Source organism: Roseospira goensis (assembly GCF_014197795.1).
In the GTDB taxonomy this organism is placed as follows: Bacteria; Pseudomonadota; Alphaproteobacteria; order Rhodospirillales; family Rhodospirillaceae; genus Rhodospira; species Rhodospira goensis.
This window is the reverse complement of record NZ_JACIGI010000028.1, coordinates 1-46077: the sequence shown is the minus strand read 5'-3', so window position 1 is coordinate 46077 and position 46077 is coordinate 1. Positions and strand designations below refer to the sequence as shown.

Below are 46077 nucleotides of genomic sequence, written 5' to 3'. Positions count from 1 at the left end.
GGAGACCATATGGACCGCCGCCTTGCCCTTGGACCGGGCGTGGCTGCGCCGCCCGGTCTTGCCGTCGATGGCGATTACCTCAGGTGGCGCGTCCGCCAAAGCCGCAACCCAATCCACAAAGCACCGCTGGAAGCGGTCAGTGTCGAGGGTGGCGAAGATGTCGCCAAGGTGGTCATGCGATGGTGTTCCGTCCCGAAACGGGAGAAACCTCCGCAGGAAATCCAGCTTCTTTTTGCCGAAGCGAGCGATATCCGTGAACCCTTCCGCCCCAGCCAAAACCGCCATAAGGCTCAGAAGCAGCACTTCGTTCAGCGGGTAGGTCACCTTCCCCGCCTGCCGAGGATCCGGCAGATCCCGGAAATGCTCAAGAAAAACAACGCTCTCCGTGATCGCTCCATCCACGTCCGTCATCGGACCCTCCACCAAGTAGGTGGACACGGATAGATTCAGACTTTCGCCGCGCTGTCACCCCCCACGTTTACCCGATTGCCCTGACGGCGAGGCCCACCGCGGTTGATGGGCCGGCGGCTTTCGCCTACGGTGTGCCGTGCCTGGGCCTGCGGCGCGCCGCGCGGCGTGGGAGGGGGAAGCGGGCGCGCGAAGAGGTGCCCATGCGGGTCCTGATCTACAGCCACGACAGTTTCGGCCTGGGGCACCTGCGGCGCTGCCGCCGCATCGCCCATGCCCTGGTCGGCGCCCGCAAGGACCTGACCGCGCTCATCATCTCCGGCTCGCCGATCATCGGCAGCTTCGACTTCCGGGCCCGCGTCGATTTCGTGCGCGTGCCCGGGGTGGTCAAGCTGCGCAACGGCAACTACACCCCCCTCAACCTGCTGATCGACATCGAACAGACGCTGGAGCTGCGGGCCTCCATCATCCAGCACACCGCCATGGCCTTCGCCCCGGACGTGTTCATCGTCGACAAGGAGCCGCTGGGCCTGGGCGGCGAGGTCGAGCGCGCCCTGCGCCGGCTCAAACGGCGCGGCACCCGCCTGATCCTGGGCCTGCGCGAGGTCATGGACAGTCCGGAGCGGCTGCGCGCCGAATGGGCACGCAAGCGGGTGATGCCGGCGCTGGAGAGCCTGTACGACGAGATCTGGATCTACGGACCGGACGGTTTCCACGACCCGCTGGAGGGCCTGGACGTACCGGCCGCGGTGCGGGAGAAGCTTGTGTTCACGGGCTTCCAGCGCACCCATGCGCCGTCCGAGCGGGTGGGGCCGAGCGAGCCGCCGACCGCCGAGCCCTATGTGCTCATCACGCCGGGCGGCGGCGGCGACGGCGCCGACCTGATCGACTGGGTGCTGTCCGCCTACGAGGCCGATCCCGCCATCCCGTTGGCGCCGGTGTTCCTGCTTGGCCCCTTCATGGCCGCCGAGGACCGCGAGGGCTTCGGCGCCCGCGTGCAGGCCCTCGGACGCGGTGTCACGCTGGAGTTTGAGGCCGCGCCCGAATACCTGATTGCCGGCGCCCGCGCCGTGGTCTGCATGGGCGGCTACAACACCTTCTGCGAGGTGCTGTCGTTCGACAAGCCGGCGCTGATGGTCCCGCGCACCGAACCGCGCGAGGAGCAGCGCGTGCGCGCCGAACGCGCCGCCGCCCTGGGTCTGGCCGATCTGCGGGTCCCGGAGGACGACCGCGGCCCGGAGACCATGGCGCGCGCGCTGCGCGGCCTGGCCTGGCGGCGCCCGCCGTCGGCCGTGCTGCCCGACGGCTGGCTGGATGGCCTGGACATCCTGTGTCGCCGGGTCGCCGGCGAGCCGGACGGCGACATGGCCGCCGCCGACCTGACGACCCCGGTCGCGGATCAGCCGGTTTCGGAAGCGCTGGCGGCGAGCCCGGCCGTGGTGGGACGGGGAGGCCCGTAGAGTCCCGTGGCGACTCCCCTGACGCGCACCCTGGCGGTGGTCCTGAAGGGCTATCCCCGCCTGTCCGAAACCTTCGTCGCCCAGGAGTTCCTGGGCCTGGAGCGGCGCGGCCTGACCCTGCGCCTCTATTCCCTGCGTCGGCCCTATGATCCGACCACGCATCCCGTGCACCAGGAAATCGCCGCGCCGGTGACCTATCTGCCGGAGTACCTGCACCAGGAGCCGGGGCGGGTGCTGCGCGCCTGGTGGCGGGTGCGGCGTCGGCCCGGGTATGGTGCGGTGTGGCGGACATGGCTGCGCGACCTGCGCCGCGATCCGACCCGCAACCGCGTGCGCCGCTGGGGTCAGGCCCTGGTTCTGGCGGCGGAGATGGCTCCGGACGTGGACTGGGTCTATGTCCACTTCCTGCACACCCCCGGGTCGGTCGGGCGGTACGCGGCCCGGCTGCTGCGGTTGCCGCTGTCGATCTCCGCCCACGCCCGCGACATCTGGACCATCCCCGACTGGGAGAAGGCAGAGAAACTGGCCGACGCCCGCTGGGTCGCGACCTGCACCGCCAGCGGCGCCGCCCACCTGGACGGCCTGGCGCCGGGCAAGGTCACGCTGCTGTACCACGGCCTCGACCTCGACCGGTTCCCCTCACCCGCTCCGTTGCCCACGAGCGACCGCGACGGCACCGACCCATCCGCGCCGGTCCGGCTGCTGGCGGTCGGGCGGGCGGTGCCCAAGAAGGGCTTCGACCTGCTGCTGCGGGCGCTGGCGGCCCTGCCGGGCGGGGTGCACTGGCACCTCACCCATATCGGCGGCGGCAAGGAGACCCGGACGCTGAAAGCCCTGGCCGCCGACCTGGGCCTGGCCGACCGCGTGGACTGGCGCGGCGCCCGCGACCAGGGCGAGGTTCTGGCGGCCTACCGCATGGCCGACCTGTTCGTGCTGCCCTGTCGCATCGACGCCGACGGCGACCGCGACGGCCTGCCCAATGTGCTGATGGAGGCGCAGAGTCAGGGTCTGGCCTGCCTGTCCACCCGGCTGTCGGGCATCCCCGAGTTGATCGTGGACGGCGAGACCGGCGTGCTGGTGGAGCCGGCGGATGTGCCCGCGCTGACCGCCGCCCTGGCCCGCCTGATCGCCGACCCGACCGCGCGCGCCCGCCTGGGCGCGGCCGGACACGATCGGGTGCGGGCCGCGTTCGACCACCGCACCGGGCTGGACCGGCTGGCGGCGCTGTTCCGGGAGCCGGCGGCGTGACGGCCTCCGATCGTCGTCCCCGCATCGCGGTCTATGCGCCCATGAAGGCGCCCGATCATCCGGTGCCGTCGGGGGACCGCCAGATCGCGCGCGGGTTCGTCGCGGCGCTGGACCGCGCCGGGTTCGCGCCGGCCTTGGCATGCCGCTTCCGGGCCTGGGAGGGGCGCGGCGATGCCGGGCGACAGGCGCGGCTGGCGCGCGCCGGCCTGTGGCTGGCGGACCGGCTGGCGCGGCACTGGGCGGTCCGCCCCTCGGAGGAGCGGCCGCGCCTGTGGTTCACCTATCACCTGTACCACAAGGCGCCGGATTGGCTCGGGCCGGCGGTCAGTGCGCGGCTGGGGATCCCCTACGTCGTGGCCGAGGCCAGCCGCGCCCTCAAGCAGCAGCACGGCCCCTGGGCGCGCGGATTCGCGGCGGCGGAGGCGGCGCTGGCGCAGGCGGCGGCGGTGGTCGCCATGACCGCCCGGGGGGCGCACGGGCTGGCGCCGGTGGTCGGTGACCGGCTGGTGCGGCTGGCACCGTTCCTGGCCGACCCGGCCCTGACCGACCCGGCACCGGTCGACCGCGCCGCCGCCCGCGCGGCCCTGGCGGCCGCCCACGGGCTCGACCCGGCGCGGCGCTGGCTGGTGACCGTCGCCATGATGCGCCCGGGCGACAAGCTGGCCTCCTATCGCCTGCTGGCCGACGCCGTGCGGCGGCTGGACGGGGCGCCCGCCTGGTCGCTGCTGGTGGCCGGCGACGGTCCCGCGCGGGCCGACGTCGCGGCCGCCTTCGCCGGCCTGCCCGTAACGTGGCTGGGGGCGCTGGACCCCGAGGCGCTGCGGACCCTGTACGGCGCCGGCGACCTGTTCGTCTGGCCCGGCCTGCGCGAGGGCTACGGGATGGCCTATATCGAGGCCCAGGCCCACGGCCTGCCGGTGGTGGCCTGCGACAGCGGCGGCGTCGCGGACGTGGTGCGCGACGGCGACGGCGGCCGGCTGGTCCCGCCGCACGACCCCGCGGCGCTGGCGGCGGCGGCCGCCGCGCTGCTCGGCGACGACGCCGCACGCGCCGACCAGGGCGCCCGCGCCCGCCGCAAGGCCCGCGCCGAGCACGGCCTGGACCGCGCCGCCGCGACCCTGCGCGCCACCTTGGAGCCGCTGTTGCCATGAGCGCCCCCCTGCCCCCGCCCCCGGACGGCCCGATCCTGGTCTACGTCCAGCATGTCCTGGGGGTCGGTCACCTGAACCGCGCCGCCGCCCTGGCGCGCGGGCTGGCCGAGTCGGGCCGGCCGGTGGTGCTGGTGACCGGCGGGCGCCCGGCCCCACACCTGCTGGCCCCCGATCCCGAGCGGCCGGTGCGGGTGGCGCAACTCCCCCCGCTGGCCGCAGCGGATCTGGCGTTCTCGGGCCTGGTGGACGAGACCGGCGCGCCCGTCACCGACGCGCTGTGGCGGGCCCGGCGCGACCGCCTGCGGGCGCTGGTGGAGGATCTCCGCCCGGCCGTGCTGGTGGTGGAGATGTACCCCTTCGGGCGCCGTCCCTTCGGTCCCGAAATCGACGCCCTGATCGGGCAGGTCCGCGCGCGGCGGCCGGAGGCGCGGGTGGCCTGCTCGGTGCGCGACATCCTGGTGCGCAAGCGCGACCCGTCCAAGGCCCGGCGCATGCTGGAGGCCGCCAACCGCCTGTTCGACCTGATCCTGGTGCACGGCGACCCGCGCGTGTTGCCGTTCTCCGCCACCTTTCCCCTGGCCGATGCGTTGCGGCCGCCCGTCGTCCACACCGGGTTCGTGGTCGAGGACCGCACCGGCACCGCCCCCCCGCCGGATGACGCCGGCCTGGACGAGGTGCTGGTCTCCGCCGGCGGCGGCGCCATGGGCCGAGCGCTGATGGACGCCGCGGCCCAGGCCCGCCCGCTGTGCCGCATCGGCGCGGCCCCACCGTGGCGCGTGCTGGTGGGCCGCAATCTGGGCGCCGGCGCCGTCGACGCGGTGCGGGCCGTGGCCGCCCCGGGGGTGACGGTGGACTGGGTGCGGCCCGATTTCCGCGCCCTGCTCGCGCGGGCGCGCCTGTCGGTGTCCCAGGCCGGTTACAACACCGTGGTCGAGACCCTGGCCGCGCGCTGCCCGGCGGTGCTGGTGCCGTGGGGCGACGGCGACGAATCCGAGCAGCGCGACCGCGCCGCCGTCCTGGACCGCCTGGGGCTGGCCCGCGCCCTGGACCCGGCGGACCTGTCGCCCGCCCGGCTGGCGGGCGCCGTCGACGACGCCCTGGCGACACTGCCGCGCCGCACCGATGTCACGGGAATCGCTCTCGACGGCATCGCCCGCACACGGGAAGCTCTGCTAGGCTAGACCCTGGAGCCGTTCCAACCGCCCGGGATCCCGCGCATGACCGCCCCGCCCTGGACCTTGCTCGACGATGAACTGGCCGCCTGGACGGACGCCGGCCGCAGGCCGGTCCTGTGGTGGCGTGACGACGACGCCGTGACGGTGACCGACGCGCTGGACCGCCTGTCCGGCCTGTCGGTCGCCCATGGCGCCCCGGTGACGCTGGCGGTGATCCCGGCCGAGGTCGAGCCGGCGCTGGCCCCGTACGTGGCGGCGCGGCCGACCCTATCGGTGGCGCCGCACGGCCTGACCCACGCCAACCACGCCGGCCCGGACGACGGCGGCGCCAGCGAGTTTCCGGCCTCGCGCCCGCTCGACCGGCGGGTGGCGGACGCCGCCGAGGGCTGGCAGCGGGTGACCGACGTGTTCGGGGACGTGGTGCCGCTGCCGCTGCTGGTGGCGCCCTTCAACAAGGTGGGACAGGACCTGGCGGACGCCCTGCCCGCCGCCGGGCTGTCGGCGCTGTCGGTGCACGGCCCGCGCGCGGCGTGGCGCAACGGGGCGGCCGACCCGCCGGTGGCGGTGGTCAACACCCACGTGGATCTGCTGCGCTGGCGGCCCGAGGCCGCGTTCATCGGCGCCGACAAGGCCGTGCGCCGGCTGGTGGCGGCGCTGCGCGCGCGCCGCCTGGGCCGGGACGACGACGGCACGGCCCAGGAGCCGGACGAACCGGTCGGCCTGCTGACCCATCACCGCGTCCACGGCGATGACCTCTGGCGCTTCCTGGACGACCTCCTGGCGCACCTGCAGCCGCCGGCCGTGCGCTGGGCGGCGGCGCGCCACCTGATCGCGGAGGGGACGCCATCGTGACCCCGGCCGACACCGCCCGTCCCCGCCCGGCGCCAGCGCCCCCCGCCGGCCCGGGCGCCGCGCCGGACGATGCCCTGCTGCGGGTGCGGGACCTGACCATCGACTTTCGCCTGGCCACCGGCTCCCTGCGGGCGGTGGACGGGGTCGGCTTCACCCTGCGGCGCGGCGGCTGCCTCGCGCTGGTGGGCGAATCGGGCTCCGGCAAGTCCACCATCGCCCAGTGCATCCAGGGCATCCTGCCGCACACCGCCACGGTCGCCGGCGGCACCGTGACACTGGCCGCCGGCCGGCGCGGCGAACCGCCGGTCGAGATCACCGCCCTGAAACGCGACGGCAAGGCCATGCTGGACCTGCGCGGCGACCGGGTGGCGACCATCTTTCAGGAGCCGATGACCGCGCTGTCGCCGCTGCACACCATCGGCGATCAGGTGGGCGAGGTGCTGTGCCTGCACAAGGGGCTGTCCCGGCGCCAGGCCGACGCCGCGGTGGCGGACATCCTGGCCCAGGCCCGCTTCCCGGAGCCGCGCCGGGCGGTGACGATGTATCCCTTCGAGCTGTCGGGCGGGTTGCGACAGCGGGCCATGATCGCCATGGCCCTGGCCGGCGAGCCGGACGTGCTGATCGCCGACGAGCCGACCACGGCGCTCGACGTCACCACGCAGGCCGAGATCCTGGCACTGCTGGACACGCTGCGCCGGGAGCTGTCCATGTCGGTGCTGCTCATCACCCACGACCTGGGGGTGGTCGCGCACATGGCCGAGCACATGGTGGTGCTGCACCGCGGCCGGGTGCTGGAGGCGGGGCCGGTGGACCCGCTGTTCCAGGCCCCCGGGCATCCCTACCTCAAGGCACTGATGGGCGCGGTCCCGCGCCTGCGCGGCGAGACGCGGACCCGCCTGACGCCCCTGCGCGAGATAGTGGTGAACACCGAGCGGCTGTACGCGGCCAAGCGCCGGCGCGGCACCGCGCCGGCGGAGGCCCAGGCCGACGACCACATCATGCTGCGCCTGGCGGACGTGGAGAAACGCTATCCCCTGCGCCACGGCGGCCTGTTCCGGCGCCAGGGCGGCGACGTGCACGCGGTGCGCGGAGTCAACCTGGAGCTCCGCGCCGGCACCTGCCTCGGGCTGGTCGGCGAAAGCGGCTGCGGCAAGACGACGCTGATGCGGCTCGTGACCGGGGTCCTGCGGCCCTCGGCCGGCCGGGTGCTGTTCGACGCCGGGGACGGCCCCGCCGACGTCACCGCCATGGACCGGCGCCGCCTGACGCGCTATCGGCGCGAGGCCCAGTACATCTTCCAGGATCCCTTCAGCAGCCTGAACCCGCGCATGACGGTGCGCGAGATCCTGACCGAGCCGCTGCTCATCCACGACGTCGGCGCGCCGCGCGAGCGCGTCGACATGGCCGCCGAGCTGCTGCGGCTGGTGGGCCTGGACGCGCGCATGATGGGCCGCTACCCGCACAGCTTCTCCGGCGGCCAGCGCCAGCGCCTGTGCATCGCCCGCGCGCTCGCTCTCAACCCGCGCCTGCTGCTGTGCGACGAACCGGTCTCGGCGCTCGACGTCTCGGTGCAGGCCCAGATCCTGAACCTGCTGGCCGACCTGCGGGGCGCGCTCGGCCTTACGATGCTGTTCGTCTCCCACAACCTCGCGGTGGTGCGGCACGTGGCCGACACCATCGTCGTCATGTGTGCCGGCCGGCTGGTGGAGGCAGCCCCGGCCGAGCGCCTCGTGACGGAGGCGCGCCATCCCTATACGCAGGCGTTGCTGAGCGCGGTGCCGGAACCGGACCCCCACCTGCGGGTGCGGCCGGAGGACCTGGGCGCGACGCGGGCGTCGGACCCCGACGCCTGGCCGGCGCCCTACCGGCCGGGGCCGGACGGCGCCACCCGCTGGGACGACCTTGGCGGCGGCCATCTGGTGGCGGTGGGAGACAGCGCATGAGGGACTCGACAGACGCCGGCTATCGCGCTCCGGTCCGTGCCCGTGTCCTGGTGGCGGTTCTGGCTCTGGCGACGATGCTGGCGACGATGCTGGCGGTGATGGTGATGGCCCCAGCCACCGCCCGCGCCCAGCCGGTCGAGCCGCCGGTGCTGGCCGACGCGGTCGCCGCCGGCACCCTGCCCCCGATGGCCGTGCGCCTGCCGGAGGCGCCGCGGGTGGTGGATCTGGCGGCCCAGGGCAAGCGGGTGGGCCAGCCCGGCGGGCGCCTGCGCACCCTGATGGGGCGCGAGAAGGACATCCGCCTGATCACCGTCTACGGCTACGCGCGGCTCGTCGGCTACACCCCGGACTTCACCCTGCGGCCCGACATCCTGCGCGACATCACGGTCGAGGACGGCCGCATCTTCACCCTGCACCTGCGCCCCGGCCACCGATGGTCCGACGGCCACCCCTTCACCACCGAGGACTTCCGGTACTGGTGGGAGGACATGGCCAACGACCCGGTCATCTCCCCCAGCGGGCCGCCGCCGGAGTTGATGCCGCACGGCGCCCCGCCCACCGTCGAGGTGATCGACCCGCTGACCATCCGCTACACCTGGGACCAGCCCAACCCGCTGCTGCTGCCGGCGCTGGCCGGGGCCCGGCCGCTGGAACTGTACCGGCCGGCGCACTACCTGCGCCGGTTCCACGCCCGCTACACCGACCCCGAGACCCTGGACCGGCGGGTGCAGGAGAACGACGCCCGCGACTGGCGCGCCCTGCACTACATCAAGGACCGCTGGTACCGGAACACCAACCCGGAACGGCCGAGCCTCGACCCCTGGGTCAACACCACCGAACCGCCGGCGCAGCGCTATGTGTTCCGCCGCAACCCCTATTTCCACCGCGTCGACCCCACGGGCCAGCAGTTGCCCTATGTCGACGACATCGTCATCGACATCACCGACGGCAAGCTGGTGCCCGCCAAGGCCAGCGCCGGCGAGACCGACCTTCAGTCCCGCTACCTCAGCTTCGACAACTACACCATCCTGAAGTCCGCCGAGGGGCACGCCCCGATCCACGTCAGCCTGTGGCGCGAGGGCCAGGGCTCCAGCGTGGCGCTGTTCCCCAACCTGACATGCAGCGATCCAACGTGGCGCGGCGTGCTGCGCCAGGCCGATTTCCGCCGCGCCCTGTCGCTGGCGATCAACCGACACGAGGTCAACCAGGTGGTGTTCTTCGGTCTCGGGCGCGAGAGCAACAACACCATGCTGCCGGAGAGCCCGCTGTCGTCGCCCTATCTCACCACGCGCTACGCCACCTTCGATCCGGACCGCGCCAACGCCCTGCTGGACGGCCTGGGCTACACCGCGCGCGACCACCGCGGCACCCGCCTGCTGCCGGACGGCCGGCCGATGGAACTGATCGTGGAGGACGACGGTGAGAGCCGCCCACGCCTGGACACCCTGCGCCTGATCCAGGACTACTGGAGGGCGATCGGAGTCCGAATGTACATCCGGTCATTCTCGCGCGAGGTGTTGAAGCGGCGGGTCTATGCGGGCTCCAGCATCATGGTGGCGGCGCCGGGCCTGAACAACGGCCTGGCCACGCCGGAGATGCCGCCCACCGAGCTGGTGCCGGTGGCCCAGGACATGTGGCAATGGGCCAAGTGGGGCCAGTACCACGAGACCCGGGGCGAGGCCGGCGCACCCGTCGACATGGCGGCGGCGCAACGCCTGCTGGACCTGTACGGCGCCTGGATGCGGTCCACCAGCCGCGCAGAACAAGCGGAGATCTGGACCGAGATCCTGACGTTGCACGTGGAGAACCAGTTCACGATCGGCGTGGTCTCGGGCGGCAAGCAACCCGTGGTGCGGGCGACACGGCTGCGCAATCTTCCGGAGACGGCGTTGTACAACTGGGACCCGGGGGCACAGTTCGGCATCCACGGCCTGGACACGGTGTTCCTGGCCGCGCCCGAGACCGTCTCGGACGAGGCGGCCGCGCCGGCCGACGGCGCGGGATAGCCGGGGTGTAGGGGGGAGGACAACCGTGGGACCCTACCTGATCCGACGCCTGGGTCTGATGCTGCTGACGCTGGCGGTGACCAGCGTGCTGGTGTTCGTCATCATCCAGTTACCGCCGGGCGACTACCTGACGACCTATATCGCGGAGCTGCGCGCTCAGGGCGAGATGGTGCCGCAGGAGCGCATCGACTACATGCGCGAGGAATACGGCCTGGACAAGCCACTGGTCGAGCAGTACCTGGTCTGGGTCGGTGGCCTGCTGCAAGGGGATCTCGGGTATTCCTTCGAGCACAGCGTGCCCGTCTCGACCCTGATCGGCGATGTGTTCATCCTGACGCTGGTGGTCAATTTCGCCACCGTCCTGTTCGTCTACCTGGTGGCGTTCCCCATCGGCCTGTACACCGCCACCCATCGCTATTCCGTCGGCGACTACAGCCTGACCTTCATCGGCTTCCTGGGCCTGGCGACGCCCAACTTCCTGCTGGCGCTGATCCTGCTCTACCTCGCCAACCGATGGTTCGGCACCTCGATCGGCGGCCTGATGGACCCCGCGTACCTGGAGGCGCCGTGGAGCGTCGCCAAGGCGCTGTCGGTGCTGGAGCACCTGTGGGTGCCGGTGGTGGTGATCGGCACCGCCGGAACCGCCGCCATGATCCGGCGCCTGCGCGCCAACCTGCTGGACGAGTTGAACCGACCCTACGTCACCACCGCGCGGGCCAAGGGGGTGCCGCCCACCCGGCTGCTGGTCAAGTATCCGCTGCGCATGGCGTTGAACCCGTTCGTCGCCGACATCGGCAACCTGCTGCCGCAACTGGTCTCGGGCTCCGTGATCGTCTCCGCCATCATGAGCCTGCCGACCACCGGCCCGCTGCTGCTGCGGTCGCTGGAAACGCAGGACTACTACGTCGCGGGGGCCATGCTGATGTTCCTGGCGCTCCTGACGGTCGTGGGGCAGTTCGTCTCGGACGTTCTCTTGGCGGTGCTCGACCCGCGCATCCGACTGGGTGGGGGGCTGGCGAAATGACCCGGACACCGCCCCCCGCGACCGACCGCCTCGACCCCGAACGCATGGACGCGCATTTCGTCAGCGACGCACCGTTCGACCCCACGGCCGACGAGGTGATGCCCGAAGCCCGCCGCAAGGAGCTGGAGGCCGGCTACTGGCGGCTGGTGTGGTGGAAGCTGCGTCGCCACAGGCTGGCGGTGGCCAGCGGCCTGGTGCTGATCGCGCTCTACCTGATCGTCGTCTTCGCCGAGATCCTGGCGCCCTACGCCCTGGGCGACCGCGACACCGATCACATCTACGCCCCGCCGCAGCCGGTGCACCTGTTCCACGAGGGCCGGTTCGTCGGGCCGTTCGTCTACCCGCTGGTCTACGAACTGGACATGACCCGGCTACAGCGGACCTACACGCCGGACACGACGCGGCCGCAGCCCATCCGGTTCTTCTGCGCGGGCTCCGACTACCGCTTCTGGGGCCTGATCCCCGGGGATTTCCGCCTGATGTGCGCGCCGGAGGGGGGCACCCTGTTCCTGCTCGGCACCGACCGGCTGGGCCAGGACATGTTCTCGCGCCTGCTCTACGGGACCCGCATCTCCATGACCGTAGGCCTGCTGGGCATCGCGGTCAGCTTCGTGATCGGCATCACGCTGGGCGGACTGGCCGGCTACTTCGGCGGCTGGGTCGACACCGTGGTGCAGCGCATGATCGAGATCCTGCGCTCGCTGCCCGAACTCCCCTTGTGGATGGCGCTGTCCGCAGCCGTGCCGGTGACCTGGAGCCCGATCGTCGTCTTCTTCTGCATCACGCTGATCCTCGGCCTGATCGACTGGCCGGGGCTGGCGCGGGCGGTGCGCTCCAAGCTGCTGGCGCTGCGCGAGGAGGAGTACGTCACCGCCGCCACCCTGATGGGCGCCCGGCCGGCGCGGGTGATCGGGCGCCACCTGCTGCCCAACTTCGCCAGCCACCTGATCGCCTCGGTCACCCTGTCGATCCCGGGCATGATCCTGGGCGAGACCGCGCTGTCGTTCCTGGGCCTGGGCCTGCGCCCACCCGTGACGAGCTGGGGCGTGATGCTGACCGAGGCCCAGAACATCGAGGCGGTGGTGCTGTATCCCTGGCTGATGACGCCGATGGCGGCGGTGATGATCGCCGTGCTGGCGTTCAACTTCCTGGGCGACGGCCTGCGCGACGCCGCCGACCCCTACGACTGATCGTCCCGCCCCCCTACCCTGAAGGAGACCCGCCGTGTCCCGCCCCGCCCTGTGGATCGTTGTTGGCGCCCTGTTCGGCCTGCTGGCCGTCGCCCTGGGGGCGTTCGCGGCCCACATCCTGGAGGCGCGCGGTGCCGCGCGGGCGGTGGACCTGGTGGAGACGGCCGCCCGCTACCAGGCCACCCATGCGCTGGCGCTGGTGCTGTGCGGCCTTCTGGGGCTGATCGCCGGTGCCGGCGCGCCGGCCGCGCGCTGGGCCGGCCGGGCCGGCCTGTTCTTCACCCTGGGCATCGTGCTGTTCTGCGGCGCCCTGTACGGTATCGCCCTCCTGGGCTGGCCGTTGGGCATGGTGGCCCCGCTCGGCGGCACGAGCTTCATGGTCGGGTGGGGCCTGCTGGCCGTGGCCGGTTGGCGGGCATCGCGGCCGGCGTGACCGATCCGGCACGCCCCGAAACGGGACGCGCCCTGTTGGAATCTTAAGGAATCCCGAGTACAAGCGGGAGAGGACACAGGTGCCAGAGTCCGCACCGGACTCCGGCGGCGCCGCACAGAACGGGCCACCCCGCAGGCGTTCGCCGCCTCTCCCGGAGCAGGCCGGGCCCAGCCAGAACCAGGCAGGCAAGCCATGTCGAAAACCATCCTGATCGTGGAAGACAACGAGTTGAACATGAAGCTGTTCAACGACCTTCTACAGGCGCACGGCTACACGACGGTTCAGACCAGCGACGGGCGCGAGGTCATCGGGATGGCGCGTGATCACAAACCCGACCTGATCCTGATGGACATCCAGTTGCCCGAGATCTCGGGCCTGGAGATCACCAAGATGCTCAAGGAAGATGCCGACCTGAAGGGCATTCCGGTCGTGGCCGTCACCGCCTTCGCCATGAAGGGCGACGAGGAGAAGATCCGCGAAGGCGGCTGCGAGGGCTATATCGCCAAGCCGATCTCGGTCGCCAACTTCCTCCAGACCGTCTCCAAGTTCCTGAACTGACCGGAACCCGGGCCGGGCCCGACCGGGCCGGCGCGGGGCACCCAAACGAAAACCGCCAGCGCGGGCCGGCGGTTTCGGGGGCGCGGGCGCCGATCGTGGCGACCGCCGTCGGAAGGCCGAGGGGACCGATCGGTCCCGTCAGCGCAGCTTGGTTTCCTTGAAGACCACGTGCTTGCGCGCCTTCGGATCGTACTTGCGGAACTCAAGCTTCTCGGTCGTCTTGCGCGGGTTCTTCTTGGCCACGTAGAAGTAGCCCGTGCCCGCCGTGCTCTCGAGCTTGACCTGGATGGTTGCCGGCTTCGCCATGGCGCGGATCCCGTTGCAGAAAGGAGTGAAATCGAGCCGTGCACCATACCCGGATGCCGGCCGCTGTCAAGAACGCGATGGCGCGCCTGTCGGGTCCAGCGGCCAGTCGTAGACCACCCAGTCGGTGCGCGTTCCCAGACGGTCGTACAGCGCCCGCGCGGTCACATTGCCGGCCTGCGTGCGCCAGTACAGCTTGCGCCAGCCGGCCTGGCGGCCAATGGCGGCACAGGCGCTCATCAGCGCCGTCCCGGCCCCGCGTTTGCGCTGGGCCTCGGCGACATAGAGGTCTTCCAGATAGCCCACCGGCTCGATCGACCAGGTGCCCAGGTGTTCCAGCAGGGTCGCGAAGCCGACCAGCCCCCACCCTTCCGGGCCCTGGCTGTCGGCCACCAGGCAGCGCAGCGCCGGAACCTTCGGGTCCAAACAGCGGCGCCAGGTCTCGGCGGTGACCGCCTCCGGGATGTCCACCGAGTAGAACTTGCAGTAGCCGGACCACAGAAGGCGCCAGCCGGCCTCGTCCTCGGGGCGGGCGAAGCGCACGGTGAGGGCCTGGGCGCCGGGCTGGCTCATCACGGGCAGACCTCCAGGCCATGGACCAGGGCCTCGGTGGACAGGGTCTCCCACAGCGCGACCGCATAGCTGCGCGGGACATGGATATCGACCGTCTCCGCCGTCCCCGCATGCAGCAGCACCGGCACGGCGAACAGCAGGGTCTGGGCGCAGCGCCCGGCCGGCAGCCCGTCCACCGACAGGTCGAGCAGACACCCGCCGGCCAGCACGGTCCGCACCGCCGGCCCGACCAGCCGCAGCACGCAGCGGCCGTGCGACAGGTCCACCACGCTCAGGCCGGCGGCCGCGGGCCGCGGCGCGCGCGGCGGCAGCACCAGCAGCCACCGCCCGGGCCCCAGCCACAGCGCGGCCGGCCCGTCCGGTCCCTCGGGCGCCGTCCCGGTGTTCGGCATCCGCGGCAGGGTCAGACCGGCCAGGGTGGCGGGCGCGGCGGCGCGGCCGGCGTCGACATGCCACAGGGCACGGTCGCGGCGCTCGGTCGCCGTCACACCCGGCGGCCCGTCGCTGGCGCCGTGGCGCCCCGGACCCCAATGCTCGGCCAGCGGCGAACACGGCGCCGGACGGTCGAACACGGCGGCGGGATCAGCGGTCTCAGGCATGCTGGCGCCTCCCTTCCGGATCATAGACATGGGGCGCCACCACCCGGGCCGGCGTCGCGGTGCCCTTGAGCGGGTGGCTGACCAGCACGGTCTGGCCCTCCCAGCGCGCCAAGCCGCCCTTGAGGAAGCCGAGCGCCACCGGATGGCCCACCCCCGGCCCGGCACAGCCGGAGGAGACGTGGCCGATCATCGGCACCGGCGGCGGGGTGTCGCGGTCCGCGACCGCCACGATCTGGCTGCCGCCGGCCAGGACGGTCGCGCCGTCCTCCGGCACCAGCCCGACCAGCGCCGGCCGCTCCGGGTCCGTCAGCGCGGCCCGTTCCAGCAACCGCCGGCCGATGAAGCTCTTCTTGGTGGAGACCATGCGGCCCAGCCCCAGGTCATGGGGCGTGGTGCGCCCGTCCAGCTCCGGCCCGGCGACGTGGCCCTTCTCGATCCGCATCACCCCCAGCGCCTCGGCGCCGTAGGGGGTGAGCCCGAACGGCTTGCCCACCATGACCAGGCGGCGCCACAGGGCGTCGCCATAGCCGGCCGGGACGTTGATCTCGTAGGCGAGTTCGCCCGAGAAGCTGATGCGGAACAGCCGCGCCGGCAGCCCGCAGACCGTGCCTTCGGTCACCCCCATGAACGGCAGGGCGTCGTTGGAGACGTCCAGATCCGTCGCCTCCTCCAGCACCCGGCGGCTCTTCGGTCCGGCCAGGGCGACGGCGGCCCATTCATCGGTGGTCGAGACCACGCGCACATCAAGCTCGGGCCACAGCACCTGGAGGCCGTATTCCAGGTGCGTCATGACCGCGACTGCGTTGGCCGTGGTGGTGGTCATGGCGAAGTGGTCGTCGGCCAGGCGGGCGGTGGTGCCGTCGTCCATCGCCAGGCCGTCCTCACGCAGCATCAGGCCATAGCGCGCCTTGCCGACCGCCAGGCCCTTCCAGCCGTTGATATAGACGCGGTTGAGAAATTCGGCCGCGTCCGGCCCCTGGACGTCGATCTTGCCCAGGAACGACACATCGCACAGGCCGACCCCGGAGCGGGTCGCGATCACCTCGCGGCGCACCGCCTCGGCCAGGGTCTCACCGTCGCGCGGGAAATGGCGCGGGCGCAGCCACAGCCCGGTGGGCTGGAACACCGCGCCCATCTCGGCCTGGGCCGCGTGCATCGGCGAGCGGCGCACCGGCGCGATGTGCGCCCCTACGTGACGTCCCGCCAACGCGCCCAGCGTCACCGGGGTGTAGGGGGCGCGGAAGGTGGTGGTGCCCACCGCCGGGATGGGCTCGCCGCGCGCCTCCGCCAGCAGGGCGAGACCGGCGACGTTGCTGGTCTTGCCCTGATCGGTGCCCATGCCAAGGGTGGTGTAGCGCTTCAGGTGCTCGACGCTGGCATAGCCCTCGCGGTGGGCCAGGGCGATGTCCTCGACGGTCACGTCGTCCTGGATGTCGACGAACCGCTTGCCGTTGGCGACCGCCGGCTTGGGCACCGCCCACAGGGCCGTCTGGGGCTGGCCCGACCCGGCCATGGCGGGATCGTCGGCGCCGACCGTGGGCAGCGGGGGCGCCGCGCCCGGCCGCAGGCCCAGGGCCTCGGCGGCCCCCTGCCCGGCCGCCAGACCATCCGCAAGGGCGTCATCAAGGCGCAGCACCCCGGCGCAACCGCCGCACATCCACTCCTTGCCGCGCTCGGGATCGGGCAGGAAGGCCAGCCGCTCCGCATCCCACACCGGTTTCGCCCCGGCCTGGGCATGCAGGTGCAGGGTCGGGCTCCAGCCCCCGGCGACCGCCAGCAGGTCGGCGTCGATCCAGTCGCCCACCGGCACCATGTCCGGGCCGCCGTCCACGAGCCGGTTGACCGTCACCCCGTTCAGGCCACGCCGGGCGGTACCCTGGGTGTCGGCGATGACATGGCCGTCGCGGACGGGAATGCCCAGGGCGCGCACCCGGTCCGGCAGCGGGCCGCGCACCCCGGCGCGCGGATCGACCACCGCCGGCACCTGAATCCCGGCGGCGTGCAGGTCGAGCGCGGTGCGGTAGCCCTCGTCGTGACTGGCGAACAGCACCGCGCGGCGCCCGGGGGCGACGGCATACTGGTTGACGTAGGCGCGCGCGGCGCTGGCCAGCATCACGCCGGGACGGTCGTTGCCGGCGAACACCAGCGGGCGCTCGATGGCCCCGGTCGCCAGCACGGTCTGGCGGGCGCGGATCTGCCACAGGCGCTGACGCACGCGATCCGGCGCGGGCGCGGGATCGTGGTCGGCGACCCGCTCCACCGCCTGCCAGAAGCCGTGGTCGTGCTGCCCGGTCACCGTGGTGCGCGGCAGCAGGGTGACGCGGTCCCCCAGGGCGCGCAGGGCGTCCAGGACGGCGGCGACCCAGGCATGGCCGGGCGCCCCGTCCAGCGTGACCCGCTCGCGCAGCAGACAGCCGCCCAGGGCGGCGCGTTCGTCGGCCAGGATCACCCGGGCGCCGGCCCGCGCCGCCGCCCACGCCGCCATCAGGCCGGCCGGCCCGGCCCCCACCACCAGAAGATCACAGTGGGCGCCGCGGTGCGCATAGGCATCCGGGTCCGCGGCGGTCGGACTGCTGCCCATGCCGGCCAGGCGGCGCAACACCGCCTCTTGCAGGGGCCACAGCCGCGCCGGGGTCATGAAGGTCTTGTAGTAGAACCCCACCGGGGCGAAGGCGCCGACGAGCCCGGTCAGCGCGCCGGCGTCCCAGCGCAGCAGCGGCCAGCGGTTCTGTGAGCGCGCCTCCAGGCCGTCGACCAGATCCACCACGGTGGCCCGCGTGTTGGGCTCGTGGCGCGCCCCCGCCCCCACCGCCACCAGCGCCGACGGCTCCTCCGGCCCGTCGCCGACGATGCCGCGCGGCCTGTGATACTTGAACGAGCGGGCGACCAGCCGCACCCCGTTGGCCAACAGCGCCGACGCCAGCGTGTCGCCCGGGTGCCCGGTCAGGGCGCGGCCGTCGAACCGGAAGGTCAGCGCCCGGCCGCGGTCGATCAGGCCACCATGCTCCAGGCGTTCGGGCTGGCGGGCCGGTTTGGGGGACGCGGTCGCGCTCATGGCGCCACCTCCGCCCCCGGCAGCGGATGGCTTGCCGCCACCGCGTGCGTGACGGTGTCACGCTCCAGCACGAACCATTGCCGGCAGCCCGCGCCATGGCGCCACAGCTCCCGCGCCGCGCCCTTCGGGTTGTCGCGCTCATAGACGTAGCGGGTCCAGTCCTCCAGCGGGGCGTCGTCGGCCGGTCGGGCGCGGTCGGCCGGGCCACCGTAGCTGAACTCCACACGCGGACGGGGGCCGCACCAGGGACAGGGGATGAGCATCATGGCGACAGGGTCCTCGGCAGGCGGAAAGCGGCGTGGATCAGTGCAGGACGGGCGTCGGCCCCACCCCCTTCTCGTCCAGGGTGGCGCCCCGCGCGAAGCGGTCGAGCGCGAACGGTTCGACCAGCGGATGCGGGTGGTCGTGGGCGATGGTATGGGCGAAGCACCAGCCGGAGGCCGGCGTGGCCTTGAACCCGCCGTAGCACCAACCGCCGTTCAGGTAGAGGCCGGGGACCGGCGTCTTGTCGATGATCGGGCTGCCGTCCATGGTCATGTCCATGATACCGCCCCACGTGCGCATCAGTCGCAGCCGGGAGAAGGCCGGGAACAGCGCCACGGCGGCGGCGCAGACGTGCTCGATCAGCGCCGTCTCGCCGCGCTGGGCGTAGCTGGGGTAGCCGTCCAGGTCGCCGCCGAACACCAGCTCGCCTTTGTCGGTCTGGCTGATGTAGCAGTGCGCCGCGCCCGAGGTGACCACGGTATCCAGGCAGGGCTTGACCGGTTCGGTGACCATGGCCTGCAGGACGTGGCTTTCGATCGGCAGACGCAGGTCGACCATGTCGGCAAGCTGGGTGGTGTGACCGGCGACGCAGAGCCCGACCTTCTCGCAGCCGATGCGCCCGCGCGTGGTCTCGACCCCGGTTACGGCGCCGGTGCCGTCGCGCTCGATGGCGGTGACCTCGCAACCCTGGATCAGGTCCACGCCGAGCGCATCGGCGGCGCGAGCGTAGCCCCAGGCGACGGCATCGTGGCGGGCGGTGCCGGCGCGGCGCTGGATCAGACCGCCGACAACCGGAAACCGGGCTTCGGCGGAGGTGTCCAGCAGCGGCGCCAGCCGCCGGATCGAGGGCAGGTCGACCAGGTCGGCGTCGATCCCGTTGAGCCGCATGGCGTTGCCGCGCCGGGCGAAGGACTCCATCTGGGCGTCGGTATGGGCCAGGTTGAGGACCCCGCGCGGGCTCAACATCACATTGAAGTTCAGGTCGCGCGACAGCCCCTCCCACAGCTTCAGGCCGTGTTCGTAGAAGGCAGCGTTGGCGTCCAGCAGGTAGTTGGAGCGCACGATGGTGGTATTCCGGCCCACGTTGCCGCCGCCGAGCCACCCCTTCTCCAACACCGCCACCCGGGTCAGGCCATGATTGCGGGCCAGGTAGTAGGCCGTCGCCAAGCCGTGCCCGCCGCCCCCGACGATGACGACGTCGTAGTGATCCTGGGGCGCGGCGTCGCGCCAGGCCCGCGACCAGCCGGTGTGACCGGCGAACCCTTGGCGGATCAGGGACAGGGCGGAGTAGCGGGTCATGCGTGTATCCTGTTGGGCGTCGGCGGGGACGGCCTGCGGGTCGTGGCCCGGCGAGGAGGGCGCCAGTGTGCCGCCAGACGTCGATTTCACACAACGGTCTTATGGAGATCCGGACCGGTGCGTGACCCCCGCGTGTTTCCTGTCAGTGAACAATATTGAACTAGGGACAACGCGGCAAGGGCTTTGCGGCGAATCTTCTCCCGCCGCTGCTCCAGGCCCCATCGCCCTGGTGACAGGGCGGGCCCGGCGATCGCCGCGCGGGCCGGGAAGTTGGCCCGCGCCAGGGTTTTGCGGCAACGCGAAAGCCGCTATGGTCGCGTCCCGTTGCCTGCTCAGGGCGACTCCCCATCAGCGCCGAGTCCCGGCACGCCCCGGAACGGCGTGGACCTGGGGTCTCGAACGAGGACGCAGACCCGACCCAATCACAAACACGCAAAGCGGTGACACCGCGCGGCGGGCGCTGACCACAGCGTCCCGACTCGGGGCGGGCCGCTCCAGTCCAGGACAAGGATGCGAGAGAGACGATGGACCTGAAAAAGATTCCGATCGGCAAGAACCCGCCCGAGGATGTCAATGTCATCATCGAGATTCCGCTGCGCGGCGAGCCGGTCAAGTACGAGGTCGACAAGGATTCGGGCGCCATGTATGTGGACCGGATCCTGCACACCGCGATGCAATACCCGGTCAACTACGGCTTCATTCCGCACACCCTGTCGGATGACGGCGACCCAGTCGACGTGATGGTGATCGGGCGGCTGGCCATCGCCGTTGGCGCCGTGATGCGGGTGCGGCCCATCGGCGTGCTCAAGATGCAGGACGAGTCCGGCATGGACGAGAAGATCCTGGGCGTGCCGCACACCAAGCTTCACCCCTACCATGACAATGTGAACCATTATAAGGACGTGCGCCCGACCGAACTGCACCGGATCGAACACTTCTTCACCCACTACAAGGACCTCGAAGAGGGCAAGTGGACCAAGATCATCGGGTGGGGCGACCCGGAGGAAGCCTACGACGTCATCCGCACCGCCATCGCGGCGGCCGAGGCGGGCAAGGACTGACACGCGGGCCTGTCCGATGCCGATGGAGACGGTGCGCCCCCAACCAGCGGGGCGCGCCGCCCTGGTCTGATCCCGGATCGCCCGGGTCGCCCCGCCGCGCCCGATCGACCCCGTCATGACGTCAGCAAAAAAAGGGCGGCGAGGATCGCACCCCGCCGCAGTCTGGTCTTGAGGGTAAGAGGATACAAATTACCGGCGGAACCCTGACCACGTCTTCGTCAGGCGAACCCGGACGGGATCATGCTTCCCCCGGCCGCATCAGAGTACGACGGCCCGCCCGGGCCACGTGTGATCCGAGTCACAAAGGGTCGAATTTTATCCAAATCCCATACCGACCGCCGGGCCTCTGGGGCCGCCACGCGGCTTCCCACGGGGCCGTCTCATGCAGTACAACGGCCCGTCGCGGCTGCCAGGGAGGGAGCGCCGCGGCGTCCCCGTGACCGTATTCCGTCCCCTGCCATCGCATGGACCCCATCCCCATGATCGAGTTGACATCCCTCTGTGTGTTCTGCGGCGCCCGTCCGGGTGCCAACCCCGACATGGTCGACACCGCCCGCCGCCTCGGGACGGCGATCGGTCAGGCCGGCAAGACCCTGGTGTTCGGCGGTGGCCGTGTCGGCCTGATGGGCGAACTGGCGCGGGCCACGGCGGCGGCCGGCGGCCATGTCGCGGGTTTCATCCCGGAGCACCTGGAGCGCATCGAGGTGGCCGACGAGACCCTGCCTGAGCTGCACGTCGTGCCCGACATGCACACCCGCAAGCTGGGCATGTTCGAGCGCGCCGACGCCTTCTGCGTCCTGCCCGGCGGCCTCGGCACCCTGGACGAGACCTTCGAGATCCTGACCTGGCGCCAGCTCCGGCTCCACGACAAGCCGATCGCGCTGCTCAACGTGGGTGGCTACTGGGACCCGCTGCTGTCGCTCGTCGAGCGCATCATCGCCGAAGGCTTCGCCCACGCCGACAACCGCCGCCTGTTCACCGTGATCGACTCGCCGGAGGCCGTGATCCCCACCCTCGCGGCCGAACTGGCGGTGCAATCGCCGGAGGCCGCCCCGCCCCCGGGCCACGACGCCCGGGCGCTGGGCTGACCCTGGGCCGGGCCGGCTACCTCGGCTCCAGGCGCAGGGCGCCGTCCAGGCGCACGACGCTGCCGTTCATCATCGGGTTCTCGACCAGCGCCCGCACCAGGCGACCGAACTCCTCCGGCCGTCCCAGGCGATGCGGATGTAGGGTCTTCTTGATGAGCGCGTCGTAGATGTCCTGCGGCAGGGTGTCGAACATGGGCGTCTGAAACAGCCCCGGCGCGATGCACATCACCCGCACGCCGGATCGCGCGAGGTCGCGCGCCGCCGGCAGCGTCAGCGACGCCACGCCACCCTTGGACGCCGCATAGGCCGCCTGCCCCACCTGTCCCTCGGTGGCGGCGATGGAGCCGGTGTTGACGATCACGCCGCGTTCGTGCTCGGCCTCCGGCTCCAGGTCGACCATGGCGGCGGCGGCCTGGCTCATGACGTTGAAGGTGCCGATCAGGTTGATGGCGATCACGCGCGAGAAGGTGGCCAGGTCGTGCGGTCCCTCCTTGCCGACCACCCGGCCGCCGGCGACGATGCCGGCGCAGTTGACGCAGATGCGCGCCGGACCGTGCGCCGCGGTGGCCTGGGCCAGGGCCTCGGCCACGGACTCGGCGCTGGTGACGTCGCAGCCCAGGCCGAGCCCGCCGAACGCAGCGGCGGTGGCGCGGGCCCCGTCGGCATTGACGTCCAGGACGGTGACGGCGGCGCCGGCCTCGGCGAGCACGCGGGCCGTGGCCTGACCGAGCCCGGAGGCGCCGCCCGTGACGACGGCGGCGTGACCTTTGATCTGCATGGGGGGGTCTGTCCCTGTTCCGGTTTGACATACGCGGTTGCGCGCATCCCCTACCGGAAACGGGCGTTGGGCGGAAGAGGGCCGATCCGGCCCCTCCTACTCCGACGGCGCGAAGGCCAGGGACACGCCGTTCATGCAGTAGCGCTGCCCGGTTGGCTGCGGACCGTCGTCGAACACGTGGCCCAGATGGCCGCCACACTGGGCGCAGTGCACCTCGGTGCGGGGATAGACCAGCTTGTAGTCCGTGGTGGTGCCCACCGCGCCCTCCAGCGGCGCGAAGAAGCTGGGCCAGCCGGTGCCGCTGTCGAACTTGGTGGCAGCGTCGAACAGCGGCGCGCCGCAGCCCGCGCATCGGAAGGTCCCGGTGCGTTTTTCGTCGTTGAGCGGGTGGGAAAACGGCGGCTCGGTGCCGTGCTGGCGCAGCACGCGGAATTGCTCGGGCGCGAGTTCGGCCTTCCACTCCGCGTCGGTCTTCTTCACCGGGTAGTCGGTCTTGTCCGCGCCGCCGCCCAGGGCACGCGAAAGAATGCCACCGGCCATGATCGCCTCCACCTGCTGGATCCGCGGCGCCATCGGGCGCGCCGCATGCCCGATGTTGGGCGGCGGCGGGGACGGGTCAAGGTGATGTGTCAGCCGGCCTCGCGGTGGGCGGGTGCGATCGTCACATCGACGCCGGCCTCCGCCTTCAGGGCGGCCACGATGGCGAATACGACATCGGCCGGCGCATTGCTTTCCGTGCTCAATGCCCGGATCAGAGTTGCACGATCATGCTGCAGCGATGCGGCAAGCCAATCGACACCGACGGTGGCGTCGACGTAGTCGCGAAGAAGAACCTTGCCGGTGGCAACATCCCCATCGAGGAGCGCCGTCAGGGCCTCTTCGAACAGGGCGGCCCGGAAGGCCTCGTCGCGCTCAACACGCCCCCGAAGGATGTCCTTGAGGTCACGGGTCAGTGCCATGGTCGCCTCGTTCCTCAGGCGATGGTATCCCGGCACGCGAGGCACGTCGACTCACGGCCCCGACCCGTCCGCCCGCACGCGCTTGACCGCCGCCCGGGCGGTGCCCATCCTCTTGCCAACGCCATGCGGCCTTGACGCTGATGGATCCGGCCGCCCCCACCCCGCACACAACGAGACTCGACAGCCCCTTTGACCGCCAAGACCCGCAAACCGGCGCCGTTCCCGACGCGCGCCCAGATCCTGGACTACATCCGCGACAACCCCGACCACGTGGGCAAGCGGGAGATCGCGCGCGCCTTCCAGCTCGACGCCGAGCAGCGCCCCCAGTTGCGCCAGATGCTTAAGGAGCTGGAGGCCGAGGGGCTGGTGCAGCGGGGCCGCAAACGCCGCTTCGCGCCGCCGGGCACGCTGCCCGAGGTCACCGTGCTGACGGTGCACGCCACCGACGCGGACGGCGAGTTGCTGGCCCGCCCGGACGCCTGGGACACCGAGGAGCTGGGACCGCCGCCACGCGTGCTGGTGCTGCCCATGAAGGGCCGCCATGCCGCCGCCATCGGCGTCGGCGACCGCGTCCTGGCGCGCCTCGCCCGCGACGGCGAGGCCGCCTACACGGCCAAGCCGATCAAGCGCCTGGCCTCCGCGCCCACCCGCCTGCTCGGCGTGCTGGCCGAGGGGCCGGAGGGCTGGCGCCTGCGCCCGACCAACAAGCGCGACCGCAACGACTACGTGGTGCGCACCGGCGACCTGGGCGGCGCCGGGGCTGGCGAACTGGTCGAGGCCGAGATCGTGCCCGGCCGCACCTACGGCCTCAAGCAGGCCAGGGTCCTGGACCGCCTGGGCGATACCGCCAACCCGCGCGCGGTGAGCCTGATCTGCATCCACAGCCACGGCATCCCCACCGAATGGCCGCCGGAAGCCGAGGACCAAGCGAAGGCGGCCGGTCCGGCCCCGCTCGCCGGCCGCGAGGACCTCCGCGCGGTGCCCCTCGTCACGATCGACGGCGAGGACGCCCGCGATTTCGACGACGCCGTGTGGGCCGAACCGGACCCCGACCCCGCCAACCCCGGCGGCTGGCACGCCATGGTCGCCATCGCCGATGTGGCCTGGTACGTCCGCCCCGGTGACGCCCTGGATGACGAGGCCCTGCGGCGCGGTAACTCGGTCTACTTTCCCGACCGGGTGGTGCCGATGCTGCCGGAGGCCCTGTCCAACGGCTGGTGCTCGCTGCGGCCGGCCGAGGACCGGGGCTGCCTGGCGGTCGAAATGTGGTTCGACGCCGCCGGCCGGAAGACGCGCCATCGCTTCCTGCGCGGGCTGATGCGCTCGGCGGCGCGGCTGACCTATACCCAGGTGCAGATGGCCGTGGACGGCAGCCCCGACGACACCACCGGGCCGCTGGTCGAGCCGCTCTTGCGGCCCCTGTACGGCCTCTTCCACGCCCTGTTCGACGCCCGCCGCACGCGCGGCAGCCTGGACCTGGACCTGCCCGAGCGGCGCGTTATGGTTGCGGCGGACTGCAGCGTGACCGGCATCCAGCCACGCCCCCGCTACGACAGCCACCGCCTGATCGAGGAACTGATGGTGGCCGCCAACGTGTGCGCGGCGGAGGAACTGGAGCGCCTGTCGCAGCCCTGCATGTACCGCATCCACGACGAGCCGTCCCAGGAGAAGCTGTCCGCCCTGCGCGACTTCCTGGGCACGCTGGGCATCAAGCTGTCGGCCGGTCAGGTGCTGACCCCGCACCTGTTCAACCGGGTGCTGGAGCGCGCCCGCGACACCGAGCACGAACATCTGGTCAACGAGGTGGTGCTGCGCGCCCAGGCCCAGGCCGAGTACAACCCCGAGAACATCGGCCATTTCGGGCTCGGGCTGCGGCGCTACGCCCATTTCACCTCGCCCATCCGGCGCTATGCCGACCTGATGGTGCATCGGGCGCTGATCCGTGGTCTGCACCTGGGCGACGGCGCGCTCGCCGACGACCAGACCGAGCAGTTCAGCGAGATCGCCGGCCACATCTCCAGCACCGAGCGGCGCGCCGCCGCCGCCGAGCGCGACGCCGTCAACCGCTTCACGGTGTCGTTCCTGGCCAGCCGGGTCGGCGCCGTCTTCGCCGGGCGGGTCAACGGGGTCACCCGCGCCGGCCTGTTCGTCACCCTGGACGAGACCGGCGCCGACGGCCTGGTCCCTATCAGCACCCTGCCCGCCGACTTCTACTGGCACAACGAGGAGGCGCGCTGCCTGGAGGGACGCGAACACGGCCGCGTCTACCGCCTCGGCCAGCCGATCACCGTGCGTCTGCGCGAGGCCGATCCCATCGCCGGCGGCCTTCTGTTCGAGGTCCTGGAGGACGCGGACGACGCCGAAACGGGCCGATCGCCGCACCGTGCCCGTGGCCGCCCCCGCAAGGCCGGCCCGCGATCGGGACCGCAGGCCCACCGCGGCCCCGGCGTGCGCAGTGGCGCCCGCCGGCGCTGAACGGGGCCGGTACGGGGCGTGCGTTTCGGCCGCGTTTGGCCTAGAGTTGCGTCGGGACCCCGATGGCGCGGGCGGGCCGCAACACGCCATCGTTTCGCCACAGGTCGGGCCTTTCGTGGTCGTGTAGGGCAAAAGTCTTCATGCCGATGATCCGCGTTCTGCGCACACGCTCTTGGCTCTTCGGGTTGCTCGGGCTGCTGGTGGTCGCCTGTGCGCCGACGTCTGGGCCGCCGCCCGCCGCGCCACCCGCCGGCCCCGTCGCCGGGACGGTGAGCGCGACCCCCGATCCGTTCACGCGCGACGCCGCCCACCGCATGTTCACCCATGGCTACGTCGCGGTCTCCAGCCGCTACATCGAACCGGTGGACATGACCACCTTCGTGGTGGCGGGTCTGCGTGGGCTGGGGCGCATCGACCCGGCTTTGGACGCCCGCGCCGTCGCCGGCGGGATCGAGCTGCGCCACCGCGACCGCCGCGTCGCGGTGTTCCCGCGCCCGGCCGACGACCGTGGCAGCGACTGGGCCCACCTCAGCACGGGCGCCATTCAGGCCGCCCGGGCCGTCTCCGCGCCGCTGGCCGACGCCGACTCGGAAGAGGTCTACGACGCCGTCTTCGACGCCGCGCTGGCCAGCCTGGATCCGTTCTCGCGCTACGCCGGCGCCGAGGAGGCGCGCCTGAACCGCGGCAGCCGCAACGGCTTCGGCGGCATCGGGATCCTGTTCGAAATCGACGACGCCGGCGCGGTGATGGTGCGCGAGGTGGTCGCCGGCGGACCGGCCGACCGGGCCGGCCTGCACCCGGGCGACCGCATCCTGGCGGTCGACGGCCAGCCGTTCACCCGGCCCAACACCCGCATCGTGCGGGAACGCCTGCGGGGTCCAGTCGGCTCGACGGTGCGGTTGACAGTCCAGCGCGGATCACGGGTCGACGTCTCGCTGACCCGGGGCCTGATCGTGATGCCCACCGTTGCGTTGTCCATGGAGGACGGCATCGGCATCCTGCGCCTGACCAGCTTCAACCAGGCCACCTCCGACACCGTGGCCGGGGTCGTGCGCCAGGCCCGGGCCAACGGCGCGCGCGGCCTCATCATCGACATGCGCGGCAACCCGGGCGGCCTGCTCGACCAGTCGGTGACGGTGGCCGACCTGTTCCTCGAACAGGGCACCATCGTCTCCACCCGTGGCCGTCACCCGGAGGCGCGCCAGTTCTACAGCGCCACCGACGGTGACATCGCCAACGGCCTGCCCATCGTGGTGCTGATGGACGGCGACTCGGCCTCCGCCGCCGAGATCGTCGCGGCCGCGCTCCAGGACGGCGGCCGCGCGGTGGTGATCGGCACCACCAGCTACGGCAAGGGCACGGTGCAGACCGTGGTCCAGCTCCCCAACGGCGGCGAGATCACCCTAACCTGGTCGCGCTTCCACAGCCCGTCGGGCTATGTGCTGCATGGGCTCGGCGTGCCGCCGGTGGCCTGCACCTCGGGCCGGGCGACGCGCACCGAGCCGGCCGTGGTGGAGGGGGTGCTCCAGGACCTGCGCAGCCACGCGACACCGATCGCCCAACGCCTGTCATCCTGGCGCCACACGGCGTTCGAGGATACCGAACGCCGGCGCCGGCTGCGCGCCCTGTGCCCGGCCGAGCACCACGAGCCGCACGGCCTCGATGAGGTGGTGGCGCGCCGGCTGATCCAGGATCCGGCCCTGTACGCCCAGGCCATCGGGCTGGTGGGCGCCAACGCCGCCCGGCGGTAGGCGCCCGTCCGCCTCGCGCGACCCTGTGCGACGCGGGGTCCCACGCGGGAGCGTGGGACCGAGGGAGAAGGACCCACTCCTCGCGGCCGCGTGGGCGCCTGCGGACTCTCTCCTCGCGCCCACGCTCCCGCGTGGGCGCCTGCGGACTCTCTCCTCGCGCCCACGCTCCCGCGTGGGCGCCTCTGGATTCCGTATACTGGCCGGCCTGGATCCTGACTCGTCAGGATCCAGGCCCGACGCGGCATCGCCGCGCCGGCCCCTCCTCTGGTCAAGCGGGCATCGCAGAGCGATGCCAGAGTCGCGCCGGCCGACCGACGGAGAGGTCCGTGCCTCCGTCGGCCGGTATCATACGTTGATCGCGATCCGCGCGAGGATACTCATTCAATAAAAACGCGCCAAACTAGAATAAATGAACCAAGACAGACACAAGAATCATTTCATTGTTATGGATTCCATTCCTTTCGCGGACTAAAATGCATGGGATTGGCGACTGGACACACCTCGCCGCTGCCGCCTTTGAGTGTGTTGCAGGCGTCATGCCCGATCCCACCGCGGAAGGAGTCCGAACATGCTTGGCAGAGTCTTATGCGGGACCGCGACGACCGCGGCGCTGTTCCTGGCCAGCCCCGCGCTGGCGCAGGAGACCGTGCCGCTGGTGGCCGATGATGCCTACCCGCCGTTCTCCCATGTCACCGACGGCACCCTGGCGGGTGTCTATCCGGCGATCCTCGCCGCCGTCTTCGACCGGCTGGAGGGCTATACGGTGAAGACCCGTGCCGTGCCCTGGAGCCGGGCGCTGCGCACCGTGGAGACCGGCGAGGCGCTGGGCGTCTACCCCCCTTATGCCAGTTCGGGCGCCGATCGACCGTACATCGACCGCTACAGCGAGCCGATCTGGGTCGAACGCGTCGTCCTCGTCTGCGACCGTGCGCAGGATACCGCCGGACGGACCGCCTGGCCGGACGACTTCCACGGCTTCCGCATCGGCAACAACAGCGGGTTCCGCACCCCCGGCGACGCCTTCTTCGCCGCCGTCGAAGCCGGTGACATCACCCTGGACGAGGCTCCCGATGCGATCACCAACCTCCGCAAGCTGCTGGCCGGCCGCATCGACTGCTATGTGAATGCCGCGCTGTCCATCGAGTCCGGTCTGGTCGCCATGGAGGCGTCCGCCGACGAGCGCGCCCGCATCGTGGAAGTGTTGACCGTCAGCGAGAACACGGCCCACATCGGCTACGCTGCGGACGCCGACGCCTTCCCGTTCAAGGACGATTTCGCCGACAAGGTCGACACCCTCCTGACGGAGATGAAGGCCAGCGGTGAAATCCAGGCCATCGTCGACGGGTATTTCTTGAAGTAGTCCCGCGACGGGACACGAACACGGGCCGCCGCCCACCACGTGAGCACCTCTGGAGTCTGTCCTCGCGCCCACGCTCCCGCGTGGGCGCCTGTGGACTCTCTGCTTGCGCCCACGCCCGCGCGTGGGACCGGGAGCGGGTTCGCGTGCCTACAGGTGCAGCGGCCGGCCGTGCACCGCCAGCGCGGCCTCCTTGATGGCTTCGCCAAGCTGCGGGTGGGCATGGCTGGCGCGGAAGATGTCCTCGGCGCTGGCGCCGAACTCCATACCGACCACGATCTCCTGGATCAGATCGCCGGCCGACGCCCCCACGATGTGGCAGCCGAGCACCCGGTCCGAGCGCGCATCCGCCAGGATCTTGACGAAACCGTCGACGTCGTCGTTGGCGCGCGCCCGCCCGTTGGCGGTGAAGGGGAAGCTGCCGCTCTTGTAGTCGACACCGTTGGCCTTGAGCTGCTCCTCGGTCTTGCCGACGGCGGCGATCTCGGGCCAGGTGTAGACCACCGACGGGATGGCATCGTAGTTCACGTGCCCGGCCTGGCCGGCCAGCATCTCGGCCACGGCGACGCCCTCTTCCTCGGCCTTGTGCGCCAGCATCTGGCCGCCGATGACGTCGCCGATGGCATAGATGCCCTTGGCGGTGGTTTCGTAGCGCTCGTTGACCTTGATGAAGCCGCGTTCGGTGCGCTCGATGCCGTTCTTGTCCAGGCCCAGCCCCAGGCTGTGCGGCACCCGGCCGATGGCCACCAGCACGACGTCCGAGACAACATGCTCGCTGTCGCCGCCGGCGGCGGGCTGGACCGTCAGGTTGACGCCCTTGGTGGTCTTCTTGGCGGCCGTGACCTTGGTCGACAGCCGGAACTCCAGGCCCTGCTTCTTGAGGATGCGCTGGGACTGCTTGCGCACCTCGGCGTCCATGTGCGGCAGGATATGATCCAGGTATTCGATCACCGTGACCTGCGCGCCCAGCCGGCTCCACACCGAGCCCAGCTCCAGCCCGATGACGCCGGCGCCGATCACCGTCAGGCGCTTGGGCACCTTGGGCAGCGCCAGCGCCCCGGCGGAGTCGACGATCATGCGCCCGTCGATGTCGACGCCGGGCAGCGGCGCCGGCTCCGAGCCGGTCGCCAGCACGATGTGGTCGGCGATCAGGGTCATGTCGCCGCCATCGTGCAGCGCCACCCCGACCTCGTTGGGGGCGTCGATGCGGCCCATGCCGCTGATCCAGTCGATCTTGTGCTTCTTGAACAGGTAGGCGATGCCGTCGACGTTGGCCTGCACCACCTTGTCCTTGCGCGCCATCATGGCCGGCAGGTCCGGACGAACGGTCCCCGTGATCTTGATGCCGTGGTCGGCGGCCTCGTGCCTGGCCTGGGCGAACAGGTGCGACGAGTGCAGCAGCGCCTTGGACGGGATGCAGCCGATGTTCAGGCAGGTGCCGCCAAGGGTCTTGCGCATGTCCACGCAGGCCACCTTCATGCCGAGCTGGGCGGCGCGGATGGCGCAGACGTAGCCGCCCGGCCCGGCCCCGATCACGACCAGATCATAGGGTTTGTCGCTCATCTGACAGGTCCTTCCCTTAGGGGTCTTGTTGCCGCGACTCGAGGGCCGGCGTCGCCATCGGCGCGCGGTCCCCGTCGAGCATCGTCGCGGTCCGTGCGTGTGGTCCCGGCCTCCCGGTCCGACCGACAGGAAAACGGGGCGTCCACCGAAGGGACGCCCCGCGCCGGGAGCCGATTACATGTCGAGGAGGATCCGCTGCGGATCCTCCAGGCATTCCTTCATCCGCACCAGGCTGCTGACGGCCTCCTTGCCGTCGATGATGCGATGGTCGTAGCTGAGCGCCAGGTACATCATCGGCCGCGCCTGAATGCTGCCGTCGGGCATCACCATCGGCCGCTGCTGGGTCTTGTGCATGCCCAGGATGGCGGACTGCGGCGGGTTGAGGATCGGCGTCGACATGAGCGAGCCGTAGACCCCGCCGTTGGAGATGGTGAAGGTGCCGCCCGTCATCTCCTCCAGGGTCAGGGTGCCGTCGCGCGCCTTCTTGCCGAAGGCGTTGATCTCGGCCTCGATCCCGGCAAAGGACTTGGCGTCGCAGTCGCGCACCACCGGCACCACCAGGCCCTGGGGGCCGCCCACGGCCACGCCGATGTCGTAGTGGTTCTTGTAGACGATGTCGGTGCCGTCGATCTCGGCGTTGACCGCCGGAAATTCGCGCAGCGCCACCACGGCGGCCTTGACGAAGAACGACATGAAGCCCAGCCGCACGCCGTGTTTCTTCTCGAACGCCTCCTTGTAGCGCTCGCGCACCGCCAGGATGGCCGTCATGTCCACCTCGTTGAAGGTGGTGAGCATGGCGGCGGTGTTCTGGGCCTCCTTCAGGCGCTCGGCGATGCGCCGGCGCAGCCGGCTCATCGGCACCCGCTCCTCGCGCGGCTCGTCGGCGCGCGGCCCCTTGGCGGCGGCCGGCGCGGCCGCCGACGGCTTGACCGTCTGCGGGGCGGGGCTCGCCCGCTCCAGGTAGGCCAGCACGTCCTCCTTGGTCAGGCGGCCATCCTTGCCGCTGGCCGGAATCCTGGCCGGATCCAGGCTGCGCTCTTCGACCAGCTTGCGCACCGCCGGCGACAGCGGATGCTCCAGGTTCGCGGTCCCGCCGGCGGGGGCGGCCGGGGCGGGCTTGGACTCGGCGTCGGCCTTGGACTCGGCCGGCGCGGGTTTCGCTTCGGGCTCGGCTTCGGGTTTTGGCGCGGCTTTCGCCTCCTCCGACTCGCCCGCCCCGGACGGGGCCGCGGCCTGGCCCTCGGCGCCCGCCTCCAGGCGCCCGAGAAGGGCGCCCACCTCCACCTCGGCCCCCTCTTCGGCCACGATCTCGGACAGCGCCCCGGCGGCCGGCGCGTTGACCTCGACCGTCACCTTGTCGGTTTCCAGTTCGACCAGAGGCTCGTCGGCCGCGACCGCATCCCCGGCCTTCTTCAGCCACTTGGCCACGGTGGCCTCGCTGACGGATTCGCCCAGGGCGGGCACGGTGATGTCGGTGGCCATCGGTGTTCCTTCCATCCTTTCCAGATCGGGTCGGCGCGGCGGGAGCAGGCGCACCGCAACCCGGCGGCAGTCTCGGGTGGGGCGGCCCCCCGCGGTCAGGCGGTGGAGGCCGCCACGGAGGCGTGCAGGTGCTCGACCAGGGCCGGATCCAGCCGCAACTGGGCCGCCAGCATGGCCAGGTAGCCGCGTTCCGCAGGGCCGTCCGGGTCGATGGCGAGCAGCGAGGCGGCGTAGATCTCGGCCGCCACCTCCGGCCCGGTCACGGCGGCGGTGAGGGCGCGCACATCCATCGGCCGGTTCAACTCGTCCATCACGAAGGCCTTGGCGTCCGGCTCCAGATCGAGGGTGTTCAGGTGTTCGAAGATGCGGCGGTATTCGTCCGCGTCGATGTGACCGTCGGCCTTGGTCGCCATGATCATCGCCTGCAACAGCACCCGCCCCAGGTCCTGGGCGGCGTCGGCGCGCTCGGGTGCTGGCAGAAACGGGCTGTCGGCGGGCGGCGGGGTCCAGCCGGGGGCGTCCGGATCGGGCGACGGTCCGGGGGCCTGCGACGGTCCAGGGGGATGCGGGGCCTGGGTCGGGGTAGCCCCCGTGTCGGGCGGGCGGTTGGCCTGCCAGTCGCGGTAGGCCTTGTAGGCCAGCCCGCCGATCGCCGCCAGGCCGCCGTAGGTGGCGACCTTGCCGGCCACCTTGCGCCCCTTCTTGGAGCCCAGCAGGACCCCGGCGAGGCCGCCGGCCAGGGCGCCGCCGGCCACCCCCGCCCAGGGCGGCAGGCCGGAGCCCGGTGGCGGCGCGCCCGCCTGGGGCGGCGCGGCCGGGGGAGGATGGCCGGCCTGCGGGGCGGGGGGCGAGGACGGAGCACCGGCCCGGCCGGTGCCCAGGAACTGGTCTAGCAGACGTTGCGCGTCGAACATCGAGGGATCCTGCGGGGTCTCCGGTCCGGAGCGGGCGGGGCGGACAGGCGGGCGCGGGGGTGGCGGTCGGCGCCGCCGCCCCCACGCGCCGTCAGGTCACGGAGGCCAGGCCGGTGGCGCGGCGGAAGGGCTGCGGGATTGCATCGGTCGGCCATGTCAGCGCCTGCTCGACCAGGGTCTGTTGCTCGTGGTGGTGGACCCGGGCCACACCGGTGGCCGGCGAGGCCGCCGCCTTGCGCCCCGCATAGTGCGCCCGGTGCGCCTTGTGGTGCAACTCCTCCAGGGCGTACTGCAGCCGCCGGTCCACGAACGTCCAGGCGCCCATGTTGGCCGGCTCCTCCTGACACCAGACCACATCGGCGTTGGGATAGCGCTTGAGCTGGTTCTGCACGCTGTCCTTGGGCCAGGGATAGAGCTGCTCGACGCGCACGATGGCGACGTCGCCGATCTCCTGGTCGCGGCGCGCCTGCAGCAGGTCATAGTAGACCTTGCCCGAGCACAGCACGACCCGGCGCACCTGCGCATCCGGCACCAGGTCGTCGGTCTCCGGGATCACGCGGTAGAAGCGGCCCTGATCGCCGAACGCCTCCAGCGGGCTGACGCACAGCTTGTGGCGCAGCAGTGATTTGGGCGACATGACGACCAGCGGCTTGCGGAAGTTGCGCCGGATCTGACGCCGCAGGGCGTGGAAGTAGTTCGCCGGGGTGGTCATGTTGCAGACCTGCATGTTGTCCTCGGCGCACAGTTGCAAGTACCGCTCCAGGCGGGCCGACGAGTGCTCCGGCCCCTGCCCCTCGAACCCGTGCGGCAGCAGCAGCACCAGCCCCGACATGCGCAGCCACTTGTACTCGGCGGCGCTGATGAACTGGTCGAAGATGACCTGAGCGCCGTTGGCGAAGTCGCCGAACTGCGCCTCCCACAGCACCAGGGCCATCGGGTCCTGCGCCGAATACCCGTACTCGAAGCCCAGCACGGCGTATTCCGACAGCGGGCTGTCGACGACCTCGAACGACGCCTGGCCCTGGCGGATGTGGTTGAGGGGGCGGTAGCGCTTCTCGTTGGTCTGGTCCACCAGCACGGCGTGGCGGTGCGAGAAGGTGCCGCGCCCGCTGTCCTGCCCGGACAGGCGCACACGGTGGCCCTCCAGCAGCAGGGTGCCGAAGGCCAGCGCCTCGGCGGTGGCCCAGTCGATGCCCTGGCCGGTCTCCAGCATCTTCGCCTTGGCCTTGAGCTGGCGGGCGATCTTGGAGTTCAGGTCGAACCCGTCGGGCGGGGTCGAAATGGCCTGGAAGACCTCGCGCAGCGCATGGTCCTTGGCCCCGGTGGCGTACTGCTTGTACTCCTCCTCGCCGAAGGCGGCCTCCAGCCCCTCCCAGGTGCCGAGCAGCCAGTCGGCCCGGTTCGGACGATAGGAGTCGCCGCCCTGGAAGGCCGTCTCCATACGGTCGAGGTAGCGGGCGTGCATGCCGTCGACCTCCTCCTGCGACAGCAGGCCGGAGGCCACGATGTGCTTGGTATAGACCTCGCGCACGGTGGCGTGCTCGGCAATGCGCTTGTACATCCGCGGCTGGGTGAAGGCCGGTTCGTCGCTCTCGTTGTGGCCGTGGCGGCGATAGCACACGATGTCCAGAACGACGTCGGTGTTGAACGTCTGGCGGAACTCGATGGCGACCCGGGCGGCGTGCACGACGGCCTCGGGGTTGTCGCCGTTGACGTGCAGAATCGGCGCCTGGATCATCTTGGCGATGTCCGTGCAGTACTGCCCCGAGCGGGCATACTGCGGGTTGGTCGTAAAGCCGATCTGGTTGTTGACGACGATGTGGATCGTGCCGCCGGTGCGATAGCCGTTCAGGTGCGCCAGCGCGAAGCACTCCGCCACCACGCCCTGGGCGGCCATGGCGGCGTCGCCGTGGAGCAGCAGGCCCAGCACACGGTCGCGCTTGATGTCGCCGCTCTGGGTCTGGCGGGCGCGCACCTTGCCCAGCACCACCGGGTCGACGGCCTCCAGGTGCGACGGGTTGGCGTTGAGCGAGACGTGGACCGTGCGGCCGTCGAACTGGCGGTCGGCGGACGTGCCCAGGTGGTACTTCACGTCGCCGGAGCCCTGCACGTCCTCCGGATTGGCGGGATTGCCCTCGAATTCGCTGAAGATGGCCTCCAGCGGCTTATGCAGGATGTGGGTCAGCACGTTCAGGCGGCCCCGATGGGCCATGCCGACGACCACGTGCTCCAGGCCGAGCTGACTGCCGCGCTTCAGAATCTGCTCGATCGCCGGGATCACGCTCTCGGCCCCTTCCAGGCCGAACCGTTTGGTGCCGACATACTTGCGGTGCAGGAACTGCTCGAAGCTCTCGGCCTCGATGATGCGCTGCATGATGGCCTTGCGGCCGATGTCGGTGAACGCGGTCCGGTTGAGTTCGCTCTCCACCCGGCGCTGGATCCACGCCTTCTGGTCCGGGTACTGGATGTGCATGAACTCGACACCGATGTGGCCGCAGTAGGTCTCGCGCACCACCTCGATGATCTTACGCAGGGTGGCCGACTCCAGCCCCAGCACGTTGTCGATGAAGATCTCGCGGTCCAGGTCGGCGTCGCTGAAGCCGTAGGAGTGGTAATCCAGCTCCGGATGCGGCTCCGGCTCGGTCAGACCGAGCGGATCCAGATCGGCCTCCAGATGGCCGCGCACGCGATAGGCGCGGATCATCATCAGGACGCGGATGGAATCCAGGGTCCGCGAGCGCGCCTCCTCTTCCGACAAGCCGGCCGCGGCGGCGGCTGCGCCCGACTCCCGGGCCTTGCCCTTGGCCTTCTCCTTTTCCTTGAGGGCGACCGCCTCGGGGTCGGGTGTGCCGATGACGTGGCGGCCGTTGCGGTTCCAGGACGGTCCGCGCAGCTCGGCGCGGATGTCGTCGGCCCCGTCGCGCAGCTCGTCGAAGAAGGCGCGCCAGCCCGGCTCGACGCGCTCGGGCGCCTCCAGGTAACGCTCGTACAGTTCCGCGATGTAGGTGGCGTTGGCGCCGGTGAGGAAGGAGGCGGAGAAGCGGGGGTCGTGTACGGTATCCATCGTGACGCGGTCGAACGCGGCCTTGCTGCCGCGTCTCCTCCTGGTTCGGGCTCCGTCCCGGGCTTGGCGGAGCGGCGGCGCGACGATCCGGATCACGGTGTCCCGGCGAACCGGGGCGGCGTGTGGGGTCCAGCCCCCGGCAACCGAACCGCCGCTGGACGACGACCCGGGCGTGCCGCCGCCCGGGTCATCCTGGTCAGACCATGTACATTAGCGCGGTTCGCGATCACTCGGAACCACGTCGTGGTTCCGAGTGATCGCGTGAATCCGCGCAAAATATATGAATCACAGCCGATTATCGCGAGAAACCGAAATCGCGCCGCGAGTCCGGTTTCTCGCAATCGGCTGCAGGCACCCGGGCCGAGTCGTGCCATCCCCTTGTCACCGTTCCGACCCATGACAGGCGGCGGCGGCCGACCCGGCCGCCGGGGGTCAGCCCTTCATGGCGGTCAGCATGGTGTCGCCCAGCGCGGCCGGGCTGTCGGCAACGTGGATGCCGGCGGCGCGCATGGCCTCGATCTTGGCGTCGGCCGTACCCTTGCCGCCGCTGATGATGGCGCCGGCGTGGCCCATGCGCTTGCCGGGCGGGGCGGTGCGGCCGGCGATGAAGCCCACGGTCGGCTTCTTGACCTTCGACTTGGCCAGGAACTCGGCCGCCTCTTCCTCGGCCGAGCCGCCGATCTCGCCGATCATGACGATGCCCTGGGTGTCGTCGTCGGCCAGGAACATCTCCAGGCAGTCGATGAAGTTGGTGCCGTTGACCGGGTCGCCACCGATGCCGATGCAGGTGGTCTGGCCCAGACCCGCGGCCGTGGTCTGCGCCACCGCCTCATAGGTCAGGGTGCCGGAGCGCGAGACCACACCGATCTTGCCCGGGGTGTGGATGTGGCCCGGCATGATGCCGATCTTGCACTGGTCGGGGGTGATGACGCCCGGGCAGTTGGGACCGATCAGGCGCGTCTTCGAATGCCCCAGGGCGCGCTTGACCCGCACCATGTCCATCACCGGAATACCCTCGGTGATGCAGACCACCAGCTCGATCTCGGCGTCGACCGCCTCCAGGATGGCGTCGGCGGCGAACGGCGGCGGGACGTAGATCACGGAGGCGTTGCAGCCGGTCTTCTCGCGGGCCTCGGCGACGGTGTCGAACACCGGCAGGTCGAGGTGGGTGGTGCCGCCCTTGCCCGGCGTCACGCCACCGACCATCTTGGTGCCGTAGGCCACCGCCTGTTCGGAATGGAAGGTGCCCTGGCTGCCGGTGAAGCCCTGGCAGATGACCTTGGTGTTGCTGTCGACGAGAACCGCCATTACTGCGCCTCCTTCACGGCCTTGACCACCTTCTCGGCGGCGTCGGCAAGGTTGTCGGCGGCGATGATCGGCAGCCCCGACTCCGCCATGATCTTCTTGCCCAGCTCGACGTTGGTGCCCTCCAGGCGCACCACCAGGGGCACGTTGAGGCTGACCTCCTTGGCGGCGGCGATCACGCCCTCGGCGATGACGTCGCAGCGCATGATGCCGCCGAAGATGTTGATCAGGATGCCCTCGACGTTGGGGTCGGACAGGATGATCTTGAAGGCCGTGGTGACCCGCTCCTTGGTGGCGCCGCCGCCCACGTCCAGGAAGTTGGCCGGCTCGGCGCCATACAGCTTGATGATGTCCATGGTGGCCATGGCGAGGCCGGCCCCGTTCACCATGCAGCCGATGGACCCGTCGAGCTTGATGTAGTTGAGGTCGTGCTTGGTCGCCTCCAGCTCGGCCGGATCCTCCTCGTCCTCGTCGCGCAGCTCCGAAATCTCCGGATGGCGATAGAGCGCGTTGGAGTCGAAATTCATCTTGCAGTCCAGCGGGATCACCTCGCCGTCGCCGGTGACGACCAGCGGGTTGATCTCCAGCATGGAGGCGTCGGTGTCGGTGAACGCCTTGTACAGGGCCATCAGCATCCGGGTGGCGCTCTTCACCTGGCCGCCCGTGAGCCCCAGGCCGAAGGCGACCTTGCGGCAGTGGAACGCCTGGATGCCGGTGGCCGGGTCGATCGACTGCAGGATGATCTTATCCGGCGTCTCCTCGGCCACCGTCTCGATCTCCACGCCGCCCTCGGTGGAGGCCATGATGGTGACCCGGCTGGTGGCGCGGTCGATCAGCATGGACAGGTACAGCTCGCGCCGGATGTCGCAGCCGGACTCGATGTAGACGCGCTTGACCTGCTTGCCGTCCGGACCGGACTGGTGCGTGACCAGGGTGTTGCCGAGCATCTGGGAGGCGTTCTCGCGCACCGCGTCGACCGACTTCACCACGCGCACACCGCCGGCCTCGCCCGCCTCGGACTCCTTGAAGCGCCCCTTGCCGCGGCCGCCGGCGTGGATCTGGCTCTTGACGACGTAGACCGGGCCGTCGAGCCCGCGCGCGACCTGTTCGGCCTCCTCCGGCGTGTAGGCGACGCCGCCCTTCAGCACCGGCACGCCGTACTTCGCCAGCACCTGCTTGGCCTGATACTCATGAATGTTCATTGGGTGGATTCCCCGTTCTGCCTGGGTCTTGTGCCGACTCCCGGTGCCGGCGGAGGACCCGCGCCCCGCCGGCCACGACCGGGACCGCGCCGCCTACTGGGGCATCAGCTCGCGCGAGGCGGCGACGAGACCGCGCACGGACTCCACCGACTTGTCGAACATCGCCTTCTCTTCGGCGTTCATGTCGATATCCACGATCTTCTCGACGCCGCCGGCGCCCAGCACCACCGGCACGCCCACATACAGGCCGTCGAGCCCGAACACGCCGTCGCACCAGGCCGCACAGGGCAGCACGCGCTTCTTGTCCTTCAGGTAGGCCTCGGCCATCTGCACGGCCGCCGCCGCCGGCGCGTAGAACGCCGAGCCGGTTTTCAGCAGGCCGACGATCTCGGCGCCGCCGTCGCGGGTGCGCTGCACGATCTGGTCCAGGCGCTCCTGCGTGGTCCAGCCCATCTTGACCAGATCCGGCAGCGGGATGCCGGCCACCGTGGAGTAGCGCGTCAGCGGCACCATGGTGTCGCCGTGGCCACCCAGGACGAACGCGGTGACGTCCTCGACCGAGACCTTGAACTCGTCGGCCAGGAAGTAGCGGAAGCGCGCGCTGTCGAGCACGCCGGCCATGCCGACCACCTTCTCGTGCGGCAGACCCGACAGCTCGCGCAGGACCCACACCATGGCATCCAGCGGGTTGGTGATGCAGATGACGAAGGCATCCGGGCAGTGGGTCTTGATGCCCTCGCCCACCGCCGCCATCACCTTGGCGTTGGTGCCGATCAGGTCGTCGCGCGACATGCCCGGCTTGCGGGGCACGCCGGCGGTGACGATCACCACGTCGGCGCCGGCGATCACGCTGTAGTCATTGGCGCCGCCGTAGGCCGCGTCGCAGCCCTCGACGGGCGTGGACTCGGCGATGTCCAGGGCCTTGCCCTGCGGCACGCCTTCGGCGATGTCGAACAGCACCACATCGCCCAGTTCCTTCAGGCCGATGAGGTGCGCGAGGGTGCCGCCGATGTTGCCGGCGCCGACCAGTGCGATCTTTTTGCGTGCCATGACCGTCCTCTCATCCACTAGACCGATATGGGACCCCGTACCGCTGCGCCACATACGAAGATGTGTGCGAGGGCAGGGATTCGCGCAAGGCGCGAGGGTCGGGAAGTTGGGTGTTTTGGTAACGTGATTCCGACGCGGGAGCAAGGGCCGTTCCCCGCCGAGTCGCGTCGCGCGGGGGCCTCGCGCGCATGACGGATCCATGACATTTGTCAAGAAAAACCGCGTCCTCCCTTGCCCTCTGCCGGTTGCTGCGGAACGCTGCGCGGCACCGCCGAGACGGACCCGCGCCAGGAGGACCGCCCCCGATGCCCGACCCCGCCACTCAACCACCCGCCTCGGCGCCCGGCGCGGCCTCGCCCTGGGTCGTGTTCCTGGTCTTCCTGCGCCTCGGCCTGACCAGCTTCGGCGGCCCGGTGGCCCATCTGGGCTACTTCCGCGCCGAACTGGTGGAGCGCCGTCGGTGGCTGACGGACGCCGCCTACGCCGACCTGGTGGCCCTGTGCCAGTTCCTGCCCGGCCCGGCGAGCAGTCAGGTGGGGTTGGGCCTGGGCATGCACCGGGCCGGCCCGCTGGGCGCCCTCGCCGCCTGGGCTGGGTTCACGCTGCCGTCGGCGCTGGCGCTGGCGCTGGCCGCGCTGGGGGTGGCCGCGCTCGACCCGGGCGGGGACAGCGGCTGGCTGCGCGGCCTGAAGATCGTCGCCGCCGCCGTGGTGGCGCAGGCGGTGTGGGGCATGGCGCGCACCCTGGCCCCCGACCGGCCGCGCGCCACGCTGGCGCTGGCGGCGGCGGCCCTGGTCCTGGTGTGGCCGCTGACCGGGTTGCCGCTTGTGGTGGGGCAACTCGTACCGATCGCCGTCGGCGCACTGGTGGGCTGGATGCTGTTCCGCGGCGAGCCGGCGACGGACGCCGACCACCTCCACGTCGGCCTGAGCCGACGGGCGGGCGCGAGCTGCCTCGCGGGGCTGGCGGTGCTGCTGGTCGCGCTGCCGCTGCTGGCGGCGGCGACCGCCGAGCCGGCGGTCCGCCTGGTCGACGGCATGGTGCGCGCCGGGTCGCTGGTGTTCGGCGGCGGACACGTGGTGCTGCCGCTGCTACAGGCCGAGGTGGTGCCGACCGGGTTGGTGGACCGCGAGGCGTTCCTGGCCGGCTATGGCCTGGCGCAGGCGGTCCCGGGGCCGCTGTTCACGCTCTCGTCGTTCCTGGGGGCGGCGGCCGGCGGCACCGTGCTGGCGAGCCTCGCGCTGGCGGCGCTGGCGACGGTGGCGATCTTCGTCCCCGCCGCCCTGCTGCTGTTCGGCGCGTTGCCGTTCTGGGGCGCGCTGCGGCAGGCGCCGGCGGCGCGGGCGGCCCTGACCGGAGTCAACGCCGCCGTGGTCGGGCTGCTGCTGGCGGCGTTCTACGATCCGGTGTTCGTCAGCGCCGTGGACGCGCCGATCCACGTTGCCCTGGGGCTGGCCGCCTTCCTGGCGTTGCACATCTGGACGGCGCCGCCGTGGCTGGTGGTGCTCGGCGGCGCTGGCCTGGCGGGCGCGGTGCTGTAGGGGCGCCGGCCCCCCTAGTCGATGCTGATCCCCGGGGCGTCGCTGTCATCGTCCGGGGTCACGTCGATGATCCGGGCCCGGCCGACGACCTTGGTCGCCACGTCGCAGTCGGTCATGCAGAGCGTCGCCGGCTGGGCGTCCGGCCGGTCGTCGGGGATGAAGCCGTCACGGTTCGGCATCTCGATATCGCCGATGGTCTCGTGGCTCAGCACCATCTCGTCGTCGTCGATGACGAAGTTGATGTAGAGCAGGTAGGCGGTCAGCGCGTAGGCCTGATCGGCGGTCAGCGTCTGGGCCTGCCCGAACGGCATGGCGCGGTAGATGTAGTCCCACAGCGTCGAGGCGTAGGGCCAGTAGCTGCCCGGGGTCTTCACCGGGTCGTGGCTGTCCAGGGTGCCCTCGCCCCCGAACAGCACGGGGTAGCGGTCGACCCCCTCGCCGAACTCGCCGTGGCACGACGCGCAGTGGGTCATGAACAGGGCCTCGCCCTCGGCGGCGGTGCCCTGCCCCGGCACGGCCCCGGCGCCGTCCGGATGGACGTCGATGTCCCAGCCATCGACCTCCTCGGGCGTGGCCGGGCGGCCCAGATCATAGGTCTTGCCGGGGTCCAGCTCGAAGGCGGCGACGGGCGCGGCGGCCGGGGCGGCGACGGCCAGCGCCAGCGCGCCGGCCACGACGGTGCGCGCGACGGTGCGAGCCCAGGGATGATCCCAGGAGTTATCCCAGGACTTATCCCAGGACTTATCCCAGGACTTATCCAAGACGGACATTCTCCACCTCCCCGGTCTTGTTCACCAGCCAGGTCTGGATGGCGTTGTTGTGGTAGATCGAGTTAACGCCGCGCACCTGCTGCAACGCATTCATGGTGGGCTGCACGTAGCCGGTATCGTCCACCACCCGGCTCTGCAACAGCACCTCGTCGCCGGTCCACTCGAACTCGGCGTTGAAGCAGGTCAGGCACTTGGGCAGCACCGGGTCGGGCAGCCGGGCCTGCATCCAGTTGCGGCCGCCGTCGGTGCTGACGTGCACCTCCTTCACCGTGCCGCGGCCGGACCAGGCCAGGCCCTTGATCTGATTGATGCCCTTGTGCAGCACCGGCTTCTCCGGACAGGGGCCGGTGATGACCGACTTGGCGTCCATCTCCCAGGTGAAGTAGCGCGCCTTGCCGTTGGCCAGCAGGTCGGTGTACTTCGAGGTCTCCTCACGCGCGAACCAGGGCTGGTCGCCGACCTCGATGCGGCGGATCCACTTGACCCACATGTTGCCTTCCCAGCCGGGCAGCACCAAGCGCAGCGGATAGCCGTTGGCGGGGCGCAGCATCTCGCCGTTCATGGCGTAGGCCAGGATGGCGTCGTCCAGCGCCTTCTCCAGCGGGATCGAGCGGTTCATGCCGGAGGCGTCGCCACCCTCGGCCATCAGCCATGTGCCGTTCGGCTTCACCCCCACCTGGTCCAGGATCACGCGCAGCGGCACGCCGGTGTACTGCACGCAATGGATCATCCCGTGGGTGTACTGCACACCGTTGAGCTGGGCGCCGCGCCACTCCATGCCGCTGTTGGCGGCGCACTCCAGGAAGTGGAACCGGCTCACCGCCGGGAAGCGCAGGATGTCCTCCATGCTGAAGACCATCGGCGTATCAACCAGGCCGTTGATCATCAGGCGGAAGTCCACCGGGTTGACCTCGGCGACCCCGGCGTGGTGGCGCTCGAAACACAAGCCGTTCGGCGTGACGAAGCCGTGCAGGTCCTGGATCGGCGTGAAGTTGACCGACGATTCGGTGGTCGCGGTCAGCCAACGCACGTTGCGCCGCACCACATGGGACTCGTACTCCGACGGCAGGCCGTAGGGCGCGGCCTCGACACCGTCGCCCAGATACTTGCTCCACCACGGCACGTTGGGCGGCAGATTGGCGGGATCCGCCTCGACCGCCGCGGCCGGCCCCGACCGTCCCAGCACGGCGCCGGCCGCGGCTGCCCCGGCCAGACCCGCCCCGGTCCTGAGAAACTGGCGTCTTGCGTGTGAGGACGGGCGCGCGCCCGTGGTGTTGCGGGCGTCGTCGACCGACGCCCCCTTGGTCCCGTCCATGCGGTCCTCCCCGTATCACGTTGATTGCAGTTCTTTTTTTGCTGGTCCACGTCCGGCCGCGCGGGCGGCCCGGACGCGAAATATTAGATAACTCTAACAAAGTGCCCGGGGGGTGCAAGCCATAATGCGGCCGGCCGTCCTCACCACCGGCCGCGTCCAGGGATCGGTGGGACGATCGTCTGTGGCATCATGACCCGGATCGGATATGATAAAACCCTAAAGCACGCACCGGTCACGCGCTCGCCGCGAGGACCCGGCTCGGTGTCGGCCGGCGCGGGCGCCGCGCCACCGATGCGCCTTAATCAACCAACCACCGGCAACCAACCACCGGCAACCAAACCACAGGGAGGAGATCCGTCATGACCATCCTGCGACGGCGCGCCCCGACGCGCGCCTCCGCCCCGCCCCGCCCCGCCCGCACGGGCCTCGCGGCAACCCTGGCGGCGGGGATCGCCGCAGCCGCCCTCATCGCCCCGCCGGCCCTGGCCGAGGAGGTGACCCTCACCCACGACGGCCTGACCCTGGTGGCCGAGCACGTGGTGCCGCCCGAGAGCGACCCGATCGGGCCGACCGTGCTCATCACCCACGGCACCCTGGCGCACAACAAGATGGAGACCATCCAGGCCATCCAGAGCGTCCTGGCCGAGCGCAACATCAACTCGCTGGCCATCACCCTCAGCCTGGGGGTCGACAACCGCCACGGCAGCTTCGACTGCACGCAGCCGCATCGCCACAGGCACACCGACGCCATGGCCGAGATCGGCGCCTGGGTGGACTGGCTCAAGGGAGAGGGGGTCAACGCCATCACCCTGCTGGGCCATTCGCGCGGCGGCAACCAGACCGCCTGGTACGCGGCCGAGAGCGACGACCGCGCCGTCCGCGGCGTGGTGCTGGTGGCGCCCGCGCTGTGGGACGCCGACGCTTTCGCGGCGCAGTACGAGGCGGTCACCGGCACCCCGCTGGCGGACGTCTTGGCGGAGGCGCGCGCCCTGGAGCCGGACGCCCTCCTGTCCCTGGACCGCTTCCTGTACTGCGATGACGCCCAGGTGGCGGCCGGAACGGTACTGGACTATTACGCGGACGACGCCCGCCGCAACACGCCCACCCTGCTGTCGGACATCGCGGTGCCGACCGTGGTCGTGGTCGGGACCGCGGACGACGTCGTGCCCGGGCTGCTGGCCAACCTCGACGGGGTCGAGGGCGAGAACGTGATGATCAAGGTCGTGCAGGGCGCCACGCACTACTTCCGCGACCTGTACACCGAAGACATCGCCGACGCGGTCGAGATCGCCATGGGGCGGTAGGCGCGCATCGGTGGCCAGCCCCGACACGCCGCGCGCGTGCCGGGGCGCGGTCGCGCGCAAAACCGCGCGCCGACCGGCCGCCGGCCCCGGCGTTCCTCCCAAGAGCGGCCCCCCAAGAGCGGTCCCTCAAGAGCGGTCCCTCAAGACACGCCCCGCTGACGACACCCCCGCAACGAACGAGCGGAAAAGGACGACGCCCCGATGACGGTCCCCTTCCCTGCCCGGCGGTTGCGCCGCCTCCTGACCCTGGCGGCCGCCCTGATCCTTGGCGCGGCCGCGGCCGCCCTCCCCGCCCGCGCCGGCGAGACGACGACCACCCTGTCGGACCCGCAGCCCGGCTTCGACACGCCGCGCCAGATCATCCTCCAGCTCACCACCGCAGACGCAGGCGAGGCCAACAGCATCCTGTGGAACGCCATCAACCTGCAGAAGTTCTACGGCATGGACAACGTGGAGATCGCCGTCATCGCCTACGGCCAGGGCATGGACATGCTCTATCGCGACAGCCCGATCGCCGCGCGCATCGCCAGTCAGTTGAAGTACGGCATCGAGTACGTGGCCTGTGGCAACACCATGGAGACCACGGGCCACAGCCCGGACGACCTCGTCGCCGGCGTGGACTGGGTCCAGGCCGGGATCGCCGAGATCGTCGAACGCGACCTGCGCGGCTGGATCACGGTCGCCCCCTGACGCGCCGGAGTCTCCGAGGCGAGAGGCGACCGTGCCCGCCGGCGCCGCGCAGCGCCGGCGCGGATCAGCCGAACTTGAACTGGATGCCGTAGCCGCCGCGCGGATAGTTCCAGTCCAGCAGGCCGGTCCCCTCGGTCAGCACGCGGCAGGTGCCGCACTCCATGCAGCCGTCGGGAATGACCTCGACGGTGCCGTCGTCGGCCCGCTGGTAACAGCCGGCCGGACACACCTTGACCAGCGTCAGAAGCACCTCTTCCGGCACGGTATGGGGTGCGATGCACACGTGGGGTCGCCCCTCGTCCACCTTGTAGCGGTTCTGGTAGAGCTTGTCCTCCACCTTCACGGACATGCTGTCCAGCATCGCGCCTCTCCTTGCATGAGCGTCGCCTGAGCGTCGCAGGATCATCGTCACAGGATCGCCGTCGCAGGCCGCAGACCGGACCCGAAACCCGCCACGGGATCGGGGACGCACCGCGGACGGTCGCCCCCCCTTGTCTCTCTCTACCGTACCCCGCGCCGTGCCGTCCAGAACCCACCGCGCGGCCCTTGGGTCGAACATTGCATTTTTCACCCGCATAGCGGCTATAACCCCAATTTCAACTCGGTGCTTGCCTTGGAGCATCCCCATAGTGCATGTGTGTATCCGTCGGCTTCCGCCCGCCCCGGGGCCGATCGGCTGCGGCGTGACCCCGGACCCGGGGCGCCCGTCCCGTCGCCAGGGGCTGACCCCATCACCGTCATGAGGAGACGATGGCATGAGCACCGGTCCGCACCCCCCCGGTCCGCGCATGGTCGTGTGCATCAAGCAGGTGCCGGACAGCGCCCAGATCCGGGTGCATCCGGTGACCAACACCATCATGCGCCAGG

At 71.1% G+C, this 46077-nt stretch carries 38 protein-coding genes and 1 pseudogene; 19 read left to right on the top strand and 20 right to left on the bottom strand.

Going from position 1 to position 46077, the window contains the following annotated elements; translation table 11 throughout:
* A pseudogene (locus GGD88_RS14295) lies at nucleotides 1-378 on the bottom strand (ISAs1 family transposase); the annotation flags it as partial.
* A gap of 233 nt (nucleotides 379-611) precedes the next feature.
* Between GGD88_RS14295 and GGD88_RS14290 the strand changes: the two are divergent.
* The 11 genes from GGD88_RS14290 (at nucleotide 612) to GGD88_RS14240 (ending at nucleotide 13448) form a co-directional block, all read left to right on the top strand.
* A complete protein-coding gene (locus GGD88_RS14290; RefSeq protein WP_184436605.1) occupies nucleotides 612-1868 on the top strand; it encodes a glycosyltransferase family protein in 1257 nt (418 codons plus the stop codon).
* Between the two features lie 6 nt (nucleotides 1869-1874).
* On the top strand, nucleotides 1875-3116 hold the full coding sequence (locus GGD88_RS14285; RefSeq protein ID WP_343056377.1) for a glycosyltransferase family 4 protein: 1242 nt from the start codon (nucleotides 1875-1877) through the stop codon (nucleotides 3114-3116).
* A complete protein-coding gene (locus GGD88_RS14280) occupies nucleotides 3113-4267 on the top strand; it encodes a glycosyltransferase (RefSeq protein ID WP_221237159.1) in 1155 nt (384 codons plus the stop codon). Before GGD88_RS14285 ends, GGD88_RS14280 begins: the two co-directional genes overlap by 4 nt.
* Nucleotides 4264-5448, top strand: a complete 1185-nt coding sequence (locus tag GGD88_RS19185; RefSeq protein ID WP_184436603.1) for a glycosyltransferase family protein — start codon at nucleotides 4264-4266, stop codon at nucleotides 5446-5448. The genes GGD88_RS14280 and GGD88_RS19185 overlap by 4 nt, the downstream gene beginning before the upstream one ends.
* A gap of 36 nt (nucleotides 5449-5484) precedes the next feature.
* Nucleotides 5485-6294: a polysaccharide deacetylase family protein gene (locus GGD88_RS14270; protein ID WP_184436601.1), complete on the top strand. Its 810-nt coding sequence runs from the start codon at nucleotides 5485-5487 to the stop codon at nucleotides 6292-6294.
* Nucleotides 6291-8237, top strand: coding sequence for a dipeptide ABC transporter ATP-binding protein (locus GGD88_RS14265; RefSeq protein ID WP_343056376.1), 1947 nt, complete (start codon nucleotides 6291-6293; stop codon nucleotides 8235-8237). The genes GGD88_RS14270 and GGD88_RS14265 overlap by 4 nt, the downstream gene beginning before the upstream one ends.
* Complete coding sequence (locus GGD88_RS14260) at nucleotides 8234-10243, top strand: ABC transporter substrate-binding protein (protein WP_221237158.1); 2010 nt, start codon at nucleotides 8234-8236, stop codon at nucleotides 10241-10243. The genes GGD88_RS14265 and GGD88_RS14260 overlap by 4 nt, the downstream gene beginning before the upstream one ends.
* Before the next feature lie 25 nt (nucleotides 10244-10268).
* A complete protein-coding gene (locus GGD88_RS14255) occupies nucleotides 10269-11267 on the top strand; it encodes an ABC transporter permease subunit (protein ID WP_184436599.1) in 999 nt (332 codons plus the stop codon).
* Nucleotides 11264-12457 carry an ABC transporter permease gene (locus GGD88_RS14250; protein WP_246423786.1) on the top strand — a complete coding sequence of 398 codons (1194 nt, stop codon included), beginning with the start codon at nucleotides 11264-11266 and terminating at the stop codon, nucleotides 12455-12457. The genes GGD88_RS14255 and GGD88_RS14250 overlap by 4 nt, the downstream gene beginning before the upstream one ends.
* A 34-nt stretch (nucleotides 12458-12491) precedes the next feature.
* The gene (locus tag GGD88_RS14245; RefSeq protein ID WP_343056375.1) at nucleotides 12492-12890 is read left to right on the top strand and encodes a DUF423 domain-containing protein; all 399 of its coding nucleotides are present in this window, start codon (nucleotides 12492-12494) and stop codon (nucleotides 12888-12890) included.
* A 192-nt stretch (nucleotides 12891-13082) separates the two neighbouring features.
* Nucleotides 13083-13448: a response regulator gene (locus GGD88_RS14240; RefSeq protein ID WP_184436597.1), complete on the top strand. Its 366-nt coding sequence runs from the start codon at nucleotides 13083-13085 to the stop codon at nucleotides 13446-13448.
* Between the two features lie 138 nt (nucleotides 13449-13586).
* Here GGD88_RS14240 and rpmG read toward each other — a convergent pair whose 3' ends face one another.
* From rpmG to GGD88_RS14210, 6 genes are all read right to left on the bottom strand, one after another.
* Nucleotides 13587-13754, bottom strand: a complete 168-nt coding sequence (gene rpmG, locus GGD88_RS14235; protein ID WP_184436595.1) for a 50S ribosomal protein L33 — start codon at nucleotides 13752-13754, stop codon at nucleotides 13587-13589.
* 66 nt (nucleotides 13755-13820) lie between these two features.
* Entirely contained in the window at nucleotides 13821-14324 is a 504-nt protein-coding gene (locus GGD88_RS14230) for a GNAT family N-acetyltransferase (RefSeq protein ID WP_184436593.1), read from the bottom strand.
* Nucleotides 14324-14923 carry a sarcosine oxidase subunit gamma gene (locus GGD88_RS14225; protein WP_184436591.1) on the bottom strand — a complete coding sequence of 200 codons (600 nt, stop codon included), beginning with the start codon at nucleotides 14921-14923 and terminating at the stop codon, nucleotides 14324-14326. The genes GGD88_RS14230 and GGD88_RS14225 overlap by 1 nt, the downstream gene beginning before the upstream one ends.
* The gene (locus GGD88_RS14220) at nucleotides 14916-17978 is read right to left on the bottom strand and encodes a sarcosine oxidase subunit alpha family protein (RefSeq protein ID WP_184436589.1); all 3063 of its coding nucleotides are present in this window, start codon (nucleotides 17976-17978) and stop codon (nucleotides 14916-14918) included. The genes GGD88_RS14225 and GGD88_RS14220 overlap by 8 nt, the downstream gene beginning before the upstream one ends.
* Nucleotides 17975-18244, bottom strand: coding sequence for a sarcosine oxidase subunit delta (locus GGD88_RS14215; RefSeq protein WP_184436587.1), 270 nt, complete (start codon nucleotides 18242-18244; stop codon nucleotides 17975-17977). The genes GGD88_RS14220 and GGD88_RS14215 overlap by 4 nt, the downstream gene beginning before the upstream one ends.
* 37 nt (nucleotides 18245-18281) lie before the next feature.
* Nucleotides 18282-19541, bottom strand: a complete 1260-nt coding sequence (locus tag GGD88_RS14210; RefSeq protein WP_184436585.1) for a sarcosine oxidase subunit beta family protein — start codon at nucleotides 19539-19541, stop codon at nucleotides 18282-18284.
* Nucleotides 19542-20065: 524 nt separating this feature from the next.
* Here GGD88_RS14210 and ppa point away from each other — a divergent pair.
* Entirely contained in the window at nucleotides 20066-20602 is a 537-nt protein-coding gene (ppa, locus tag GGD88_RS14205) for an inorganic diphosphatase (RefSeq protein WP_184436582.1), read from the top strand.
* 479 nt (nucleotides 20603-21081) lie between these two features.
* On the top strand, nucleotides 21082-21690 hold the full coding sequence (locus GGD88_RS14200; RefSeq protein WP_184436580.1) for an LOG family protein: 609 nt from the start codon (nucleotides 21082-21084) through the stop codon (nucleotides 21688-21690).
* Between the two features lie 16 nt (nucleotides 21691-21706).
* On the opposite strand, the gene GGD88_RS14195 is transcribed toward GGD88_RS14200, so the two are convergent.
* The 3 genes from GGD88_RS14195 to GGD88_RS14185 form a co-directional block, all read right to left on the bottom strand.
* Nucleotides 21707-22468 (bottom strand): SDR family NAD(P)-dependent oxidoreductase, encoded by a 762-nt coding sequence (locus tag GGD88_RS14195; RefSeq protein WP_184436578.1) that lies wholly within the window; start codon nucleotides 22466-22468, stop codon nucleotides 21707-21709.
* A gap of 96 nt (nucleotides 22469-22564) precedes the next feature.
* Entirely contained in the window at nucleotides 22565-23041 is a 477-nt protein-coding gene (gene msrB, locus GGD88_RS14190) for a peptide-methionine (R)-S-oxide reductase MsrB (RefSeq protein ID WP_184436576.1), read from the bottom strand.
* Nucleotides 23042-23097: 56 nt separating this feature from the next.
* Complete coding sequence (locus GGD88_RS14185; RefSeq protein ID WP_184436574.1) at nucleotides 23098-23427, bottom strand: transcriptional regulator; 330 nt, start codon at nucleotides 23425-23427, stop codon at nucleotides 23098-23100.
* A gap of 189 nt (nucleotides 23428-23616) precedes the next feature.
* Between GGD88_RS14185 and rnr the strand changes: the two genes are divergently transcribed.
* The 3 genes from rnr to GGD88_RS14170 all read left to right on the top strand — a co-directional run bounded on the left by rnr (nucleotide 23617) and on the right by GGD88_RS14170 (nucleotide 29013).
* Nucleotides 23617-25902, top strand: a complete 2286-nt coding sequence (gene rnr / locus GGD88_RS14180) for a ribonuclease R (protein WP_184436572.1) — start codon at nucleotides 23617-23619, stop codon at nucleotides 25900-25902.
* 140 nt (nucleotides 25903-26042) lie between these two features.
* Nucleotides 26043-27653: a S41 family peptidase gene (locus tag GGD88_RS14175; RefSeq protein WP_184436570.1), complete on the top strand. Its 1611-nt coding sequence runs from the start codon at nucleotides 26043-26045 to the stop codon at nucleotides 27651-27653.
* Between the two features lie 568 nt (nucleotides 27654-28221).
* Nucleotides 28222-29013 carry a substrate-binding periplasmic protein gene (locus tag GGD88_RS14170; RefSeq protein WP_184436568.1) on the top strand — a complete coding sequence of 264 codons (792 nt, stop codon included), beginning with the start codon at nucleotides 28222-28224 and terminating at the stop codon, nucleotides 29011-29013.
* Nucleotides 29014-29160: 147 nt separating this feature from the next.
* On the opposite strand, the gene lpdA is transcribed toward GGD88_RS14170, so the two are convergent.
* The 7 genes from lpdA to mdh form a co-directional block, all read right to left on the bottom strand.
* Nucleotides 29161-30573, bottom strand: a complete 1413-nt coding sequence (gene lpdA / locus GGD88_RS14165) for a dihydrolipoyl dehydrogenase (RefSeq protein WP_184436565.1) — start codon at nucleotides 30571-30573, stop codon at nucleotides 29161-29163.
* A 174-nt stretch (nucleotides 30574-30747) separates the two neighbouring features.
* Nucleotides 30748-32055 carry a 2-oxoglutarate dehydrogenase complex dihydrolipoyllysine-residue succinyltransferase gene (odhB, locus tag GGD88_RS14160; RefSeq protein WP_184436564.1) on the bottom strand — a complete coding sequence of 436 codons (1308 nt, stop codon included), beginning with the start codon at nucleotides 32053-32055 and terminating at the stop codon, nucleotides 30748-30750.
* A 95-nt stretch (nucleotides 32056-32150) separates the two neighbouring features.
* Complete coding sequence (locus GGD88_RS14155; protein WP_184436562.1) at nucleotides 32151-32969, bottom strand: tellurite resistance TerB family protein; 819 nt, start codon at nucleotides 32967-32969, stop codon at nucleotides 32151-32153.
* Nucleotides 32970-33060: 91 nt separating this feature from the next.
* Nucleotides 33061-36033 (bottom strand): 2-oxoglutarate dehydrogenase E1 component, encoded by a 2973-nt coding sequence (locus GGD88_RS14150; RefSeq protein WP_184436560.1) that lies wholly within the window; start codon nucleotides 36031-36033, stop codon nucleotides 33061-33063.
* Between the two features lie 432 nt (nucleotides 36034-36465).
* Complete coding sequence (gene sucD, locus GGD88_RS14145) at nucleotides 36466-37341, bottom strand: succinate--CoA ligase subunit alpha (RefSeq protein WP_184436558.1); 876 nt, start codon at nucleotides 37339-37341, stop codon at nucleotides 36466-36468.
* Nucleotides 37341-38540: an ADP-forming succinate--CoA ligase subunit beta gene (gene sucC / locus GGD88_RS14140; RefSeq protein WP_184436556.1), complete on the bottom strand. Its 1200-nt coding sequence runs from the start codon at nucleotides 38538-38540 to the stop codon at nucleotides 37341-37343. Before sucC ends, sucD begins: the two co-directional genes overlap by 1 nt.
* Nucleotides 38541-38633: 93 nt before the next feature.
* The gene (gene mdh / locus GGD88_RS14135) at nucleotides 38634-39590 is read right to left on the bottom strand and encodes a malate dehydrogenase (RefSeq protein WP_184436554.1); all 957 of its coding nucleotides are present in this window, start codon (nucleotides 39588-39590) and stop codon (nucleotides 38634-38636) included.
* Nucleotides 39591-39895: 305 nt separating this feature from the next.
* Here mdh and chrA point away from each other — a divergent pair, with 305 nt between their 5' ends.
* Complete coding sequence (gene chrA, locus GGD88_RS14130) at nucleotides 39896-41131, top strand: chromate efflux transporter (RefSeq protein ID WP_184436552.1); 1236 nt, start codon at nucleotides 39896-39898, stop codon at nucleotides 41129-41131.
* Between the two features lie 14 nt (nucleotides 41132-41145).
* Here chrA and GGD88_RS14125 read toward each other — a convergent pair whose 3' ends face one another.
* Nucleotides 41146-41901: a c-type cytochrome gene (locus GGD88_RS14125; protein WP_184436550.1), complete on the bottom strand. Its 756-nt coding sequence runs from the start codon at nucleotides 41899-41901 to the stop codon at nucleotides 41146-41148.
* Nucleotides 41885-43216 (bottom strand): sulfite dehydrogenase, encoded by a 1332-nt coding sequence (gene soxC, locus GGD88_RS14120; protein ID WP_184436548.1) that lies wholly within the window; start codon nucleotides 43214-43216, stop codon nucleotides 41885-41887. The genes GGD88_RS14125 and soxC overlap by 17 nt, the downstream gene beginning before the upstream one ends.
* A 359-nt stretch (nucleotides 43217-43575) precedes the next feature.
* Between soxC and GGD88_RS14115 the strand changes: the two genes are divergently transcribed.
* A complete protein-coding gene (locus GGD88_RS14115; RefSeq protein WP_184436546.1) occupies nucleotides 43576-44520 on the top strand; it encodes an alpha/beta fold hydrolase in 945 nt (314 codons plus the stop codon).
* A 201-nt stretch (nucleotides 44521-44721) separates the two neighbouring features.
* Entirely contained in the window at nucleotides 44722-45210 is a 489-nt protein-coding gene (locus GGD88_RS14110) for a DsrE family protein (protein WP_184436544.1), read from the top strand.
* 64 nt (nucleotides 45211-45274) lie between these two features.
* On the opposite strand, the gene GGD88_RS14105 is transcribed toward GGD88_RS14110, so the two are convergent.
* Nucleotides 45275-45571: a ferredoxin family protein gene (locus tag GGD88_RS14105; RefSeq protein ID WP_246423785.1), complete on the bottom strand. Its 297-nt coding sequence runs from the start codon at nucleotides 45569-45571 to the stop codon at nucleotides 45275-45277.
* Nucleotides 45572-46077 lie beyond the last annotated feature (506 nt).

What these genes read in the sequence shown, in the direction of transcription:
- GGD88_RS14290 (WP_184436605.1), top strand. Translation starts at nt 612, where the DNA reads ATGCGGGTCCTGATCTACAGCCACGACAGTTTCGGCCTGGGGCACCTG.
- GGD88_RS19185 (WP_184436603.1), top strand. Translation starts at nt 4,264, where the DNA reads ATGAGCGCCCCCCTGCCCCCGCCCCCGGACGGCCCGATCCTGGTCTAC.
- GGD88_RS14270 (WP_184436601.1), top strand. Translation starts at nt 5,485, where the DNA reads ATGACCGCCCCGCCCTGGACCTTGCTCGACGATGAACTGGCCGCCTGG.
- GGD88_RS14260 (WP_221237158.1), top strand. Translation starts at nt 8,234, where the DNA reads ATGAGGGACTCGACAGACGCCGGCTATCGCGCTCCGGTCCGTGCCCGT.
- GGD88_RS14250 (WP_246423786.1), top strand. Translation starts at nt 11,264, where the DNA reads ATGACCCGGACACCGCCCCCCGCGACCGACCGCCTCGACCCCGAACGC.
- GGD88_RS14240 (WP_184436597.1), top strand. Translation starts at nt 13,083, where the DNA reads ATGTCGAAAACCATCCTGATCGTGGAAGACAACGAGTTGAACATGAAG.
- rpmG (WP_184436595.1), bottom strand. Translation starts at nt 13,754, where the DNA reads ATGGCGAAGCCGGCAACCATCCAGGTCAAGCTCGAGAGCACGGCGGGC.
- GGD88_RS14230 (WP_184436593.1), bottom strand. Translation starts at nt 14,324, where the DNA reads ATGAGCCAGCCCGGCGCCCAGGCCCTCACCGTGCGCTTCGCCCGCCCC.
- GGD88_RS14225 (WP_184436591.1), bottom strand. Translation starts at nt 14,923, where the DNA reads ATGCCTGAGACCGCTGATCCCGCCGCCGTGTTCGACCGTCCGGCGCCG.
- GGD88_RS14220 (WP_184436589.1), bottom strand. Translation starts at nt 17,978, where the DNA reads ATGAGCGCGACCGCGTCCCCCAAACCGGCCCGCCAGCCCGAACGCCTG.
- GGD88_RS14215 (WP_184436587.1), bottom strand. Translation starts at nt 18,244, where the DNA reads ATGATGCTCATCCCCTGTCCCTGGTGCGGCCCCCGTCCGCGTGTGGAG.
- GGD88_RS14210 (WP_184436585.1), bottom strand. Translation starts at nt 19,541, where the DNA reads ATGACCCGCTACTCCGCCCTGTCCCTGATCCGCCAAGGGTTCGCCGGT.
- ppa (WP_184436582.1), top strand. Translation starts at nt 20,066, where the DNA reads ATGGACCTGAAAAAGATTCCGATCGGCAAGAACCCGCCCGAGGATGTC.
- GGD88_RS14200 (WP_184436580.1), top strand. Translation starts at nt 21,082, where the DNA reads ATGATCGAGTTGACATCCCTCTGTGTGTTCTGCGGCGCCCGTCCGGGT.
- GGD88_RS14195 (WP_184436578.1), bottom strand. Translation starts at nt 22,468, where the DNA reads ATGCAGATCAAAGGTCACGCCGCCGTCGTCACGGGCGGCGCCTCCGGG.
- msrB (WP_184436576.1), bottom strand. Translation starts at nt 23,041, where the DNA reads ATGGCGCCGCGGATCCAGCAGGTGGAGGCGATCATGGCCGGTGGCATT.
- GGD88_RS14185 (WP_184436574.1), bottom strand. Translation starts at nt 23,427, where the DNA reads ATGGCACTGACCCGTGACCTCAAGGACATCCTTCGGGGGCGTGTTGAG.
- GGD88_RS14175 (WP_184436570.1), top strand. Translation starts at nt 26,043, where the DNA reads ATGCCGATGATCCGCGTTCTGCGCACACGCTCTTGGCTCTTCGGGTTG.
- GGD88_RS14170 (WP_184436568.1), top strand. Translation starts at nt 28,222, where the DNA reads ATGCTTGGCAGAGTCTTATGCGGGACCGCGACGACCGCGGCGCTGTTC.
- lpdA (WP_184436565.1), bottom strand. Translation starts at nt 30,573, where the DNA reads ATGAGCGACAAACCCTATGATCTGGTCGTGATCGGGGCCGGGCCGGGC.
- odhB (WP_184436564.1), bottom strand. Translation starts at nt 32,055, where the DNA reads ATGGCCACCGACATCACCGTGCCCGCCCTGGGCGAATCCGTCAGCGAG.
- GGD88_RS14155 (WP_184436562.1), bottom strand. Translation starts at nt 32,969, where the DNA reads ATGTTCGACGCGCAACGTCTGCTAGACCAGTTCCTGGGCACCGGCCGG.
- GGD88_RS14150 (WP_184436560.1), bottom strand. Translation starts at nt 36,033, where the DNA reads ATGGATACCGTACACGACCCCCGCTTCTCCGCCTCCTTCCTCACCGGC.
- sucD (WP_184436558.1), bottom strand. Translation starts at nt 37,341, where the DNA reads ATGGCGGTTCTCGTCGACAGCAACACCAAGGTCATCTGCCAGGGCTTC.
- sucC (WP_184436556.1), bottom strand. Translation starts at nt 38,540, where the DNA reads ATGAACATTCATGAGTATCAGGCCAAGCAGGTGCTGGCGAAGTACGGC.
- mdh (WP_184436554.1), bottom strand. Translation starts at nt 39,590, where the DNA reads ATGGCACGCAAAAAGATCGCACTGGTCGGCGCCGGCAACATCGGCGGC.
- chrA (WP_184436552.1), top strand. Translation starts at nt 39,896, where the DNA reads ATGCCCGACCCCGCCACTCAACCACCCGCCTCGGCGCCCGGCGCGGCC.
- GGD88_RS14125 (WP_184436550.1), bottom strand. Translation starts at nt 41,901, where the DNA reads ATGTCCGTCTTGGATAAGTCCTGGGATAAGTCCTGGGATAAGTCCTGG.
- soxC (WP_184436548.1), bottom strand. Translation starts at nt 43,216, where the DNA reads ATGGACGGGACCAAGGGGGCGTCGGTCGACGACGCCCGCAACACCACG.
- GGD88_RS14115 (WP_184436546.1), top strand. Translation starts at nt 43,576, where the DNA reads ATGACCATCCTGCGACGGCGCGCCCCGACGCGCGCCTCCGCCCCGCCC.
- GGD88_RS14110 (WP_184436544.1), top strand. Translation starts at nt 44,722, where the DNA reads ATGACGGTCCCCTTCCCTGCCCGGCGGTTGCGCCGCCTCCTGACCCTG.
- GGD88_RS14105 (WP_246423785.1), bottom strand. Translation starts at nt 45,571, where the DNA reads ATGCTGGACAGCATGTCCGTGAAGGTGGAGGACAAGCTCTACCAGAAC.